General features: G+C 40.0%; 55 protein-coding genes and 1 other annotated feature (1 of these 56 running past the window's edge). Of the genes, 9 read left to right on the top strand and 46 right to left on the bottom strand.

The genetic code is table 11. The annotated features are described in order from the left end of the window. From HMPREF1865_RS04165 to HMPREF1865_RS04155, 3 genes are all read right to left on the bottom strand, one after another. Nucleotides 1-565, bottom strand: partial view of a hypothetical protein gene (locus HMPREF1865_RS04165; RefSeq protein ID WP_060919283.1) — the 5' portion only. 62 nt of this gene lie to the left of the window's left edge; the window shows 565 of its 627 coding nt (coding positions 1-565); its start codon is at nucleotides 563-565; the stop codon falls past the left edge of the window. Nucleotides 566-588: 23 nt separating this feature from the next. After that, a complete protein-coding gene (locus tag HMPREF1865_RS04160; protein WP_060919282.1) occupies nucleotides 589-930 on the bottom strand; it encodes a hypothetical protein in 342 nt (113 codons plus the stop codon). Between the two features lie 156 nt (nucleotides 931-1,086). Beyond that, entirely contained in the window at nucleotides 1,087-1,548 is a 462-nt protein-coding gene (locus HMPREF1865_RS04155; RefSeq protein WP_060919281.1) for a hypothetical protein, read from the bottom strand. A gap of 467 nt (nucleotides 1,549-2,015) precedes the next feature. On the opposite strand from HMPREF1865_RS04155, the gene HMPREF1865_RS04150 reads away from it, so the two are divergent. Then, nucleotides 2,016-2,747: a stalk domain-containing protein gene (locus HMPREF1865_RS04150; RefSeq protein WP_060919280.1), complete on the top strand. Its 732-nt coding sequence runs from the start codon at nucleotides 2,016-2,018 to the stop codon at nucleotides 2,745-2,747. A 167-nt stretch (nucleotides 2,748-2,914) separates the two neighbouring features. Here HMPREF1865_RS04150 and HMPREF1865_RS04145 read toward each other — a convergent pair whose 3' ends face one another. From HMPREF1865_RS04145 to HMPREF1865_RS04065, 17 genes are all read right to left on the bottom strand, one after another. Then, entirely contained in the window at nucleotides 2,915-4,540 is a 1,626-nt protein-coding gene (locus HMPREF1865_RS04145; RefSeq protein ID WP_060919279.1) for a translocation/assembly module TamB domain-containing protein, read from the bottom strand. A gap of 223 nt (nucleotides 4,541-4,763) precedes the next feature. Then, on the bottom strand, nucleotides 4,764-6,596 hold the full coding sequence (locus tag HMPREF1865_RS04140) for a carbon starvation CstA family protein (RefSeq protein WP_081094600.1): 1,833 nt from the start codon (nucleotides 6,594-6,596) through the stop codon (nucleotides 4,764-4,766). A gap of 281 nt (nucleotides 6,597-6,877) precedes the next feature. Beyond that, nucleotides 6,878-7,504: an imidazole glycerol phosphate synthase subunit HisH gene (gene hisH, locus HMPREF1865_RS04135; protein ID WP_060919278.1), complete on the bottom strand. Its 627-nt coding sequence runs from the start codon at nucleotides 7,502-7,504 to the stop codon at nucleotides 6,878-6,880. A 78-nt stretch (nucleotides 7,505-7,582) separates the two neighbouring features. Next, complete coding sequence (gene hisC / locus HMPREF1865_RS04130) at nucleotides 7,583-8,659, bottom strand: histidinol-phosphate transaminase (RefSeq protein WP_060919277.1); 1,077 nt, start codon at nucleotides 8,657-8,659, stop codon at nucleotides 7,583-7,585. A 119-nt stretch (nucleotides 8,660-8,778) separates the two neighbouring features. Further along, on the bottom strand, nucleotides 8,779-9,105 hold the full coding sequence (gene hisE / locus HMPREF1865_RS04125) for a phosphoribosyl-ATP diphosphatase (protein ID WP_060919276.1): 327 nt from the start codon (nucleotides 9,103-9,105) through the stop codon (nucleotides 8,779-8,781). 2 nt (nucleotides 9,106-9,107) lie between these two features. Beyond that, nucleotides 9,108-9,425, bottom strand: coding sequence for a phosphoribosyl-AMP cyclohydrolase (hisI, locus tag HMPREF1865_RS04120; protein WP_060919275.1), 318 nt, complete (start codon nucleotides 9,423-9,425; stop codon nucleotides 9,108-9,110). 169 nt (nucleotides 9,426-9,594) lie between these two features. After that, a complete protein-coding gene (hisF, locus tag HMPREF1865_RS04115; protein ID WP_060919274.1) occupies nucleotides 9,595-10,353 on the bottom strand; it encodes an imidazole glycerol phosphate synthase subunit HisF in 759 nt (252 codons plus the stop codon). Nucleotides 10,354-10,433: 80 nt separating this feature from the next. Further along, nucleotides 10,434-11,156 carry a 1-(5-phosphoribosyl)-5-[(5-phosphoribosylamino)methylideneamino]imidazole-4-carboxamide isomerase gene (gene hisA / locus HMPREF1865_RS04110; RefSeq protein WP_060919273.1) on the bottom strand — a complete coding sequence of 241 codons (723 nt, stop codon included), beginning with the start codon at nucleotides 11,154-11,156 and terminating at the stop codon, nucleotides 10,434-10,436. A gap of 13 nt (nucleotides 11,157-11,169) precedes the next feature. Then, nucleotides 11,170-11,760, bottom strand: coding sequence for an imidazoleglycerol-phosphate dehydratase HisB (hisB, locus tag HMPREF1865_RS04105; RefSeq protein ID WP_060919272.1), 591 nt, complete (start codon nucleotides 11,758-11,760; stop codon nucleotides 11,170-11,172). A gap of 10 nt (nucleotides 11,761-11,770) precedes the next feature. After that, nucleotides 11,771-13,048: a histidinol dehydrogenase gene (hisD, locus tag HMPREF1865_RS04100; RefSeq protein ID WP_060919271.1), complete on the bottom strand. Its 1,278-nt coding sequence runs from the start codon at nucleotides 13,046-13,048 to the stop codon at nucleotides 11,771-11,773. Nucleotides 13,049-13,113: 65 nt separating this feature from the next. Beyond that, nucleotides 13,114-14,715: an ATP phosphoribosyltransferase gene (hisG, locus tag HMPREF1865_RS04095; protein ID WP_060919270.1), complete on the bottom strand. Its 1,602-nt coding sequence runs from the start codon at nucleotides 14,713-14,715 to the stop codon at nucleotides 13,114-13,116. Nucleotides 14,716-15,008: 293 nt separating this feature from the next. Next, complete coding sequence (locus tag HMPREF1865_RS04090) at nucleotides 15,009-15,473, bottom strand: hypothetical protein (protein ID WP_060919269.1); 465 nt, start codon at nucleotides 15,471-15,473, stop codon at nucleotides 15,009-15,011. Nucleotides 15,474-15,477: 4 nt separating this feature from the next. Next, nucleotides 15,478-16,341 (bottom strand): histidinol-phosphatase HisJ, encoded by an 864-nt coding sequence (gene hisJ / locus HMPREF1865_RS04085; RefSeq protein WP_060919268.1) that lies wholly within the window; start codon nucleotides 16,339-16,341, stop codon nucleotides 15,478-15,480. A 100-nt stretch (nucleotides 16,342-16,441) separates the two neighbouring features. Continuing rightward, a complete protein-coding gene (locus HMPREF1865_RS04080) occupies nucleotides 16,442-16,942 on the bottom strand; it encodes a GNAT family N-acetyltransferase (RefSeq protein ID WP_060919267.1) in 501 nt (166 codons plus the stop codon). A 353-nt stretch (nucleotides 16,943-17,295) separates the two neighbouring features. After that, nucleotides 17,296-17,964: an energy-coupling factor transporter transmembrane component T family protein gene (locus HMPREF1865_RS04075; protein ID WP_060919266.1), complete on the bottom strand. Its 669-nt coding sequence runs from the start codon at nucleotides 17,962-17,964 to the stop codon at nucleotides 17,296-17,298. 9 nt (nucleotides 17,965-17,973) lie between these two features. Further along, nucleotides 17,974-18,786: an energy-coupling factor ABC transporter ATP-binding protein gene (locus tag HMPREF1865_RS04070; protein WP_060919265.1), complete on the bottom strand. Its 813-nt coding sequence runs from the start codon at nucleotides 18,784-18,786 to the stop codon at nucleotides 17,974-17,976. Beyond that, nucleotides 18,779-20,404, bottom strand: coding sequence for a tryptophan transporter (locus HMPREF1865_RS04065; protein WP_060919264.1), 1,626 nt, complete (start codon nucleotides 20,402-20,404; stop codon nucleotides 18,779-18,781). The genes HMPREF1865_RS04070 and HMPREF1865_RS04065 overlap by 8 nt, the downstream gene beginning before the upstream one ends. A gap of 246 nt (nucleotides 20,405-20,650) precedes the next feature. Here HMPREF1865_RS04065 and HMPREF1865_RS04060 point away from each other — a divergent pair, with 246 nt between their 5' ends. The 7 genes from HMPREF1865_RS04060 (at nucleotide 20,651) to rbsB (ending at nucleotide 26,994) form a co-directional block, all read left to right on the top strand. Then, complete coding sequence (locus HMPREF1865_RS04060) at nucleotides 20,651-20,890, top strand: isochorismatase family protein (RefSeq protein ID WP_072270792.1); 240 nt, start codon at nucleotides 20,651-20,653, stop codon at nucleotides 20,888-20,890. 107 nt (nucleotides 20,891-20,997) lie between these two features. Then, complete coding sequence (locus HMPREF1865_RS04055) at nucleotides 20,998-21,654, top strand: NAD(P)H-binding protein (RefSeq protein ID WP_060919263.1); 657 nt, start codon at nucleotides 20,998-21,000, stop codon at nucleotides 21,652-21,654. Between the two features lie 536 nt (nucleotides 21,655-22,190). Next, nucleotides 22,191-23,078 (top strand): ribokinase, encoded by an 888-nt coding sequence (gene rbsK, locus HMPREF1865_RS04050; RefSeq protein ID WP_060919262.1) that lies wholly within the window; start codon nucleotides 22,191-22,193, stop codon nucleotides 23,076-23,078. Between the two features lie 21 nt (nucleotides 23,079-23,099). Further along, complete coding sequence (gene rbsD / locus HMPREF1865_RS04045; protein ID WP_060919261.1) at nucleotides 23,100-23,513, top strand: D-ribose pyranase; 414 nt, start codon at nucleotides 23,100-23,102, stop codon at nucleotides 23,511-23,513. A 152-nt stretch (nucleotides 23,514-23,665) separates the two neighbouring features. Then, on the top strand, nucleotides 23,666-25,147 hold the full coding sequence (locus tag HMPREF1865_RS04040; protein WP_060919260.1) for a sugar ABC transporter ATP-binding protein: 1,482 nt from the start codon (nucleotides 23,666-23,668) through the stop codon (nucleotides 25,145-25,147). Continuing rightward, the gene (locus HMPREF1865_RS04035; protein WP_004697939.1) at nucleotides 25,147-26,082 is read left to right on the top strand and encodes an ABC transporter permease; all 936 of its coding nucleotides are present in this window, start codon (nucleotides 25,147-25,149) and stop codon (nucleotides 26,080-26,082) included. The genes HMPREF1865_RS04040 and HMPREF1865_RS04035 overlap by 1 nt, the downstream gene beginning before the upstream one ends. Before the next feature lie 9 nt (nucleotides 26,083-26,091). After that, the gene (gene rbsB, locus HMPREF1865_RS04030) at nucleotides 26,092-26,994 is read left to right on the top strand and encodes a ribose ABC transporter substrate-binding protein RbsB (protein WP_060919259.1); all 903 of its coding nucleotides are present in this window, start codon (nucleotides 26,092-26,094) and stop codon (nucleotides 26,992-26,994) included. A gap of 55 nt (nucleotides 26,995-27,049) precedes the next feature. Here the strand turns inward: rbsB and HMPREF1865_RS04025 are convergent, their stop codons facing one another. The 26 genes from HMPREF1865_RS04025 to HMPREF1865_RS03900 all read right to left on the bottom strand — a co-directional run bounded on the left by HMPREF1865_RS04025 (nucleotide 27,050) and on the right by HMPREF1865_RS03900 (nucleotide 57,058). Beyond that, nucleotides 27,050-27,448: a hypothetical protein gene (locus tag HMPREF1865_RS04025; RefSeq protein ID WP_060919258.1), complete on the bottom strand. Its 399-nt coding sequence runs from the start codon at nucleotides 27,446-27,448 to the stop codon at nucleotides 27,050-27,052. Between the two features lie 254 nt (nucleotides 27,449-27,702). Further along, nucleotides 27,703-30,939, bottom strand: coding sequence for a type I restriction endonuclease subunit R (locus tag HMPREF1865_RS04020; protein WP_060919257.1), 3,237 nt, complete (start codon nucleotides 30,937-30,939; stop codon nucleotides 27,703-27,705). Between the two features lie 12 nt (nucleotides 30,940-30,951). Then, a complete protein-coding gene (locus HMPREF1865_RS09560) occupies nucleotides 30,952-32,133 on the bottom strand; it encodes a restriction endonuclease subunit S (RefSeq protein ID WP_072270791.1) in 1,182 nt (393 codons plus the stop codon). 1 nt (nucleotide 32,134) lies between these two features. Next, on the bottom strand, nucleotides 32,135-33,874 hold the full coding sequence (locus HMPREF1865_RS04010) for a type I restriction-modification system subunit M (RefSeq protein ID WP_060919256.1): 1,740 nt from the start codon (nucleotides 33,872-33,874) through the stop codon (nucleotides 32,135-32,137). Nucleotides 33,875-33,889: 15 nt separating this feature from the next. Continuing rightward, a complete protein-coding gene (locus HMPREF1865_RS04005) occupies nucleotides 33,890-34,117 on the bottom strand; it encodes a helix-turn-helix domain-containing protein (protein WP_060919255.1) in 228 nt (75 codons plus the stop codon). A gap of 267 nt (nucleotides 34,118-34,384) precedes the next feature. Further along, nucleotides 34,385-34,867, bottom strand: coding sequence for a GNAT family N-acetyltransferase (locus HMPREF1865_RS04000; RefSeq protein ID WP_060919254.1), 483 nt, complete (start codon nucleotides 34,865-34,867; stop codon nucleotides 34,385-34,387). A 133-nt stretch (nucleotides 34,868-35,000) separates the two neighbouring features. Continuing rightward, nucleotides 35,001-35,774: an amino acid ABC transporter ATP-binding protein gene (locus tag HMPREF1865_RS03995; protein ID WP_060919253.1), complete on the bottom strand. Its 774-nt coding sequence runs from the start codon at nucleotides 35,772-35,774 to the stop codon at nucleotides 35,001-35,003. Continuing rightward, nucleotides 35,771-36,487: an amino acid ABC transporter permease gene (locus HMPREF1865_RS03990; protein ID WP_004694252.1), complete on the bottom strand. Its 717-nt coding sequence runs from the start codon at nucleotides 36,485-36,487 to the stop codon at nucleotides 35,771-35,773. Before HMPREF1865_RS03990 ends, HMPREF1865_RS03995 begins: the two co-directional genes overlap by 4 nt. A gap of 6 nt (nucleotides 36,488-36,493) precedes the next feature. Continuing rightward, on the bottom strand, nucleotides 36,494-37,210 hold the full coding sequence (locus tag HMPREF1865_RS03985) for an amino acid ABC transporter permease (RefSeq protein WP_060919252.1): 717 nt from the start codon (nucleotides 37,208-37,210) through the stop codon (nucleotides 36,494-36,496). Nucleotides 37,211-37,265: 55 nt separating this feature from the next. Beyond that, nucleotides 37,266-38,105 (bottom strand): transporter substrate-binding domain-containing protein, encoded by an 840-nt coding sequence (locus HMPREF1865_RS03980; protein WP_060919251.1) that lies wholly within the window; start codon nucleotides 38,103-38,105, stop codon nucleotides 37,266-37,268. Continuing rightward, nucleotides 38,098-39,423: an MmgE/PrpD family protein gene (locus tag HMPREF1865_RS03975; protein ID WP_060919250.1), complete on the bottom strand. Its 1,326-nt coding sequence runs from the start codon at nucleotides 39,421-39,423 to the stop codon at nucleotides 38,098-38,100. Before HMPREF1865_RS03975 ends, HMPREF1865_RS03980 begins: the two co-directional genes overlap by 8 nt. Nucleotides 39,424-39,545: 122 nt before the next feature. Continuing rightward, a complete protein-coding gene (locus tag HMPREF1865_RS03970) occupies nucleotides 39,546-40,661 on the bottom strand; it encodes a glutathione S-transferase C-terminal domain-containing protein (RefSeq protein ID WP_060919249.1) in 1,116 nt (371 codons plus the stop codon). A 365-nt stretch (nucleotides 40,662-41,026) separates the two neighbouring features. After that, complete coding sequence (locus tag HMPREF1865_RS03965) at nucleotides 41,027-42,322, bottom strand: YadA-like family protein (RefSeq protein WP_060919248.1); 1,296 nt, start codon at nucleotides 42,320-42,322, stop codon at nucleotides 41,027-41,029. A 222-nt stretch (nucleotides 42,323-42,544) separates the two neighbouring features. Further along, nucleotides 42,545-43,198: a pyroglutamyl-peptidase I gene (pcp, locus tag HMPREF1865_RS03960; RefSeq protein ID WP_060919247.1), complete on the bottom strand. Its 654-nt coding sequence runs from the start codon at nucleotides 43,196-43,198 to the stop codon at nucleotides 42,545-42,547. Nucleotides 43,199-43,357: 159 nt separating this feature from the next. Further along, complete coding sequence (locus HMPREF1865_RS03955; protein ID WP_004697680.1) at nucleotides 43,358-44,287, bottom strand: DUF979 domain-containing protein; 930 nt, start codon at nucleotides 44,285-44,287, stop codon at nucleotides 43,358-43,360. A gap of 1 nt (nucleotide 44,288) precedes the next feature. Next, nucleotides 44,289-45,038, bottom strand: coding sequence for a DUF969 domain-containing protein (locus HMPREF1865_RS03950; protein ID WP_060919246.1), 750 nt, complete (start codon nucleotides 45,036-45,038; stop codon nucleotides 44,289-44,291). 208 nt (nucleotides 45,039-45,246) lie between these two features. Further along, on the bottom strand, nucleotides 45,247-45,732 hold the full coding sequence (locus tag HMPREF1865_RS03945) for a GNAT family N-acetyltransferase (RefSeq protein WP_004694271.1): 486 nt from the start codon (nucleotides 45,730-45,732) through the stop codon (nucleotides 45,247-45,249). A gap of 411 nt (nucleotides 45,733-46,143) precedes the next feature. Further along, on the bottom strand, nucleotides 46,144-47,874 hold the full coding sequence (locus tag HMPREF1865_RS03940; protein WP_060919245.1) for an S-layer homology domain-containing protein: 1,731 nt from the start codon (nucleotides 47,872-47,874) through the stop codon (nucleotides 46,144-46,146). A 690-nt stretch (nucleotides 47,875-48,564) separates the two neighbouring features. Beyond that, nucleotides 48,565-49,752 (bottom strand): oxygen-binding di-iron domain-containing protein, encoded by a 1,188-nt coding sequence (locus HMPREF1865_RS03935; protein ID WP_060919244.1) that lies wholly within the window; start codon nucleotides 49,750-49,752, stop codon nucleotides 48,565-48,567. 314 nt (nucleotides 49,753-50,066) lie between these two features. Then, nucleotides 50,067-50,606: a hypothetical protein gene (locus HMPREF1865_RS03930; protein WP_012863703.1), complete on the bottom strand. Its 540-nt coding sequence runs from the start codon at nucleotides 50,604-50,606 to the stop codon at nucleotides 50,067-50,069. Nucleotides 50,607-50,836: 230 nt separating this feature from the next. Beyond that, a complete protein-coding gene (gene leuB / locus HMPREF1865_RS03925) occupies nucleotides 50,837-51,907 on the bottom strand; it encodes a 3-isopropylmalate dehydrogenase (protein ID WP_060919243.1) in 1,071 nt (356 codons plus the stop codon). A 24-nt stretch (nucleotides 51,908-51,931) separates the two neighbouring features. Continuing rightward, complete coding sequence (locus HMPREF1865_RS03920; protein ID WP_004694284.1) at nucleotides 51,932-52,423, bottom strand: 3-isopropylmalate dehydratase small subunit; 492 nt, start codon at nucleotides 52,421-52,423, stop codon at nucleotides 51,932-51,934. Nucleotide 52,424: 1 nt separating this feature from the next. Beyond that, the gene (leuC, locus tag HMPREF1865_RS03915; protein ID WP_060919242.1) at nucleotides 52,425-53,684 is read right to left on the bottom strand and encodes a 3-isopropylmalate dehydratase large subunit; all 1,260 of its coding nucleotides are present in this window, start codon (nucleotides 53,682-53,684) and stop codon (nucleotides 52,425-52,427) included. A 1-nt stretch (nucleotide 53,685) separates the two neighbouring features. Next, nucleotides 53,686-55,224: a 2-isopropylmalate synthase gene (locus HMPREF1865_RS03910; RefSeq protein WP_060919241.1), complete on the bottom strand. Its 1,539-nt coding sequence runs from the start codon at nucleotides 55,222-55,224 to the stop codon at nucleotides 53,686-53,688. A 154-nt stretch (nucleotides 55,225-55,378) separates the two neighbouring features. Next, nucleotides 55,379-55,580, bottom strand: a binding site (T-box leader). Nucleotides 55,581-55,661: 81 nt separating this feature from the next. Then, entirely contained in the window at nucleotides 55,662-56,069 is a 408-nt protein-coding gene (locus HMPREF1865_RS03905; RefSeq protein ID WP_012863699.1) for a hypothetical protein, read from the bottom strand. Nucleotides 56,070-56,428: 359 nt separating this feature from the next. Continuing rightward, the gene (locus HMPREF1865_RS03900) at nucleotides 56,429-57,058 is read right to left on the bottom strand and encodes a hypothetical protein (protein ID WP_012863698.1); all 630 of its coding nucleotides are present in this window, start codon (nucleotides 57,056-57,058) and stop codon (nucleotides 56,429-56,431) included. 230 nt (nucleotides 57,059-57,288) lie between these two features. On the opposite strand from HMPREF1865_RS03900, the gene HMPREF1865_RS03895 reads away from it, so the two are divergent. Then, nucleotides 57,289-57,636, top strand: coding sequence for a hypothetical protein (locus tag HMPREF1865_RS03895; protein ID WP_012863697.1), 348 nt, complete (start codon nucleotides 57,289-57,291; stop codon nucleotides 57,634-57,636). Nucleotides 57,637-57,671 lie beyond the last annotated feature (35 nt).

Here is a 57,671-nt window from a genome sequence, read left to right as displayed (position 1 = left end):
TCGCCAAAGTAACACCAACGACAAAAGAACCTGCTGGTCCACCAGCACTGCCAGCAACACCTCCACCCAATCCGAAAACTACAGGAAGTAAATCCGCGCCCCAAGCTTTAGCTAGTTCTCGACCACTGTACATTTGGTAATCATTTTGCATATCGTAAAGTAAGTAACCTATTAAAACAGGCCCTCCAACTTTCGCTACAGTTCGAGTAAATTTTGATGCGTTCTCTGCATAATGCACATATCCAACCCATGGTTGATTTCCCACCTCTGATAATACATTTTGAGCAACTGACTTTCCTAAAGCCTCCTTAGTCCAAACAAATTCTGAATTATTAGAATTTTTTAGTATTTCACTATGATTAAAAGACAAGAACTTCGGTTTATCAAACGAACCAGCTTTATACTCTTTTGTTCTTTTAATTATAATATCAATTACTTCTCTTCCATCAGATCTATAATAGTTATATATAAATCCATATGTGGGATTAACAGCACCTATTTTTTCTTTATATTGATGAATATGGTTTCTTATTAAAGAATATAATTTACACAAAATTATTGACACTACCCTCAATAACAAGGATATAGCTAATAATAAATCAAAATATATAGAAAAATATATAAAGTTATCATAAATATCCAGGAGTATAAAGCCCCTTTATATAGCTTTTGATGCTTTTGGGCTTTATCCTCATCATAATTCTCACTACTTGGCACAAAATACATTCCTATTAAAGAAATACCGAGACAAATTAGCCACCAAAATAGTAAAACAAATGGAGATATCAGTTTACTCAGCAATACTAATCCACAACCGACAATAATAGAAACCGTTGCAATAATTCTAGCTAAACTAAGCTTACCTTCATGTGTAATAAGTTTGTATACGAGAAATATAATCCCCAATATTATAATCAAATCTTGATACATTACTTATCTACATCCTTTTTTAAATTAAATTTAATTTCATCTTTAACGCAATCGCCAAGTGTTGCTCCAGTAATACCAATAACAAAAGCACCTGCAAGACCAGCAGCAAGACCTCCAACACTTATTATAGAGCCTATTTAAATACTGTAATTCATACTAATGCCATGGCGTTAGCAAAACCCATTTACTGGGAACTGTAATGGCATAATTATCATCATCATAATAACGATCATCAGAATACTTCAACTTAAATCCATAATCAGTATGTAAATAAGGGCCCTCCGAATAATATGTGCTAAATGATGAATCAAATTTGTGATAGACTAAATATTTATAGTTGAATGTTCCATTAAACAAATAGTTATATTTACAAAAAATAATTTTATCATCATCTTCACGATAGCATAATACTTTTTCAAATATAACAAGCGGTTCATCAAAAAGACTATCTTTATAAATTACGTTTCCATTATTTAAAATTTGAATCTTTAATCCTTCAAAGCATTCCGTAGCATAGCGCTCCGCAAAGATAAAAACATATATTCGTTCTACTGGATTTAAGATTAAACATATCCCGATACATAATAGTATAAAAATGATATAACGTTTTAATTTCATTATTATTTTCACTACATATTACCTCGATCCTCTTCATAGATACCCCTTAAAGTTTTTTATCTGAACCATTTAACTAAATACAAGCCCAACAGAACATATACGTTTCCTACTATCAAGCCTAAACTTCACACTATTCTCAGGATGTAAGAAATAAATTATCAAAAAATCATACTATTCTTAACTTATCAAATTTAAAATCAATTTGAACACGAGAGTTAGTCACAGTCCTCATTTCCTGCATATGAACACCAATACTATTAATCATGTTTCCTCAGAATAGCATAATTAAAGTTTTGTTGTAAAGTATAAATATATTTTACAATCAAGCCTAGGTATAAAATCGATAAATTTACTCCTTCTCCTTTATCAGTTTTATAAAATTAAAATTCATAATATAATATTCATATATCCATGTTATAGTACCAATTATGATTTATCGTGACGTTTTATACACAATGGAGGTTACCATGAAATTAAAACAACTTATTGTATCCGGTATAGCCTTAGGAGCGCTGGCTTTCACAAGCGGAGTGGTACAGCCTGCACAGGCAGCAGTCGGTATGGATACACCTGCACCGACGCAGAGTTTAAAAAGACCTGCATCAGTAACGACACAGCATTACATCAATGTAGATGGCCTATTATTGGAGCCCATAGATAATAAACCAAATGTTATCTATGTTGACGGTCAGCCACTCGTAGCGTTACGTCAAGTGTCGGAAGCATTAGGTTATAAAGTATCTTGGGATACCCCTACAAAAACGGCATTAATCGATATGAATATTGCTACCTTAGCGGTACAACTAGACTCTAAACAAGTCGTGCGCAAGGGTAAACTGCAAATCATCAACCTTGATACATCCGAATCTTTACTTCCTGCAGCACGTATGGTAGACGGAATTCTATATGTAAGTCCGAACGCATTCAAACTCTTGCTAAATGATGTAACCATCAATAAAGACGAAATCTATATCGTTCCACAACAAAGTCAATTAGCCACTGATTCAAACACGCAAAAAGGCAAACGAAACGGTATCGAAACATTTTTACCGGATCAAGGAGATAAAGTAATTCCATACGAAGAAGAGGAAACCAAAGAAAAGAAACCTCTTATTACGGTAAAACGAACTAACACCAAAACAGATGCCAAAGACACAGAAAATACCGAATATGTACGCTCTAACGGATTAAACAGATAATAAAATCTTTCGTATAGCTACATATAATTTAGCACCTTATAACTTAAAGAAGGCAACTCATCACCATGATGAATTGCCTTCTTTTTTGATTTTTGCTAGTTTATTGTTTTTGTTACTTTATATTGTTACTTTATTGTTTCTTCTTACCTTTTACGGCTCAATACAGTTTATTGCTTACTGTTTTTTGACAGATTATCTAAGCTATCTTTTGCCGTATCCATACTCCGCTTCAGATCCTTCATGGATTCATTTATGTCCGGCACTGTAAGGCCAGATTTGTCGATACCTTTTGCAGAGTCAGAGGCACGTCTACTATTTTCCCTGGCTTGTTTCATATCGTCTTTAATGCGAGTCATATTTTCATCAATTTCATCAAATGACTCATCATAAAGAATAAAATTACTGCCCCCGTGGGACGTAATATTAAGAGGTCCCATCGTGAGTTGTCCTTCATCGATACGTAGGGCATCCGTAGAAATAGTGGTGAATTTTGTATTTACTTTCACATCATTAAAGGATAGATGACGCCCCTTATTGTGAAAGTTACCCGTAATACTTTGAATCGGTATCAGCATATAATGACCTTCACCCGACCAGAAGTTCCCCCACACCTCCATATCGCGAGGTTTACCTTCGCTTTTAAAGTTCAAATTTGCCGATACAGGCACGAGAAACTCTGGTGCTTTAAGGGCCACACTACTATCTAGATCTTTTGCTACACCAGTAATTGTATAGGCGCGAGTGTCCAAATTATATACACCTTTAGCCTCTAATTTACCACTGTATACATTAGCGCTAACGTTTTCAAAATTCAGAATACCATCTTGATACGTCACATCTCCCACCACATTATCAAAGGTGAGCGCAGGAATTCGCAAAATAGGCATCGTTACCCGACCTTTAGCAAAAGGACGATTAAAATCACCTGTTACCTTTGTAAGCAAGGTCATGGCGTCATGAATATTCTCACCAAAGCCTAGAGATGACGGATCCACCCCTTTCACATCAAATTGTAAATCCAGTTGAGGCATGCGATGTTTTAAAACATCTTTTAAGTCTATGCGACCTTTCAAAACGAAACCATCTCCTATGGCGGTGCCCCCAAATTTGCCCGTTTCCATATCGATACGAATGGCCCTCTTACTATCAAGATCAATTCTAGCGTTTACATCCTTTATCACATAATGGCGATTTCTGTTAAAGACCTCTAACTGACTATTTCTAAGTCTAATCTTAAGATCTAAATGTTGTCCCTCCCAATTGAAGTTACGTACTTCCTTACCTAGTTCCTCTTGCCGTTCTTGTGTAGTCTTTCTAGGTGCTTTCGAACGGGGTTCTATCTCGTTAATTGGTTTATGTACATCTGGAGATATGGGCGCGAAATCTAACCGATTATTATCGTCTAAATCAACGACTACAACCGCATCATCTAATTCAATGCCCTCGATAGCAGAGGACTTAAAATTACGTGTCACCACATCCCACATATTAACGCGGACCTTCCCGCTCGGTGCATTGAGCAACTCATGCCCTTCTGGGTCCTTCCAAACAAGGCCTGTAAAAGTCAAAGTCCCCCACGGTGTAGCAGATAAACTTTCAACAGTAACCGTGCCACGCATCATAGTTTGTCGAGCCATAACCTCATTAAAAATAACGCCCATTCCACGACTAGCAATGGTTGCTAGTACAAAGACTATAATCGCTCCAATGGCAAGAAAGGCAGCAATGCCTTTTAGGCCTTTCTTATACAATTGTTTATATTTTGTCCAATAAGAACGTATATAATGTTTCATAGTCCTATTATAACATGTTCAAATAACAATACCCATGCGGTGTTAACTGTATCAATCATATTGACCATAAGAAACTCTTTTCCATACAAAAAGCGCCTTGCTCACAGAAAACTCTGCATACAAGACGCCATTACCTAACTATTTTATAAAAAAAGCAGAAAATTTATAAATTAAAAGTGCACTCACAAATGTGAGTGCACTTTATATATTGCAATAATCAATATTATGCTTTTACTTCTTTACCGTATTTTACAAGGCTTTCAGCTTCGATTTCAGCTTGAGTCCGATAGTCTTGAGGAATGCTAGACAAGCGAATCCAGCTACGTACAGCTTCAATTAATACGATAAGGATCATAAGGAACATAGCAGCACTAAATGCTACTAGAATCCATTTACCAGCAGGAATATAGCTGTAGAATACATTTTCATAGTCTGCAGCGATAGCCACGATAGCCATTAAGATACAAGGAATACCTGTTACCCATGCATAGCGTTTGCGGCCAAGTCTCATGATAACTGTAGTACCTACAGCCAATGTCATAGTACCTAATAATTGGTTCGATACACCGAATAGAGGCCAGATAATACCGATGTTACCTTGTAGAACTAGGTAGCCCCACAAGATACAAATTAAAGCGGCACAACCATACACACCAGGAGCCCAGTGTTGGTCGTTGAATTTAGGATGGAAATGACCTAATAATTCTTGAAGTAAGTAACGACCTACACGAGTACCAGCATCGATCAATGTCATGATGAACAATGCTTCGAACATGATACAGAAGTGATACCAGTAACCCATCAAGTGATCCATATTAGGCAATCTGGAGAATATATGAGCCATACCTACTGCAAGGGATACGGCACCACCAGGACGGTGCATCAAGTCTTCACCAACCATTGCAGACAATGCAGGTAATTCATGAACTTTAAGGCCTAAAGCTTTGAAAGACTCAACTGTGGAGTTAATCGCAAAGTAATCATCTGGATGCAATGCAGTGGCAGCAATCAACGCCATCATAGCGATGAAGCCTTCTGTTAACATCGCACCATAACCGATAGGTAAAATTTCTTTTTCATTAGTAAGCATTTTAGGTGTTGTACCAGTAGCAATAACAGTATGGAAGCCAGATAACGCACCACATGCGATAGTAATGAAGATGTAAGGGAATACGGAACCTTTCAATACAGGACCGCCGCCCCAGATGTAAGGAGTTACAGCTGGCATTTGAATTTCAGGCATTACAATGATAATACCAAGTGCCAATGCGCCGATTGTACCGATTTTAAGGTATGTGGACAAATAGTCACGAGGAGCAAGTAACAACCATACTGGCAATGCAGCTGCGAAGAAACCATACACAGCAAGCATAATTTCAATGGTTTGCAAGTCGTATGTGAACCAAGATGCATATTCGCTAGCTGCTACATTTGGACCGTAGATGATGGCTGCGAAGATTAAGGCTACCCCAATAATAGTCGCCTCTTGAATTTTACCAGGACGCAACCATTTCAAATAAATACCAATAAAAATAGCGATTGGAATGGTAGCAAATACGGAGAAGAATCCCCAAGGAGAGTTATGCAATGCATTAGCTACTACTACAGCCATACCAGCAAGGGTAATGATCAATAGGAATAAGGTAGCGAGCATAGCACCAAAACCAGCAAGTTTACTGATTTCTTCGCGAGCAATATCCGCAATCGATTTACCATCATAACGAACGGAAGCAAACAAGATAACCATATCATGTACAGCACCGGCTAATACGGAACCAATTAGGATCCATAATGCCCCAGGCAAATATCCAAACTGTGCTGCGATAACAGGACCTACAAGTGGCCCTGCACCAGCAATTGCTGCAAAGTGATGACCAAAGGTTACCCATTTGTTGGTTGGCACGTAATCGTGACCATCATTGTGAACCATAGCTGGCGTTGGACGATATTGATCCAATGTCAGTACCTTAGCCGCTATGAAAGCCCCATAAAAGCGGTACGCTAAAATTAGAATACACGCGGAGGCAATAACTAAGTAAATACCATTCATAACCATATAAACACCTCCAGTAATCCCGTGACATGGAGTATATGAATATTACTGATAAAACTTATGTATCGTATCCATGCCACAATGGCTTCCTAAAATGTTAGTACTTACAACATAATTGTATAACTAATCAACAAGGTGTCAATTATTAATTTCTCATTTTGAAAGTTAAGTATAACTATAAAGCATAATAACGGCATTCTCTACCTATGAGATGCCGTTATTATCCTAGATATATTGGTTACTGAATGACTTATTTCTATCTGTAATGAAAGATAGCTATATCCCTATTCTCCTGCTGTTCTATAAATTTTTGTAATAGTCCCAAATGTACGTAACAAATTTAGACCTACGACACCGCTTTTTTCAGGATGGAATTGCATTCCATATACTCTACCTCGTTCTACAATGCCAGGTACATCGATACCATAATTTGCAGTAGATATGATATATTCAGGATCTGTATCCACATAATAGGAATGAACGAAATATGTATATTGATCATCTACATTGCTAAAAGCACTATGAGGCTGCTGTACTACATTTTTATTCCAACCCATATGAGGCACGCTAAGACCTAGATCGCGAGGGATTTCTTTTACCTTACCGGGAATAAGTCCTAAACCAGGAGTTGGCCCGTATTCTTCAGATTCTTCAAATAAAAGTTGCATGCCTAAACAAATACCTAATAAAGGCATATCCCGTTTTACTACTTCATAGATGACATCGACTAAACCACGCTCTTTTAGAACTGCCATCGCTGGCGCATATGCGCCTACACCTGGCAAGAGAACACCATCAGCATTTAATATAGTCGCCGAATCTGCCGTTAGCACTGCTTCAAGACCAATGTAAGCTAAGGCTTTCTGGACATTGAAGGTGTTTCCTGCATCATAATCTATAATGGCAATCATGATAAACTCCATTCTATAGGGTAAAACACGATAAGATTAAACAAAACGTATTACGAATTGTATGTTATTCTATACGAATTAATTCATGAAGTCTCTTAATATCTTACGCATAACATCCCCATCTTGAGACATGGGAATCGTAAGACGTAACCATCCTTCTCGTTGACCTCGGCGCACTTGGTAACCTGATTTAAGCCAAGCATCTGCAAGACCGTCTGCATCAGGCGCTGCAAAGAAAATAAAATTAGCCTCACTCTTATAGTAGTGAATACCTAGCTCATCAAAGAGGCTTTCCCATTTTGCCCGTTCCTTTACATTTTGAGAGACCGTTCTCGCCACGAATTCTTGATCACCGAAAGCGGCTTCTGCAGCCACTTGAGATAAGGTATTCAAATTATACGGCAAGCGAATGGTTTGCATATAATTTGCCAATTCTATAGGTGTCATCATGTAACCTACACGGTAATTGGCAAGGCCATAGGCTTTCGAGAAGGTACGCATGATAGCCACATTAGGGAACTCATCCAAGAGCGCACGTGCCGTAGGAACTGCTACAGAGGTAACAAAATCGATATACGCCTCGTCTATGATGACCAAGGTTTCCTTTGGTATAGCTGCTACAAATTTGCGGATATCTTCAACAGACTCATAGGTACCCGTTGGATTATTAGGATTACAAATCCACACGAGGCGTGTCGTTTCATCTACAGCTTTCACGAGAGCAGAAAAATCATACTGTCCTGTTTCAAAATCAGCTGGCACCTCGCGGATCTCAGCACCTTCCACGAGGCCATTCAAGGCATATTCCGAGAAGGCTGGCACGCTTACTACGATGGAGTCACCCGTAGTAATCAATGTTTTATTGACCATGGCGATGACTTCATCGAGACCTACTCCGATGATGAGTTGCTCAGGTTGTACCTGCCAGTAGTCAGCGAGTTTCATACGCAAATCGGAGGCGTTGCCATCTGGATAGTAGTTAGCATCATTATGAGTTACATAGCTAAGAATAGCCTCCCGTACCAATGGCGATGTACCGTAGGGATTTTCATTCGCCGACAAGCGCACCAATCGCTCTACACCAAGGCGCTCTTTCACCGCTTCAGCCGGCTCCTCAGGTATATAAGGTTTCAATGTGCGAATTATCTCTTTCATAGGCTATCCTTTCTAACTATTTTCTTAACGCATATAACGCATATAACTCATATAACACACAAAAGACACATATGAACTCCACCAGAGCTCATATGTCCAAGCTCATAATAGGATATACATTATAAGTTTGTAATTTCTGGGCGATCCGTAGTCTTGCTAACAACCCCTTCGCGGCTCGCTAGCTCAGCTTCAATGGCTTCGTATGGAATATTTTTCTCCGCTAATAACACGAGCAAGTGGTATAACACGTCTGCCGTTTCGTAAATCAGTTCTTGAGGATCATCATTTTTTGCGGCGATTACTACCTCTGTAGCCTCTTCACCAACTTTTTTCAAAATTTTATCGAGTCCTTTATTGAATAAATAATTCGTATAAGAACCTTCCTTTGGCTGTGCCTTGCGATTTTTAATAATTTCGTATAATTCGTTCAGTGTTTGCTGTGCCATGTTTAACTCCGTTCTACTTCATTAAAAAAACAGCTTGTACGCCCAGTATGACAGGCAGGACCTTCCGGCTTAACTTGAATGAGCAAGGTATCGCCATCACAATCGAGGGCCATACTCACCACGTGCTGCACATTACCGCTAGTACCACCCTTATGCCATAACTCCTTACGAGATCGAGACCAAAACCACGTTTCCCTTGTTTCTAGTGTTTTGTGAAAGCTTTCTTCGTTCATCCACGCCACCATGAGGACATCCTTTGTCTCTGCATCCTGCACAACCGTCGGCAACAAGCCATTTCCTTTTTCAAAATCCGGTTTCATATTCTATCCTTTATTAAAAGTAATCACCAAACTGTTATCCTATATTAGCTTGTATCTCTATCTATTACTATTTCTATTTTCTGTTTATCTATAAATAAACTATTTAACTAATTCTGGACATATAAAATAGTAAAGAACTTACGAGAGATAATAATTTTTTAAATCTGTTTTAGCGTACTGTAATTCCGTGAGCTCGTAGTTCTTGTTTGAGTTCAGGAATTTTAACTTCTCCGAAGTGGAATATAGATGCCGCCAGTGCACCGGTAACGCTGGTTTGCTTAAAGAGATCTATAAAATCCTCAACCTTACCTGCTCCTCCAGAGGCGATGATAGGTACATTTACGACGGACTCTAGAGCCTTATATAGTTCAATATCAAAGCCGGATTTCGTGCCATCTTTGTCCATACTTGTCACTAGCAACTCTCCTGCTCCACGAGCTACGGCCTCTTTAGCCCAGTCGAGAGCTTTCCATTCTGTACGGTTGCGCCCACCATGAGTGTAAGCATACCATTCACCAGTTTTTTCATCGGTTTTCACGTCGATGGCTACAACCATACATTGATTGCCAAACTTTTGAGCCCCTTCTGTGATGAGCTCAGGGTTAGCGAGAGCCGCGGAGTTCAAAGATACCTTGTCCGCACCAGCTTTCAATAAAGCCGTCATATCTTCAATACTCTTTATACCACCACCCACGGTGAGTGGCATAAATACTTGTGTGGAGATTTCTTGTACCACATCGCGCATAGTGGTCCGCGCATCAACGGTGGCCGTAATGTCTAAAAATACGAGCTCATCAGCTTGTTGCTGCTCATAGGAAGCCGCAATGTCTACTGGACTGCCTACGTCTACGAGATTAACAAAGTTAACCCCTTTTTTTACGCGCCCATCATCTACATCTAGGCAGGGAATAATCCGTTTCGCTAACATAAAGCTCCTTTCCATCGAGTGTCACTCAATATATTCCATTAGTTACAGCCAATAATTAATTTAAGAGCATCACATTTCTATTATTTCTGCTGATTGTACTCGGCGATTTCCTCTAGTGTAATCGAGCCCTCGTACAGAGCCTTCCCTACGATGCTATCCATAACGCCTTTTTGTTCAAGAGATTTAATATCTGCCAAATTACGAACACCCCCAGAGGCAACGATGCGTGCAGTAGGAAATTCGTTTTGCAAATTACCAAGTAACTCTTCATTGGCACCCTGCATTGTACCGTCTCGGTCTACATCGGTAACAATGAAATACTTTGCCCCACCTTCAACCATGGCACCGATTAAATCGGTCATCGGCACGTCGGATTGGTCGAGCCAACCTTCAGCGGCGACCTTGCCATTTTTTCCATCTACACCGATAACGATGCGCTCCGCACCGTATTCAGTGATAACCTGCTTTGTAAGCTCCGGATTTTTAAACGCTACAGAGCCTAAGATAACGCGGTCTACGCCCAAGCTTAAATAGAGGTCAACGGCCTCTTTATCTCGAATGCCACCTCCAATTTCAAGGATGCCTGTGAAAGCTGCACGCACTGCTTTTACAATGTCTATATTTACAGGCTTGCCCGCCTTGGCACCATCTAAATCGACAAGGTGCAAGGCTCCAACCTTAGCTGCTTCATATTGTTTCGCTTGATTTACTGGATCAGGATTGATGACCGTTTCCTGTGTGAAATCACCTTTATAGAGGCGAACACTGCGCCCATCTTGTAAATCTATAGCTGGAAAAATCATACATTCTCCTTTATTAAATAACGCCCTTTGTAGAATTTACGCCTTGAATATCTGGGTTAATAGTAACTGCTTTGCGCAACGCACGGCCCGTTGCCTTAAACATACTTTCAATAATGTGATGTGTATTGCGACCATATAGATTGCGCACATGCAAATTCATAGCAGCGCTCATCGCAAAAGCTTGGAAGAAGTCCTCCACTAGCTCTGTTTCAAAGTTACCACCTAAAACGGGCGTACTCCATTCCCCTTGGAAAACGAGGTATGGGCGACCGCTCAAGTCGATTACAACTTGCGTCAATGCTTCATCCATAGGAACCCACGCATCGCCGTAGCGCTCGATACCAGCCTTGTCGCCAAGGGCTTTCACCAAGGCCTGACCTAATGCAAGTCCAACGTCCTCAACCGTATGATGAGCATCCACATATGTATCGCCCTTTGCCTCTACCATAAGTTCAAAACGGCCGTGCTTCGCCAATAACGTCAACATGTGGTCAAAAAAGCCAATTCCGGTCGAGATGGAGCTCGTTTGCGCCCCATCAAGGGTAATTTTTACTGTAATATCTGTTTCTTGAGTGGTGCGTTGCACCGTGCCTGTGCGTATCATAATATTCCCTCTATTTTTCAAATCGTACTTCGATGGCACGAGCATGCGCTTCGAGACCTTCCGTACGAGCCAATGTAGTAATGTGTTTTGCCACTTCTTCTAAACGTTCTTTTGTAAATTGTGTGAAAGATGTACGTTTCACAAAGTCATATACGCCTAGCGGAGACGAGAATCGCGCCGTACCACTAGTTGGCAATACGTGGTTCGTACCGCCTACATAATCGCCCAATGGCTCAGACGCATAAGCACCGAGGAATACGGAGCCTGCATTTTGAACAAGGCTCATGTAATTCATTGGATCTGGCAATTGGATTTCCAAATGCTCTGGCGCCACTTCGTTCATCACCGTGAACATGTTTTCAATGCTGTCCATAATGGCAATATAACTGTTGTTTTCAATAGCTGGACGAGCGATGCTTTCACGAGGTAACAATTTAAGTTGACGTTCTACCTCATCGGATACGGCATTTGCTAAGCTTTCACTAGTAGTCACCATAATGGCGCGCGCACGAGGGTCATGTTCCGCTTGGGATAAGAGATCTGCTGCGAGATGCACTGGATTTGCGCTGTCATCGGCGATAACACCAATTTCACTTGGGCCCGCAATCATGTCGATATCGACTTGACCAAACACTTGACGTTTTGCCGTTGCCACGTAAATATTGCCAGGACCTACGATTTTATCTACCTTTGGAATCGTTTCCGTACCATAAGCAAGGGCCGCCACACCTTGAGCACCGCCCACTTGATATACCGCATCAACGCCGGCAAGCTTTGCAGCACCTAATACGGCAGGATTAATGCCATCCTTTTGAGGCGGCGTAACCATGATGATTTCTTTTACACCTGCGATCTTTGCAGGCAAAGCAGTCATGATAATGGTCGAAGGGTACGCGGCTGTACCTCCAGGGACGTAAAGACCAACACGAGCCAAGGGAATCACCTTTTGACCGCGGATGATGCCCGGTGTGTCCATATCCACAAAGCCTTGCTCGATTTCACGGCTGTGGAATTCTGTAATATTTGCCTTTGCCTTTAATAATGCGGCTTTCAAATCATCAGATAAAGACTCATAAGCTACGTCGATTTCCTCTTGAGGCACCTTGAAATCTTCAATGGAAACACCGTCAAATTTTTCAGAATACGCTTTGAGCGCCGCATCACCGTTAGTGCGGACATCAGCAATGATATCGTACACCCGACGCTCAATCTCCATATCTGTGGTTTGCTGTGTGTAATTCCGTACAATGGCAAGCATCGCCTCTAATGATTCCTTATATATTTTCATCTGTCATCCTTCTTCCTATTTGAGCTATCCGTATTGCTAGTTAAATATATGATTCAATCTACATCTTATTTATTAATTGCTTCTGAAAGCTGATCTATGAGATTAAAAATGGTATTTCGCTTTTGTTTTAATGCTAGCGGATTTGCTACTAAGCGTGTAGATATGGGCTGTAGCCAATCGAAGATTTCTAGATTGTTTTCACGCAAAGTGGTACCCGTTTCCGTAATATCTACGATAGCATCTGCTAGTCCTACAAGTGGGGCCAGCTCAACAGAGCCTTCAATCTTGATGATTTCCACATCTTGAGCTCCAAAGTACTGTTTTGTAACGGTTGGATATTTCGTACCAATTCGTTGACGGCGACCCTCTTTAGGATCATAGCCCGCTAAGGACGCCAAGATAAATTGGCATTTACCCGTTTGTAAATCTAGCATTTCATAGCTTGTATCGTCTTGTTCATCGAGCACATCGCTACCGACGATGCCAAGATCAACCACGCCATTTTTCAAATACGTCGTTACATCTGGCCCCTTTGCAAGGATGACCTCCATAGAATCACCTAAAGAGATAATGAGCTTGCGCGCCTTATTATGTAATGGCTCGCAGTCAATGCCACATGCTTCTAGGAGTGGAATAAAATCCTTTTCTACGCGCCCCTTCGTAAGAGCAATACGCAATGTATCGTTATCTTGAGCTTTGCTTTCACCCTGCAAGGTAACATCAGTCAAGACGTCGATATTGAAAGCCATCCCTACAGCCGGCATCGGCGTACCATCAAAGCTAGATAGCAAGCCATCATAACGACCGCCGCTAACAATATATTGAGACACGCCATCCACATAGCCTCTAAACGTAAGGCCTGTGTAATAGGATTGAAGCGGTTCCGTAGATACATCGATGCGAACCTGTTGCCCCGTTGCTTCCACTTGATTTGCCATATCTACGAGATTATCTAAAATACGCTGCGCCGCTGCAGGCAAGATAATTTGGTTTAGCTCATCCTTTATATCTTGAACCGTACCAAATAAACGAGGCCATACAGTTAAGAATGGATATAACGCACTATTTTTAAAATCAGAAATCAACTCGTTATATCGTGGCAAGTATTTAGTGAATAACGCCTCTAAGAGCTCCGCTTTTTCATCATCGCTGAGTCCAAGAGCATCGGTAATAGCACGAGAGAACCGAGCATCCCCAATTTCGAGCAACAAATGATTACCCAACTGAGCTTCGTTCACCTCTTTAATAATCTTGAAGCACTCTTGCTCAGCCTCAAGCCCTTCGTAGCCTACCATCTCGATGCCACCTTGCGTCACTTGGTTCACATCGCCGCGGTGCTTTTTATTTTTCATAAACACATCGCCCAAGTAGTAGAACGTGCGAGGCAATTCAATATTGGTAGTCGCCAAAAAACGACCGATTGGCATCGTCAAATCAGGACGAATTACGACGGACTCATCAGAACTATCCATGAATTCGTACATATGTTGACCGCGCCCCATTGCATAGCCATTGAATACATCTTTGTACTCTACGAGAGGCGTAGAGATCTTTGTGTATTGACGATTTCGACAAAGACCGAGTACATATTGACTCACATCATCCTTGCGCTCTGCTACGATCCCTATATCATCACGGAACCCCGTAGGTAATTGCTGCTGTACCATCGTAAACATCCTTTCTATCAATTGATTCATATCATTTCTCACACCTGTGAAAGCCATATGCCTTTGCTATCATTCTAGCTATGTGGCTATTCAATACACTATGAGAAAAAATTTACCTATATCGATACTTTTCTATTTTATCGCTTTACTTTATTAAAGTATGAAATCATAATATAACGGTTCTATAGAATTGTCAATAGAACCGTTATGATTTCATGTATTTACTATCAAAATAATCCGTCTATAGTTTATATCCTCTCATGGATCATAATTAAATAAAATATAATTAAGGATTAATTTTGACTTTGTAATGATAGATATGAAGACTTATCAACTTCATCTAAGTCTTCAATCTTATACTTAATTTTGCTGTCGTTAAAATGGTAATATTTCCGTACATGCTCTAATAAAACTTTGGACTCTTTGTTCTGTCTGGAGAAGAATAAAACACAATTCATATTATTATCAAAGACAATCATATTATCCTTACACAATAAGTATAGATACGAGCTGCCAGCCTTATCTTTCTCTACAAAGGCATCAAAGAAATAAGGAAATTTAGAGTTAGAGAAACTAATATCAGATACAATAAATTGGCTACCCCATTTGCTAATATAAATTTCATTCTTAGGCCCAAACTCTAAAACTACACTACGGCCAACCAGCTCATCTGATGATGGTTCATGATAAAACATAAAAGCTATAAAAGCTGTTATTAAAGTAATCAAAATAATAAACCCAAACCAAAACTTTCTCATCACTCTAGCCCCAAACTCGTTCTATATCTGCCACACTATGTGCATCAGAGCCCAATACAAATGGCACACCAATGATAGCCGCCATGCCTTGAATGAAGCGGCTTGGGTACATTTCACGGCAGTCTGGTTTGAAGAACCCGCTCATGTTGTAGTCTAGCTCACGACCTTGGACGCGCATGATATGCAAAATATCACTCACCACCTGCGCATTGCGACGATCTAAATGACGTTCAAATCCAAAGTGATGTTGGTATTTCTTGATTAAATCAAAATGACCTATGCGTTTAGGTGTATATTCACCGAGGTCAGCACGCACAGCTTGGCGTACGGTGGAGTAATATTTGTAATATAACTCATATTGTTTTTCGATCCACGGTCCGAAGCCTTTCTCAAATTCTTCAGGACTGTAGTCTAAGCAGTAAAAGGCATTATTAACGCCTTCCATAAAGTGAACGGATAAAATATTATCATCCGTCAACGGACCATAGCGATCCAAGAACTCTTGAATGTCTGATTCAAAGCCTGGAATATAATCGACTTCAAAACCGAGAGAAATATCGATATGTGTGCCATACGCACGTTGTAATTGACGACCCAACTCTAAGTAAGTATCAACTTCATTTAATTTCAAAGACGCTGTGTCATAGGCCTTTTTATCACCACCGTATTCTGCAGCAAAAGCTGTTGGCAATGGTGCATGTTCTGTAAGACATACCTTTTCAATACGCAACTCGATGGCCTTTTCTATCATCATCGCAGTTCGGTCCCCACTACCATGTGGACACAACTCCGTATGCACATGACCGTCCACGAGACGGCTGCGATACTTACTATATCCAACGAACTGCCGTTCACCTTTCATGTTCATTCAATCACCCCTATTCGCCCCAACCCCTGGCGAACCCTTATCTATAATCTATATATCATTGGTATAACGTATTAATTTATATATTTTACTATACTAATTATTATACCAATAATGCGTATGTTTCGGTATCCTGATATTTACCATGTTTGAATCCAACTTGAGGCGTTAGACCACAATAGGTAAAGCCAAATCGTGCGTGTAACTTGGTGCTGCCTTCATTGCCAGCCGTAATAACGGATACCACATTGTGCAATAACGAATCATTTTTTGCTATTTCTAAAATATGAGCCATCAGTTGTGTAGCAATCCCCCTACCGCGATAATCTTGATGGATATAGATAGATAGTTCGACGGTACTTTTATAGGCCTCTTTAGGTCGATATGGTGAAAGCGATGCATAGCCTGCTACAATCCCATCAATGGTACCTACCGCAATAGGATGGTGCTCATCGCTATGAGACTCATACCACTCCTGCCACTCTGACAACGTGCGAGGTTCAAGATCAAGCGTAGCTACGCCGTTCACAACCTCATAGTTGTAAATATCTAAACAAGGGGCTATATCATCCTTTGTGATTGGTCGTATTACTAATTCACTCATAAGTATTCCTCAAAATTGTGGGTATCCTAAAAAATATTATTTCTATTTAACATAATATATAAAAAGAGACCACATACGCAAGAAAAAGGACGAACTATTCGTATAACATACCATTTCACATTCTACATTTTTAAGAAGTAAAAATTACATATTTTACATCTATATCCCCAATACAACAAAACTGAGTGGTAAAAGCAACGTTTTTTACCACTCAGCATATACGTTTTGAAGCATATATAAGTAAAAAGCTCTTATTTTACTTATATACTTTCATCATATTTTTTATTATAACTATTAGAGCTAATACATTTCTATAGAAGCAAAACTATACTCTTACTTGATTTATAAGAAAATTACACAAGAACAAATAAAAGTATTGTAATAACAATTAAAGCACTAATCACAGTATAGTCGATTCTTTTCAATCCTACGGATGCAGCAAAGCTGTGTGTGGGGCCACCAAAGCCACGTAGTTCCAAGGATAACGCCATTGTTTCGGAACGTCCCAAGGATTTTAACAGCAATGGTTGAATAACAGATGCATAGGATTTGATACGCTTAATGAAGTTGCCTTCGAGAGATAAGCCACGGCAAGCTTGCGCCTCTTGTACAGCATGGCTTTCAGCAATGAAATCAGGCACGAAGCGAAGTGCGGCAGTGAACATAAATGCATATTCGTAAGGAATTTTGCATTGTGTTACGAGCGCGGCCGTAAGGTCTTGCAATTTTGTAGTTGCCAACAGGCCTATAAAGACAAGTGTCATAGCCAACATTCGCAAGCCGGATACAATGGCAGAGGTTACATCGCCACTGCCAAGGAATTGGATGAGTCCAAGAAATACAGCGAAGCTAGTTAATGCCAACACGGCTTTGCGTTGTTTGAATAACAAACCTGCCAAAAACAGTACACCGAGTTCTACTACGACTAATGCCAATAGCGATGCCCAGTCACGCAATAGGATGGCCCACACGGATACAGCAAGGGTCATCAAGATTTTTGTTAACGGTACTAAACGTTCCATATGTCCCTCCTATTTTCCACTCAACTGAGCCACTAACTTGGATTTCAATTCATCCATAGATTTGCAATAGCCTAAGGATGGTACCGCTAGTGAAAGTTCCACACTTGGTGGTTTCGTAAGGCCTAACTCTTGCAATTCATCCGTAGACTTTTTGAATAATTCTTCTGGACTGCCATCAAAGGCAACGGTTTGGTTGCCCATGATGATAGCACGGCTACATTCGCTAGCCATGATTTCCATATCATGAGTAATAAGAAGGATTGTAATGCCTTCTGAATTGAGCTGACGCAATAGTGCTAATAATTCTTTAGTTTCCTTACCATCTTGACCACTGGTTGGTTCGTCAAGGATGAGGATTTTAGATTGCATAGCCAACGCAGAAGCAATGGCAACGCGTTGCTTTTCACCGCGGCGCAATGTTGGAGGATAGGCTTCACGCAAATGACCGATGCCTGTGTGCTCCAATACTTCATCAACAATACGCTTCACTTCGGCTTTACTGCGCCCCAAGGACTCAGGTCCGAAGGCAACCTCTGTGGCTACGGTAGGTCTGAACATTTGACGATCTGGCTGTTGAAATACGTAGCCGATAAATTGTCCCCGTTTAGACGGCGGCATGGACGTAATATCTCTGCCGTTATAATACATGTGGCCTTCCCTAGCCTTTTCTAGGCCTACGAGCAAACGCGTAATAGTCGTTTTGCCGCAACCATTACGACCACCAATGGCAATATATTCGCCTCCCTCGATGGTGAAATTCACGTTTCGGAAAATATCTACGGCTGGCACATAGCCAAAACGGATGTTTTCAACCTTAAGCATGAGCGCCACCGTCCTTTCCTGGTACATCATCAACACGTTGAACTGGTTGTCTACTTTCTACTATATTAGATTGATCAGCAAGATTATCTACTGTATTTCTTTGATTAGCTGGAGAATTGCTTTTACCATGCACCTCGGTTTGAATCGCATGAGCCATTTCAATTTGGTGCAAGCCCTTGATAGCAGACTCGATGCTGAGCCAAGGTTCATCGCTGTGGAAGCCGGCTTGTTCCAATTCCATATACGTAGTAAACACGGATGGCAATGCATCAACGTGAATATTGTGTTCATACATATAACGAAGCGTAGTAGGTACATCGTCATCACAGGCGATAGAACCATTTACCATGAGGGCCATGCGGTTAGCGTACGGCAATACGGCATGCAAGTCATGGTCGATAACAACAACGGTAATGCCGTGTTTTTGGTTCAAATCACCTACAAGGCGATATAATTCAGCGGTCCCATCTGGATCGAGAGAGCTAGTCGGTTCATCAAGAACAAGTACAGTTGGGTTCGTAGCCAATACAGAAGCGATAGCTAAACGTTGGCGTTGACCACCAGATAAACTTGTAATCTTGCGGTCTTCTAAGCCTACAAGTCCAACTTGCTTAAACACTTCTTCAGAACGAGCTTTAATAGTTTCGCGGTCATAACCGCGGTTTTCCATAGCAAAGGCCACTTCTTCACGAACTGTCATCGTTACGAGCTGTGTATCGTAGTCGGCCAGAACTACACCGATATGGTTCGCTAGTTCTGGGATTTCCATTTGCGTAGTCGCATGACCATCAACGAAGACCATGCCTTCTAGACGTCCACCATAGAATTTAGGCACCGCCCCTACCATCGCCATGCAAAGGGTACTTTTACCACAACCAGCAGGGCCTGTAACAACGAGAAAATCACCTTCATTTACATCGAGATTGATATTTTCAAGGGATGGAGTAGTTGCCTTAGGATGATAGTAATTTACGTGCTCAATGGATATTTTAGCTTGGCGCTCAGGCAAAATAATCAAGCGACTATGATCAGATGTCAATTGATCTGCATTTGGCAACATGCCACGTTTAGAAAATAAACGTTGTGCCGGAATATACAAGATTGGTGTAATGGCACCATTCAAGGCCCCTACAATGAGTACCAATGGCCACATGCCGTACATGTACACATTATTTGGCAACCCAAGCACTTGCCACAAAATAGTAACAAAGATACCACCAGATACAACAGTTGCTAAGAAGCCAGACACGACAGGGGTTAAATCAAAACCACCAATTTTACGGAACTTCATGGACAGCATAGTACGCGTCACTAGAGCTGCCGTCAAAGCACCACCTGGTTCGGACAACAAGTTGCCGTACGGGAATGCGGACTTAGACGTCAACACGTTGATGAGGGCTGCTACTAGGCCAATCCCCAAAGTTTGACTCAAACTAGGACGAGTCAATAAAATAGCTACGCAGTACGTAGCAATCGTCCAGTTCGGCGTTACCCCAGCCACACTAGGGCTCACCAAATGCAAAATCGTGCCCAATGCGAGCATCAATGTGCTGACAGTAACCCATCTAAACTGGCCACCCTGCACATGCGTGTACACAAGATCTTGAATCCGTTCCATAATAGCCTCTTTTCTACAAAAATATATATGGATTTATTTTATCATTCTTCGAGAATTTGTGAAAGCCTAGACAGCATCAGCACAGTATATGGAACTCATCTCGCACTTTTTTGTCATATACTTATGATATAATGCATGCAAATACTTATATCAAAAAAGATTAACACTAATTTTGATAGCTAAGATGGTAAATCTTAAAACTTACCTAATCAATATATTTCATATAGTCTACAAAGAAGGTTCCTCATGGCACAGGCATTAATCGTAATCGATATACAAGAAGGTTTAGTTAACGAAAACCCTTACGATGCAAAAAAGCTTATCACAAATACAAAAGCAATCATTCAACATTTCAGAGATCAAAATATAGAAGTAATTTTTATCAGGCACTCTGAAGATGAAGGTTTATTAGCAACAGGCAGTGATAATTGGCAAAATCGATTCGCGCAGTTAAAAACAACAAAAGAAATTTTAAGCATCAATTAAATTATGAAAATCTTATAAAGATTTCTATAATTTTTCTCACCTATTTGTCATATATGTATGTTAAAATTTCATCAAATATTTATGCCCGAACATAGGAGGTCTTTTTTATGTATAAGTATATTACGATTTTAGGAGCTGCGGGCCAAATAGCTCAAAAGTTGACTGCTACACTATTAACATATACAGATATGCACATTACATTATATGGTCGTCAGTTGAAAACACGTATACCTCCAGAGATTATCGACCATGAACGTGTTACAGTGATTGAAGGTTCTTTTCAAAACCCTGCTAAGTTAGAACAAGCTGTAACAAATGCGGAGGTTGTATTTGTAGGTTCTATGGAATCCGGCAGTGATATGGCGTCCATCGTGAAAGCATTGAGCCGTAAAAATGTACGCCGTGTTATCGGCGTTTCCATGGCTGGCCTTTCTGGTGAATTCCCTGTAGCACTTGAAAAATGGACCTTCGATAACTTGCCTATTAGCTATGTTCAAGGTGAGCGTCAAGCTCGTAACGTATTGTGCGAATCCAATTTAAATTACACTATCTTGCGCCTCACATGGCTTTATAATGATTCGGAAAAAACCGATTACGAACTCATCCCTGAAGGGGCTCAATTCAACGATGCCCAAGTTTCACGCGAAGCTGTGGTAAAAGCCATCTTTGATATCTTACATGCAGCGGATGAAACTCCTTTCCACCGCACAAGCATCGGCGTAGGTGAGCCAGGTACACACTTCGATAAACCAAGCTTTCACTAATATATAACTATAATTAACAATAAAGGCCGAATAGACTATGAAAATAGATAAAAGCTACAGTAATACAATAAATATTAACGATACTACAACTAATATTTTACAAGCTAGATATATTATCTGCTCTTGTAGAAGGCCAAAATGATATCATTCAAGGACGTATTCTATCTTTAGAGAAATCCTTTGATAGTATAGACCAAATGTTTAGATAAAATATAAATAGTATAATATATTAATTCTATAATAATAAGGTATATCCAAAATTTAAGAGTACATTTTTACTCATGTAACATAAATTTTGGATATACCTTTCTTATTCCTACATTTTATAGATATTTATATAGATAAACTCACATATTTACGCTATACTAATAAATAATTAGTATATACTATAGGTATTTGAAAGCAAATGCCTCTTTGATTATCAATTATATTTATATATGCAATTTACTGTATAAAACACTCTAGGTTTTATGTATAAAAATAAATGATAGTCATTTTTAGTCCCAGTTAGGGCAGAGGCTAATCAAGGAGTTATTATGAATCGCATTGTTGTTATTGGCAGTTGCAACATGGATATTGTAGTCCTCGCGGACAAACGCCCTACTGCAGGCGAAACAATCATGGGCAACGAATTGCACATCGCCCACGGTGGCAAAGGTGCTAACCAAGCGGTAGCAGCTGCCCGATTAGGTGCAGAGGTTACCATGGTTGGTTGCATCGGCCAAGATACTTACGGCCAAATGATTGTAGATAATCTAAAAGAAAATCATATCAATACGGACTACATCGTTACTGTACCTAATACTACAACGGGAACAGCACATATCACATTGGCTGAAGGCGACAATAGCATCATTGTTATTTCTGGCGCTAATGCAAAGGTAGATAATACTGTAGTGGATAATGCTTGGTCAGCTATCGAGCAAGCGGATCTCGTAATGGTTCAAAACGAGATTCCTATTCCAACAATCGAATACATCGTTCGTCGTTGTCACGAGGCTAATGTGAAAGTACTCTTAAACCCGGCTCCAGCGGCAGACCTCAATCCTGAGTGGTTAGCATTGGCAACCTATATTACGCCAAACGAACATGAGCTTTCAGCGCTTTATCCTAATCAATCTACAGAAGAAACATTGTTAGCTAACGAAAATAAAATCATCGTTACCCTCGGTAGCAAAGGCGTAGGCTACGCCGACAACGGTAACATTCACACCGTATCCGGTTTCAAGGTGAAACCCGTAGATACGACAGGTGCAGGCGATACATTCAATGGTGCCTTTGCAACGGCTATCGTCAATGGTAAAAGCTTAGCCGACGCTCTACACTACGGCAATGCAGCAGCGGCCCTCTCCATCCAACGCTTAGGTGCCCAAGGCGGTATGCCAACAAAGGACGAGGTCGCTGCATTCTTAGCAGCAAATTAGCGTATTGAAAAGGAGTTTACCATGCAACGACACGGCATTTTAAATAGCCATATCGCTAAGGTTCTTGCAGATCTCGGCCACACAGATACGATTTGTATCGCCGATTGTGGCTTGCCAGTGCCTGAAGGGGTTCAAAAAATCGACTTAGCCTTAGATTTTGGGGTACCAAGCTTTGAACAAGTGGTCTCCATCATCGCTAAGCATATGAAATCCGAAGCGATTCATGTAGCAAAAGAAATTAAAGAAAATAATCCTGAAGCTTATGACTTTTTGGAGTCTACCTTCCCATCCAATCAATTCGAATGGATTGAAACGAGCCATGAAGCGTTCAAAGAAGCTACAAAACAATGCAAATGCATTATTAGAACTGGTGAAGCATCTCCGTATGCGAACATTATCTTGCGCGCCGATTGTATTTTCAGCGATCGTCCCTAGAGTAGTAGATTGACTAACTCGGTTTATACCTTAAGAAACTGATTCTATAAATCAGTTTCTATAAATTAAACAGATTAGCTTTCAAAGATTACCTAACCATCTAATCTATTACATACATTAGAGATACTTTCACCAATTATATAGGAGTAGTTATGGAAATTGTTATGTCAGGCATTGCAAAGGCCTTTGGTACGAACCAAGTGCTGCGCGATGTAAGTATTACCCTCAAGGAGGGCGAGGTTCACGCCTTGATGGGCGAAAACGGCGCTGGCAAGTCCACCCTTATGAATATCCTCACCGGAATTCACAAGGCAGACGCTGGCACAATCACCATCGACGGCGTAGAGCGCACCTTCCCGAATCCGAGAGAGGCTGAGCTAAACGGTGTTGCCTTTATTCACCAAGAGCTCAACATTTGGCCTAATCTAACATTGCTAGAAAATCTGTATTTAATGAGACCGAAGCGCAATAGTTTTGGTATGCTCGATAAAAAGGCGATGCTAGCCGAGGCAGAAAACACCTGCCGCGAGTTGGGTATCGAATTGCCTCTCACTACTGAGGCGGGCCTTTGCTCCGTTGGTCATCAACAAATGACGGAAATCCTTCGTATCTTGATGTTAGATGCCAAGGTTGTCATCATGGACGAGCCGACAGCAGCCCTCACAGAACGTGAAACGGCGACTTTGTTCAAAATGATGCGCAAAATGAAAGCCCGCGGCGTGGCTATCGTATATATCTCTCACCGTATGGAAGAGGTATTTAGCGAATGCGATACGATCACAGTTATGCGTGATGGTCACACCATCATTACAAAACCAACTGCTGAAATTTCTGTAGACGAAGTAGTGCGCCACATGGTAGGCCGTTCTATTGACGAGTTCTATCCTGCTCGTACCACAACACCGGGCGAAGTGATCATGAGCGTAGATAACCTCAAACCTGAAGGTTTCAACAACGACATTTCCTTCTCCTTGCACAAAGGCGAAATCCTCGGCGTAGCAGGCCTTATGGGCGCTGGCCGTACAGAAATCATGCGTGCTATCTTTGGTGTAGACAAGCACAATGGCGGTACCATAACAGTTAACGGCTCCGTTCTAAACTGTAAAAAACCTGAAGATGCCATCAAAGCAGGCATTGCTTTCATCACAGAAAACAGAAAGAGCGAAGGCTTGATCCTCGATTTCTCCATCGGTTCCAATATTACATTGCCAAACCTTGGCGAGATTTGTCCATCTCATGTACTAGATAAGAGTAAACTCAATTCCTTTGCTGACGAATTGTCTAAAAAGCTAGGCGTTAAAACACAATCTATTCACGAAGCGGCGTCCTCCCTCTCTGGTGGTAACCAACAAAAAGTTGTTATCGCTAAATGGGTCGGTAAAAAACCATCTATTATCATCATGGATGAGCCAACCCGCGGTATCGATATCGGTGCAAAACGTGATATTTATGATTTAATGAACGAATTAACGAACGATGGTGTGTCCATTATCATGGTTTCCTCTGAGTTACCTGAAGTGCTCGGCATGAGCGACCGCGTTATGGTCATTCACGAAGGCCGCGTAGCAGGTATCTTGGACCGCAGCGAAGCAACACCAGAATCGATTATGACATTAGCCACAGGAGGACAATAATGGACAGCAAAGCTCTACAATATGTAAAAAAATTAGGCCCTCTCATCGGCCTCATCCTATTATTTATCATTATCTCTGTCATGAACGACAGTTTCCTTGAATTCTCTAACTTGCGTAACTTGTTGCGCCAAGTATCCATCAATGCGATCATCGCCTTTGGTATGACCTTCGTCATCCTAACGGGCGGTATCGACTTATCTGTTGGTTCTATCCTTGCCCTCTCTAGTGCAGTGATGGCCAACCTCATCGTAACTGGCACTGACCCTGTATTGGCTATCGTATTAGCTGCAGGTGCGGGCCTTGTATTGGGCGGTATTAACGGTCTCGTTATCACCTATGGCCGCGTAGCTCCATTTATCGCTACCTTGGCGACCATGACCATCTACCGTGGTGCTACGTTAGTATTCACAGACGGTAACCCAATCTCCGGCCTTACACAAGATCCTCTATTCCACGGCTTTGGCCAAGGGGATATCGCAGGCCTTCCAGTTCCAGCTATCACAATGTTCCTAGCTTTCATCATCCTCTGGTTCGTATTGAGTCGCACATCTTTAGGCCGTAAAACATACGCCGTAGGTGGCAGTGAAAAAGTTAGTTACATTGCTGGTATCAAGATTGACCGCGTTAAAATCTTTGTGTATGCCTTGACGGGTATGCTCTGTGGTATCGCTGGTGCAATCATCACTTCTCGTCTTAACTCTGCACAACCTACAGCAGGTGCAGGCTACGAACTTGACGCTATCGCGGCGGTAGTTCTTGGCGGCACAAGCCTAGCTGGTGGTCGTGGTCATATCGTTGGCACACTCATTGGTGCCCTAATTATCGGTACCCTCAACAACGGGTTAAATATTCTCGACGTTTCCAGTTTCTATCAACAAGTCGTAAAAGGTATTGTTATTTTACTGGCTGTTCTTGCAGACCGCAAGAAAGCTTAGGAGGTTCCTATGAAAAAACTATTGTTACTGTTGGCGATGGCTATCATGGTTATCGGTCTTGTAGCAGGCTGTGGTAAAAGCGCTGATAACGGCGGCGACAAAAAATCCGGCACGATCGGCTTCTCTGTTTCCACATTAAACAACCCATTCTTCGTAACTATGAAAGAAGGCGTTGAGGCTCAAGCTAAAGCGCTTGGTCTTAAAGTTAAAATCGTTGATGCTCAAAACGACCCTGCAAAACAAGCAAACGACATTTCTGACTTACTTGAAAGCGGCGTTTCCGTATTGATCATCAACCCTGTAGACTCTGCAGCTATCTCTACGTCCGTAGAAGCAGCAAATGCTAAAAACATTCCTGTCATCACTGTTGACCGTTCTGCTGATAAAGGCAAAGTAGTGGCTCACATTGCTTCCGATAACGTAAAAGGCGGCGAAATGGCAGCTCAACTTATCGTTGATAAAGTTGGCAAAGCTGCAAAAGTAGCTGAAATTGAAGGTATCCCTGGTGCTTCCGCAACTCGTGAACGCGGCCAAGGCTTCCACAACGTAGCTGACAAAGACTTAACAGTAGTAGCAAAACAAAGCGCTGACTTCGACCGTACAAAAGGTTTGAACGTAGCAACTAACATCTTGCAAGCTAACCCAGACGTACAAGCTATCTTCGCTCATAATGACGAAATGGCATTGGGTGCTATCCAAGCAGCTAAATCCGCAGGCAAAACAATCTTCATCGTAGGCTTCGACGGTACTGCTGATGCAGACAAAGCTGTTAAAGACGGCACATTGGCTGCAACAATTGCGCAACAACCAGACCAAATGGGTAAAATCGCTATCGATACAGCTCAAAAAGTTATCAAAGGCGAAGCTGTAGAAGCTAAAATCCCTGTAGATCTTAAAGTTGTTACAAAATAATTGTATATAGAAACTGGGTACAAAAAAAGAGTCGCATCCTTTGATGCGACTCTTTTTATTTGGGCTCTCGCTCTAAAAATTCTTTAAAAAACTCAATAAACCTCGGCAAATAGGTTTGATCTAAACTTTCAATAGTCATATTACATTTGTAATTCCAAGTGGTACAGATAGTAACATCCATTGTCAAAGCACCCTTTTGATCTAAAGAGAATGTTAACGTATCCCCTTCTCCCGTCAGAATATTTGTAAAGGTTGCTTCCCCTTTGCAGTTTTCATACAAGTCAACTAATACTTTGTAACTAGCATGAATCCCTGACCAATCACTAGGATCAATATATCCAGAACAAATGTTATAGCCCTGTTTAATATATATGCCAAACACACCAAATTGAGATAACTCTATATCCATATCAAAGGCAATTGTTAAATTTGGTTCATTTACGATTTCATACATCCTATTCACACTCCACAAACAACAATTTTTAATTTATTATAGCACTGTATTTGTGAATATAATAGAAATTATAAGTTTTTCCGAAAGTCTTCTTAAGTCTATTTTCCTATTAAAATATTAACAAATAATTAATCTTACTAATGAAAGGCAATGAAAATGACCACACTAGGGTATGTATTTACTCTAGTGTGGTCATTTTTATTATTATCAATACTTATTGAAAATAAAAGCTTAATCTATACTTATTCCGGAAATTAGACAGACCCAATCCATCCATATCCTTGAACTGCCATATCTATAAAATGATTCATAAGTAAAGACACCTTAGAATCAAAAGATACTTTATCATAACTTTCAGGCAAATCATCATTCAAGGATAATTCTACCTCATATTTTAGCTTAGCAATTGGTTGTTCATCCTTATACCAATCTACAACAAGAAGATTACTGCGATTATCAAATAACTTCTTATAAAGATTCTTAGCAGAGAGTTTCACTTTTTGCTCTTCATTCTTTGTCAGCTTCTTTCCAGCAATAAGCAAGTCAAAGATTTCAAGTTCATCTTCAGTAAGACCTTCAACATTTGCTCGATTATATTCTTCTTGTAATTCCTCAAGAAGCTTTACCAGTTGCTCGTAATAATCCTCGTTTTCAGTGCCACCTGCATTATAAGAATCTATAATACGTTTAAATCGTTCTGAAAACTTCGTTCTTGTACAATTCTTATTAAGCATTTGCTCCAATGTATGCTCAATAAATAACTTCAAGTCATTTATCTCAATTGCTTTATACTTAGCTACTCTTATTTCTTTTCTTAACTGCTCAATATCAACCTTAGATAAATCAATCGCTTTAGTTCCTTTAATCATGTATTGAGCAGGTTTTTCACGCACATAATTTACAAATTCTTGACTTGCTGTAACACTGCCATCTAGAATCTGATTCATTCTCTGTCTTGCACGAGCAACTTTTTCATCATCAATAGTGTGGTGAAAAAGGCCATGCAAATACACAAGCGGTGCATACTTATCGTTGTTCCAAGGCTTCTCAAAGATTTCCGGCTTGGATGCTTCGTATAGATTTGTCAAAACATTAAGGATAACCTTAAATTTTTCTTTATCATCATCTTTTGCAACGATAGTGTCATAAGCACCTCTTAATGCATCTAATTGATCCAGTATATTAGAATCAGCAATTATCTTTTCTAAATCAATATCAAGAGACAACAAGAAAGAATCTGCTTCATCGATTGTACTGTCAATATAGCTGATTAATTGATCAATATCTTTTGCAGGGAATTCTGTTCCGTCATCACCAGTGGCATATTCTGTTAATGCCTTCTTCATGTATTTAAAGACATTTACATAATCTACAATAATTCCGGCAGGTTTTCCAGGATACACTCTGTTGGCACGAGCTATGGCTTGCATCAGCGTGTGGCCTTTCATTGGCTTATCAAGATAAAGTGTAGATAAGTTCTTTACATCAAATCCTGTCAACCACATTGCACAAACGAACACAAGTTGCAGTGAGTCATTAGAATCTTTGAATCTATCCTCAATATCTCTGCCATCCGGTGTGATTTCTTTCATCTTTGCACGATGCTCAGATATCTTTAATCCTTGCTTAGCAAACTTAGTTTCTTCATCATTTTCCTCTGAAATGATAACAGCCATTTCAACCTTATTCATATAAGCAAGAATACGAGTGAGCTGATCATGTTTTTTCTTAGTGGAAACTGTATTTCGCTCCTTCAAGATGTTCTGCTTTTCTATAGCCCAGTAATGCTGAACCTTGTCATACATTTTGACAGCAGTATATTTATCGACAGATACAACCATACCTTTTCCAAGAAACCCGCGTCTTGGAAAGTGGTAGGCAATATCCTGTGCCACTTTATCTAAGCGGTCATCTCTCTTGATAACTTCAAGGATACGTGAAGATGCATTCTCTAAGAGGCGAGTTTCATCCTCGTTAAGATTTTCTTCTTCGATAATATCTACAACGTCATCGTCAAGGAAATCATTTTCAAGCCCCACTTCCGGAACTCGCCTCGAATAGAACAGTGGTACAGTAGAGCCATCTTCGACAGATTGTGCAAAGTTATACTCTGAAACATACTCACCAAACCATTGATTCGTAAGGCGTTTAGAGCCAAGAAGAGGTGTTCCTGTGAATGCCACAAAGTTAGCATTCGGAAGTGCAGTTCTCATGTTCTCTGCTAAATCTTTATACTGTGTTCTATGTGCTTCATCAACAAGGACAATAATATCGTCACGAGTAGAAAGCACTGGATATTTCTTTGTCTTATCGTATCTGAACTTATGTATCAGCGTGAAGATAAAAGCCTTATTGGTAGTCAAGAAATCTCTTAACTGCTTACTGTCTTTTGGCTGGCATTCTTCTTTAGAGCCAATAACCTCTGTACGCACAAAGTTCTTATGAATCTGTGTATCCAAATCTTCACGGTCTGTGATAATGAGGAACGAAAAGTTACCTTGAATCTTACGCTTCACTTTACGTGCAAACATAACCATAGAATAGGATTTACCTGAACCCTGTGTATGCCAAAAAACACCAAGCTTACCGTTAAGCTCTTTTCTGTTCTCCACTGATTCCATTAGATTATTTACACCTAAGTACTGGTGGTTCTTAGCGATAATCTTTATTCTCTGGTTTTCAAAAAGAATGAAGTTTTCAATATAGTCAATCAATCTATCTTTGTTAAGAAGACCATCTACAAAATATCTGACAGAGCTATCCTTAACATTATCCGCAGCAAGAATTGCTTCTCTGTCCAGTTTTTCTTTTTCGCTATCAATCTTAAGCCATTCAAAAAAATAGTCATAGGTTGCATTAAATGCACCAAGCTTCGATTCCAAACCATTTGAAAGCACACAAATCTGATTAAATGCAAAAAGATTCGGAATATCTCGCATATAATCCTTGAGATTCTTGTTGTAGGCTTCTTCAACCTTAACAATGCTATTTTTCAGTTCAATAAACACAAGGGGCATACCATTAACAAAGATAAGGATGTCCGGTCTCCTGTAGTAGACCTTACCTTGTATCCACATCTGAGACACCGCTGTGAAAGTATTATTCTCCGGATGTTCAAAGTCTATTAATTTTACAAAATCAAAATCTTCCTTGCCGTTTCTACGAACTATGATTTTTATATTATTACGGATTTGTCTATATAATTTATAATTCGTATCTACGATATCAGTTCCTGTATAATCTTGCCTTAATATCTTTACGATCTCTTTTATTTTATCTTCTTCGATAGCTGGGTTAATACGCTTAAGAGAAGACAGCATAACATCAGGAAGCGTACATTCCTTCTTAGAGTTTCTGCCTGTACCATCGGGCAATACATCTCGTTTATCCGGTGAAGCATCACAAATGAGGATGTCATATTTAAATGGCTCAGCTTTTAATTTTGAAAGTATAGCCTGTTCTATATCATCTTCAGATATAAAATTACGCATATGAACACCTCCCTAAACTTCAAGTTTTCCGCTCATTAAGCGTGGTAAAAGCATATCTCTTTGCTGAATTAGATTTTTGTTTTCATTTCTTAATAAGCTTACATTCCTTAATATAGGACTTATTTGATTTGTAAAATCATTTATGACATTCTTTGTGGGTAATAAGAATGTATATTTTCTTAAATCACCCATCCGTATGCCTTTTTGAGCAGACCCATTTGCCTTAGATTGACAATAATTCTGTACATCTTGCGAAAGTAAAAGCATATACAAAAATTCTGAGCTGATTTTTTTATTTGCTCTCATTGTAAAGACAGATTCACTGATATTCCAATTATTTGTAGAAATATCAATCAGACATACTCTTCCTATTGTTCCGATGCCGGAGAATAATAAATCACCAATTTTCAAATCAGATCGTTTGTTTATCTTTATTATTGCATCATCATTTACTTTGTCACATCTATCATCAAGATAAACTGTATTGTCAGCCATATTTTTTATAGTTACATAGAAATTTTCACCTTCACCTAAAACAAAATTTTTTCTTGGATTAAGTCCTGTAGCTATCTTATTTAAAACATCATCTAGTTTTACTTTTTCCCAATCTTTTGGGAATCCATCTATAAATTCCACATCTTCATATCCCGGAAAACGGAATCTTACAAACCATTCCTTGTAAAGACTTTCAGTCATTTGTTCTAAGAGTTTGATTCGCTTGTTGTTGTTTTCGATGAGGTTGTCATAGGTTGAAAGAATATTGGCAATTTTTCTTTGTTTACCAATATTTATATCTGGAACAAGATATTTCATTATTGCCGTCTGTGTACCTCTAGGCATTTTTGTTCCTTTGGATGTAACTGTATCATAATTGAAAAAGTTATTGTCACTTAATACATAGTATAAAAATTTTGAATCAATATCTTCATTTGCTCTGACTACTAATACATCGTTTGAACAACTGCCATTTTTATCGGCATACCATATTTTTCTAAAATATGGACGAATATTAGATAGAAGAATATCATTGGGTCTATATGCTGATGCTGTCTTAGAATCTGGCAACGAACTGGCTATAGTTACCCCGCCTTTATCTTTAATCATATTTTCTGTAGAAATATATGATTCGTAATTAATATTATCGGTTCTATCTTTTCCCCAAAATGCGCAATCACTTAGTCTTTTATATTCCATATCACTCACCCAACAATCCTTTCAGATTATTTGAAATGAGTTTTTCAAGTTCCCTTGCCTCGGTACTTAAAGACATAAATTCAGAATTAAGGGAGAGCATTTCTTCTTTGAATTCTTCCTTGGTTAAACCGTCGTCTTCAATAACCACTCCAACGTAACGACCTGCATTGAGGGAGTAGTCCTGATCAATGATTCCATCTTCACCATCCATTGGCGCAGCTTTACAAAGGCCAATTACATCCGCATATACACCATCTGGGAATCTTTCTGTTAACCAGTCAATCTGTGATTGCCAGTAATCTTTAGTTAGGACTTCTTTATCATCAGAAGATTCTGGTGCATTTGCAAGTTCTGTTTTGTATTCATCAATTAAATCAACAAAAGCCTGTGTATCACCGTGATATAGTTTCGTTATTAGACCAAGATTCTTAATCTGCTCATCAGAAAACTTTCTATGCGCACGGTCTACCTGTATAAACACATTTCTCGTATCTATAAATAAGATTTCATTTTTCTTCTCAGTATTTGGCTTCTGTTTATCGAAGAACCAAAGAGTTGCTGGAAGAGTTACTGATGAAAACATATTAGAAGGAAGAGTCACCATCTGTGAGATGATACCTTCTTCAATCATTTTCTTTCTGATTTCATATTCTGAACCGGAAGCATCCGAAGCAGAATTTGCCATCACAAGAGCTGCTTTCCCATTCTCATTTAACGCAGTTGCAAAGTAGCCTATCCACAAATAGTTTGCGTTAGGTACAGTTTCTTTCTTGTCAGATTTTTTCTTTGTTGATTTGCTTTTGTTTCTTGGCACACCATATGTATTAAAACGGGTATCATCAGAAACTTTCTCAACCACAACCTCATCAACATTAAAGGGAGGATTTGCCATTACATAATCAAATTGTCCAACTGCATTATATGGATCAGAATAGAATGAATTAGCTTGCGTAATGTCACCACGAATATTATTAAGAAGCAGATTCATCTTTGCTAGTTTTACTGTATCAGGTTCCTTTTCAACACCATAGCAACGGAATTTCATCTGTTCACTCTCGCTGGCATTGTGATTATGCATGTATCTTGCGGCCTGAACGAACATACCTCCAGAACCACATGCTGGATCTAAGAACTTCTTTTCACCTGGCTGAGGATTTAATACTTCAACCATATATCTTACTACAGTTGCAGGTGTGTAGAATGTTCCTCCATCCTTACCTTCTGCAAGAGCAAAATTCCCTAAGAAATATTCATAAATTTCACCAAAGATGTCAAGGGAGCCATTTTCAGGAATATCCTTAAATATACGTAGGATGTTAGAAAGAAGTTCCGGTTCTTCCTCTGGTACAAGCTGAGCATATACTTCTTTTGGAAGTACACCATCCATTTTAGGGTTTTCAGTCTCAATTGCTTCCATAGCTTTCTTTACAAGAGTAGCTTTACTAGCATCATCTGGTGCATCATTGATAAAATCATAATAAGCACAATCAGGTAGATAAAATCCACACTTTTCAATAGATATTTCCTTAATGGATTTCTCTATACGCCCACCTTTTAATCTATTATATTCTTTCATAATCTCTAATTTGTGCTGTTTATATAGAATATCAGCATATCTAAGAAAAATAAGTCCCAGAATAGGTTGACCATATTTATTCGCAGCTAAATGAGCACTAGCACGAAGCACATCAGCAGAATGCCATAATGTATCTTTTAACTTTTTTAATTCTTTATCTGTCATAACAGTATTGCTCCTTTATTTTTCTATTTTATAGTCAAACCAAGACTCCTCTAGCACTTCATAAGGGATGTTATTATCTAAGCAAAATGTATTAATGCTTTTCATTGCTTTTAGATTTGGCTTTGAACGTCCAGATTCCCAACGATTTACAGTAGAAAAAGCCACACCTATTACATTGGCAAATTCCTGCTGTGTTAAAAATGAACGTTGTCTAATTCTTTTTATTTCTTTAGGGAAACCCATATATATGTATCTCCTTTTTATCCATTAATATAGCATTATTATAGCAAATAAATATTCATTTTTTTAGTATCTATCCACTAGGCAGTCTGACTTATAGATATTAACCTATATCAAAATTAGAGAACATAATAACCATATATGAAAAAGTCCAAAGTACTCTTGAAATTAATACTGTAGTAGTAACATCTTATAGAATAACAAAGAGCCGCACCAATTAGATGCGACTCTTTTAGTTAGAATATTAAATTAATACTAATTTTCTTATCTTTACAATGTTTTCTTAAAGAATATTGTCGTATGTACCTTTCCAGGCAATTGTGTTCGTTTATATTCTTTAAAGCCAAAGCCTTCATACATTTTGGCAAGCCACGGGTGTTCTGCAGCAGTACCTAGTGTTACGGCTGGTGTTTTATATACGTTGCGCAATAGGTCTTCTGCTTCGGCAAGGACTTCACGAGCATAGCCCTTCCCCTTATGTTCAGGGGCCGTCACGAAGTGTGCAATGTGGGGATATACGTCTGGTGTAGCCTTTGGAATCCAAGGCATACGGAATGAAATAGAGCATACCAAGGAACCATCTACGTAGAGACCAAATACAGGATATTTTAAGATCCATACGCGAGACTCTTCTTGGCTAAAGTTGATGGCATCAAAGGATATAGGATAGTTCTTATTCTCCGCATAGCCTACAATCAACACCTCGTGATATTCAGCCGCATCATCTACGGTTAATTGTCTAAATTCTTTCATCTATTTACCTCGTTCAAAATGCTCTAATCATAAACTAACTGCGTCATTAGATTGCACATTAGAATTAGCTATATCAATACAGTATCACATTTTTAATATAATACTAGTATTTTAAAACAGAGCTAGCAGAGCCTTATAACGCTGCGCTATCAAGAGGCAATTCACTATCTAGTGTAAGGTAACGGCTCAAGAATTTGCGTGTTCGTTCTTCTTTTGGATGTTCAAGGACAACCTTAGGGTCCCCTTGTTCCACGATGACGCCGCCTTCCATGAATACGACTTGGTCCGCCACTTCTTTGGCAAAGCCAATTTCATGAGTTACGATAATCATCGTTACCTTTAACTCTTTTGCAATCTTACGGATAACAGCCAATACTTCGCCTACGAGTTCTGGGTCGAGAGCAGATGTAGGTTCGTCAAAGAGGATAACCTCTGGGTCCATCGCAAGGGCGCGAGCGATACCGATACGTTGTTGTTGGCCCCCAGATAATTGTACAGGATAGTAATCATCATAGCCTTCCATGCCTACTTCCTTGAGGAAGCGTTGAGCAATTTCACGGGCTTGAGATTTTTTCATCTTTTTAACTGTTACAAGGCCTTCCATGATATTTTCAATAACTGTCTTATTAGAGAACAAGTTATAGGACTGGAATACCATGGATGTGTTACGGCGTACGTTTAAGATTTCCTTGTTAGATGCTTTGTGTAAGTCTACGGAAATATCATTTAATTGCATTGTCCCTGCATCGGCCTTTTCAAGGAAATTCAATGTTCTAAGGAATGTCGTCTTACCACTACCGGATGGGCCAAGGATAACCGTTACAGACCCCGTTGGTACATGTAGGTCAATGCCCTTTAAAATTTCACGGTTCCCGAAGGATTTGTGAACTTGTTTAATATCTATCATAATGCATTACCTCGTTTATACTTGCTTGCATAGATTTCTAAACGATGGAAGATAAATTCAAAGACAATCCCCATCACCCAGAATAGACCGGCCACCACGATGTAGGCCTCAAAATATTGTGAATTTTCCTCTGTATATAACTTTGCAGCGCCAAATAGTTCAATAACTGTGATGACAAATACGATACTCGTACTCTTCATGGTGTTAAGGAACTGATTTGTAAATAGTGGCAACGCAAAGACTGTAGCCTGTGGCAATACGATACGACGGAACGCTTGGAACCAAGTCATACCGATGGCCTGAGCCGCTTCCATTTGCCCTTTCGGTACCGATTGTAAGGCAGCCCGGAAGATTTCACTCAAATAGGCTCCTGTGTGCAAGGTTAAACCTACAACGGCTACAAAGGTAGCTGGCACCTTTTCAAAGGGCACATGCACCCCTGTTTGATCCTCTAATGCGAGGAAGAGAATTGGTAAACCATAGTACACGAGGTATAAGAGAACCATGTTCGGAATACTACGGCACAATAATACGTACAAGTAACTGAGCTGACTGAGCACAGGTACTTTGTTTTGTTGTAGCACGCAACTTAATAATCCTAGGATTGTACCCAAACCAACGCTGAGGAAGGTAATCATGAGGGTGACTTTCACATAAGGAATGACAGCAAAGAAGGTGCCATAAATATAGGTTGAATCAATTATATGTCCCATGTGCCCCTACTCCTCACTGATCAAAATGCGTTGCGTTTCCTTGCCCGCAACGGTAAAACGTTTTTCAAGCAATCGGCCCAAGAGGGACACGATGATAATTAGAATGCCATAAATGATGGCTGCATCGACGAATAACTCAAGATAGCGCTGACTATTGCCTCCCATGAGGTCCGCCTTACGCATCATATCCACAACGCCGACGTTAAAAATGAGCGCCGTCCCTTTCAACATGCCGATAACGAGGTTCGTCAATGGTGGAATGCTCATGGTGAAAGCCTGCGGCAAGATGATGCCCACATAGCTTTGGAACTCGGTCATACCAAGACTTTTAGCGGCTTCCTTCTCACCAGGAGAAACCGCATCAATACTGGAGCGCATAATTTCAGCACTATAGGCCGCAATATGCAAAGTAAACACGGCATACACAAATACGAGGCCTGGTACATTTTTCATGTTAAGACCCATGTGAGACATGATTTCTGGCACCCCAAAGTAAATGAGGAAGAGCTGTACCAAGAACGGCGTACCCCGCATAAAGGAGATAAATACAATAAATAATTGGTTTAATACTGGTACCTTCTTGAGGCGAATGATGGCTATGATAGAGCCCAAAATAACACCTAAGATGGCAGAAATAACGGTGATGAGCACCGTTACATGCACATAATTCAAGAGCTGTGGAAACGCTTGGATCATGTAGGACACATCAAAATACTTGCCCACAGTAGCACCTCGCTTCTAGACATAATAGAATAAGGCCGCCAAGGCGGCCTATCCGTTATTTTTGTGTTGGATCGAATGTGTAATCCCCACCAAGATATTGTTCAGAAAGTTTTTTCAACGTACCATCAGCACGCATTACTTTCATCGTTTTATCAATTTTTTCGTTTACTTGTTTCATGTCGTCTGTACGTTTAGACAAGAAGTACGTTGGTACTACGGCCAATACATCACCTACAGCTTTAAGTGGCAAGCCACGGTCTTTAATGGCAGAGTTAATAACGTATTCGTATTCACCGGCTGCATCGGCACGGCCTGTAGCAACAAGGTTCAACGTTTCAGCACCCGCTTTATCTGTATAGATAACCTCGATTTGAGGATTTGCTGTTTCGTTGAATTGTTTTACTAATTCGTTGAACTCAGAGGATGTGGTAACGGCGATTTTTTTGCCTTTCAAATCATCCAATTTAGAGATGTCGTTGCGGTCGTTTTTAACTACTAATTTACGTGTAGAGTAGTTGTTAACCTCATTTGTGTAGTAGTATTTTGCTTCACGTGTCTGGTTGCGACGCATTTGGTTTGCAATCATGTCCACTTGTCCTGCATCCATTGCTACAAAGGCAGCATCAACGGCCATTGGCTTGAAGTTGAAGTGAAGGTCTGGATTACGACGCTCAATTTCTTTCAACAATTCTACGTCGAAACCAGTAAGGTTGCCATTATCATCTGTATAGGAATAGGGGCGAACTGTACCGCGTGTAGCTACGTTAATTACTTTAGCATCAGGATTTACTTTTGCATCCTTAGATGTATCGTCACCGCAACCAGCTACCACAAGCACACCTAGTGCCAACGCGCCAATAGCAAATAATTTCGTCAATTTCTTTGTATTAAACATGTAAAACTCCTTCTTTTCGCAATGTTTGCAGGAATGGCTCAACCTCATTTGTATAGGTAAAAGCCTCAATCATTCTATCTATTTGGTCAGCCTTTAAGGTAAGGCCTAATTTTATGCGTATATCCTCCATAGTGAGAGGATTATTCGGTGATCCTTTTGGATTGTTCACCGTTTCTGTGAAAGTATCTCCGTTTTTCAAGGTAACGGTTACTTTCGTAATCCGCTCCGTTTGAGATACCTTCGGCATATCATAGACACGCTCTATACGCGACATATAGTCCCGTACTGATTGGTCTATGCTGTCTATCTTAAATAGTTCATCCTGTACCACCCCATACGCGAGGACTTGGTACACGACGTACTCTATGGAAAACTGCCCTTCTCGACCTGTTTTTGGCGATGTATAGCGCAAGGCCGCATCAGCACCAGGTGGGAAGTGAACAGTCACTCGATCTATCTCATCCCACAAGAATGAATCAGATGTATATAATCTATGTGCCACGATTTCTGCCGCTTCAGCGCCACAAATAGCAGCCGAGCAATAGGGATGGACTTTCATCCACAAACCAGGATCAATAATTTGCCCTGGTGCTAACCATCGACTACTGATATCATCTGATGTAACGGTAGTATTACCAATAGTTTTAAACCACCCCCGTTCAGGGTCAAAAGGTTTTGTACTAGTTTGAAGTGATGTATGTTGTAACAGTTCGTAAGCCCATACGCCATTGCGTGCTGCCAGTCCCGCATGGAGAGGCTTACCATCTGTACCACTTTGAAAGAACATGCCCGCCGATTGTGTGGCAGCCAGAGATAAGAGGTGAGCCAAGTTTTCACCATGAAGGCCTCGCAAAGCCCCTATAGCGGCCGCTGCCCCAATAACACCAACGGTCCCCGTAGAATGCCATCCTTGGGTCCGATGGGCGGGGTTGATGAGGGAACCAATGATTCCCTCTAGCTCGGCACCAATGATATAAGCACGAAGGAAATCGTGCCATGTATCCGTCGGCTCTAGCACGGCTAGTAAAGCAGAATATAAAACAGTACTGAAGTGACCAGCTAGATTCGCTTGCGCATCATCAAAATCAAGATAATGTGAAGCAAAACCATAATACAAAGCTTTATCGGCTTTAGATACGTTTTCTCCATTAGTCCCGATGAACCGAGCCAAATTTTGAACGGCCTGTTCCGTCTCAGCCGGCGCTAGAGATGCCAAATAATCTAGAAAAGCAATGCGAGCCACTGACAGGAGGTCCTCACGGTTCGTCACATCCGTTTGTTCTATGTAGTTCACAATCGTCTGTGTTACGGAATCCATGGAGCCTTCCTTTCAGTTATCTATAATTAAATATATTGATCGATTCGTCAGTAATATATCAGATTTCATAGTAAAAGATTTACTAAATACAGCTCATCCAACATATGAATTTACTGTTTATTTTATTTACCAAATTTTTCAGCCCGGTCATTTGGTTCTAACCAAATGGAGTCGTCTGGACCTTTTGGAACGAGGCGTGGTAGGTCTTCAAATGGCGTATGGTCTACATAGTAGAAGCGTTTACGCATGGAGTCGAAGTCTGTTGTGCCACCGAATGCTGGATTAGAGTACAAATCCTTCGCATAGTTCCAAAGATTTGGATAGTCTACGAGGCGTTTTTTATTCACCAAATATTTTTGGTAGAACACGAGATCAAAGCGCGCTAATGTTGGGAAAATACGGATATCAGGGTCTGTAATGGTATCCCCCATCAAGTAACGTTGCTTGCTAAGGCGTTCTTCGAGCCAATCTAAGCGAGCAAAGATACGATCATAGTAATATTCGTAATCTTTTTGGTTTGTTACAAGAGCTGCCAAGTTTACAGCCAAGTTGAAGTCAGCGTAGATGATAACATTCAATGCATCGATGTCAGCACGCAATTCTTCTGGGTAAATATCTGGCGCATCAGGGGAGATGAAATCTTTAAAACCCAATGCCAACTCAGTTGTCAACGCATGGTAGTCATTGTTTACTACCGCACCTGTTGTAACATCTACGATAGCCGGTACTGTGGAGCGTGCATCGTAGTTAGGGTCGCCTTTGCGGTACGCTTCACCTAAGGAGTGAATGCCCAATACAGGGTCCTTCTCATCCTTATCAAGGGTAAAGAACCAGTCTGCAATTACACCTGCAGGACGCAATGGATCAACCGTACCTTTTGAAATCACTTTATCTAGTCCGAGCAAATCGATGGCAATAGCAATACGGTGAGCCCAAGGGCAATGCTTAGACCATACAAGGCGGTAACGGTCCTTTTCTACAGGTAGAAACCCTGGTTCACTGCCAAAAGGTGTTGTGAATTGAGGCTCTTCACTATCAGAATATTTTTGACGACGGTTAAAATTCGATGCATCTTTACCTTCATACTCCTTCTGCTCCCCTTGAGAACGAGGGTTACTAGATTGAAACTCAGAAAAATCGATAGGACAAGGATTCATAGCGCGTTGAAACTCAACTTCTTTTCGAGCCGCCGCAATGGTAGGATCCTTGATTTTACTTACATCTACGTGTTCACTCATTCTATACTCCTTATAAAGGTCATCCCCATTAGCTTTATTCCACTTTTTATGGTGAAAGCTTTTGTGATATCCCTCAACTATTCCTACTAACTCAATATGAATATAAGCCTATATTATATTATTTAAAAACCTATGTCAATAGTGGGTATTTAAAATTTATATAATTTAATGTAAAAAATAGGGATATATCTTAACTCAGATATATCCCTACCTTACACTACATAGATAAGTTATTTCATAATATACACTATATAATAAAATTATATATTTCTATCCTAAATCGTAGATATTACCATTGTAACGAATATCTTGATTTCCATAGAACCTTCAGATTAGCACCCTCTCTTGCCATCTTATAAGTATTTTTATTTTGCCAATGCATTAACTTTTGCTTCCAAGACTGCAATACGATCAGCATCTGCTTCGTGTTGTGCTTTCAAGCTTTCTACTTCTTGAGTTAATGCACGAATAGCACCATTATCTGGTGAATTTACCTTTTCTCCTGCTGGTCCCACTTTGAAGGAAGCCCCTACATTAAACATCGTACTATTTTGACCAACCGTAGAACCTACAGAAAATTGCGCAGTCTTATTCGGTGTAAAGAAGGCACCTAAAGCCATTGCTTTTTCCCCTTTATAAGCGCCCCCAGCAATAGCGACATTCCATTTTGTACCATCATCGGATATAACAGGATGAAGCCCTGCTAAGGCAGCACTCATGGCACCTACTCGATTAATATTCGTATCTAATCGGTTGATATTAGAATCAATGCGTTTGATATCTGTATCGATATGCTGAATTGCACCGGAACTAGAGGAAATAGATTGCTTGATGGCATCAATATCTCTTGTTTTCACATCCGCCACTAACGCGTTGTCCTCTACATGTAATCCCTCACCTACATTAACATTAACAGCATGATTATCGGTAACTGTAGTGCCTACACCACCTGTATAGGTTGCATCTTCACGAACACGCTTAAGTTGCGCTACATTGACCGCATCATCGTCACGCGTACCAGCCGCAACATTTGTAATTTGGCGATTACCATAATCATTAGAACCTACTGCAACGGCACCCATTTTAGAAACCCAAGCAGCAGCATTCCCATCGCTATCTTTAATGAGATAGCCTTTCTCTCCAGCCTGTACAGTTGATTTAGAGCGTGCCCCCAGAGCTACACCTCGATCATTTTTAGCATCTACTTCGGAGAAGTACCCCAATGCTTGACTTTCTGTAGCATAAGCCTTACTATAGCTACCCACAGCAACCGCACCTGTAGTTTTTGTACTATACATAGAGGCAGATGCATTAGAACCAATTACTGTTGAATTCTCACCTGTTGTACCAGCACGTTGACCCACAACAGTTGCGCCACGTGCGTTACCACCACTCGCATTACCGATAATTACCGTTTCTCCAGCCAATGCATCTTGCTTTCCATAACCGCCATAACCGATAGCTAACACATCACCAACCCAACCATTATTAGTATATCCTTGATCTTTACCAATAAAGATGGCTCGTTTAGAATCCACAAACGTCATAGCTGGTGCACTTGTTCCAGGATTTACAGGCGTATTATCGGCTGCTAAGCCTGTTGTCATCATACCACAGCCTAAACATACTGCTAATACCAATGCTTTTTTAGTTTCCCTCATAGAACCCTCCTAATAACAAATAACTTATCAGGTTAAGTATACTCTATAATGAATATTTATTACAATTAGATATACTTATCTATGATGTTTATTACGTGCGTGAAAAACGTGCTTTTATCACACATTTTTAAAGTTCCAGTAAACTCTATACATAAGTTATAATTATTTATATATACAGAAATAGAGCCACAACATTGATATGTTGTGGCTCTGTTCTATGTATTATTCATGTGGAGTTGTATATGTAATATTTTGCGCTTCGTAGCTTTTACCGTGAGACAATACATGAACAATGGTTTTCAATGTGGCACGTACAGTTTCAACAGCCATGCTTGGTTGATTTGGTTTATCCACCACTTGGGATGGCAAGTATGGGATGTGCATAAAGCCCGCCTGAATATTGCCCTTTTGCGCGGCATAGTGACATACACCATACATCAAGTGATTGCATACAAAGGTTCCCGCTGTATTGGAGACCTTAGCAGGAATACCGTTTTGATGTAACGCATTGACGATATTTTTTATGGGCAATGTCGCAAAATAGGCACTAGGGCCATCGGCTACAACAGGCTCATCTTCCGGTTGATTGCCCCCATTATCTGGGATGCGAAAATCGTCGTAGTTAATAGCAACGCGTTCCACTGTAATATCAGGACGACCACCTGCTTGACCTACACACAGGATAAAATCTGGTTGGCACTGTTCAGCTGCTGCTTTTACAGTATCAACAGATTTATAACGAATGGTAGGAACCATTTGTGTCACTACCTTGTAATCACCATCGGTATAACCATCCATTGTTTTGACCGCTTCCCAAGCCGGATTAATAGGTTCACCGCCAAATGGATCAAAACCGGTAATCAAAATTGTTTTCATCACACTACCTCATAACGATATTCTATGATGCATAAGAATCAGCATTCATTTTCATAAAAATACTCATAGATTCAGCGATATATAATGCGAGTCTATAAATATATATTATACAGACTCAAAAGAATATCGTGCTTTCACAGAAAATTTCACAGAAAAGGGTTAAATAAAGTAATACATTAATAGAATATTCAATACGAGCATGATTAATGCAATTGGAAGTTGTGCTTTAATAACGCCGTATTGGTCGCGCATTTCAAGGAGCGCTACCGGTACGATGTTAAAGTTGGCAGCCATAGGTGTCATCAAAGTACCGCAATAGCCTGCAAGCATTGCTATAGCACCAACAGCCGCAGGGTTCGCACCATGAGCTACAACGAGCATTGGGATACCGATGGCACTTGTAATCATCGCAAATGCAGCAAAGGCGTTACCCATGATCATTGTGAAGATAACCATACCAATGCAGTAAGCCACAACAACGAGGAATACATTATCTGCTGGTACTACACTTGCGACTGCACTGGAGATAAGTTTACCAACGCCAGCCAAATTAAATAGATACCCAAGAGCCGCTAATAACTGGGACAAAATTGCAGTCCAACTGATAGCATCGATAAGTCGACGGCCTTCATGGAAACCTTGGTTAAGTTCGCCCTTTGTAATAAAAAGAGCAGCACACATAGCGATGATTGCGGCAATACCTAAACCAACAAGAGCGCCTAACTTAGTAAAGAAACCAATGAAGAATGTAATAATACCAACAAGTAATGCTGGTACAAAGATAACATTGCCAATACGAACAGCTTCGCCTTTTTTGAATTCGATAGGAGATTCAAAGTAATGGCCTTTGCCGAGTTGTTTTACTAATACAATAGCCGCCATAGCAATGACAAGCCAACCATTAATTTCCTTGGAGAGATAAGAACCAAAGATAAAGGATACGCTATATAAGAGCCAAAATAAGCCTGTACCAATGCGATATTTATGTTCTTTATCTAGAAATGATTGAATAGCAAAGATAAATAGAATAATCCCTACGAGAAGATATACATAATCTAAGGGCTGCATTTTATAGAATATTTCTAACATATTATTCAGCCTCCTTCTTCAATTCTTCTGGTGTAACAAGAATATTTAACTCATTAGGTACTAATTTACCAGCTTTCATATCCGCTTCGTCACGAGCTACAGAGGCTTGAATTGTTTTATCAAAGATAATAAAGCGAATAAAGTTAACGATATAAGCACAAACAGCAGTTGGCAATCCGTACAATACCATATCTGTTAACTCTACAGAATAACCTAATTGTTCCATAACGCCTTTGATGAGTAATAACCCACCAGCAGCAAGGAATAAGTTTTGACCGAAGAAGTTACCTATATTATCTGCAGAAGCAGCCACACCGCGCACCTTATCAAGCGTACGTTGAGATACTGGACGACCTTGAGCTACCGCAACTTCACTCATAGGAGCGATCAATGGACGAACCATGGCAACCATACCAGACATGTTAATACCAAAGGCTACTGTTACTTGGCGTACAAATAAGTAAATCATAAAGATACGACCTGCAGTAGCAGCGTTGATCTTACTGATCAAAATTTCTGCCCGTTCACGCAAGCCGTGACGTTCCATAAGACCAATAACAGGTAAAATCAAAATAAATAATGACATATAACGATTTTTAACAAAGGCCTCTCCAATAGCACCAACGATATCGTTAATACTGAGACCACCTGCAAGGCCCGTTACAAAGCCTGCGGCTACGACAACTAACAAGGCATTAAAGCGCAGCATCAGACCGATGACCATCACTAAAATACCAGACAAAATCAACATATGGACACATCCTTTCTACAAATCATCCATAACACATATAACCATAAAGATACGTTATATGTATATATTATATACTGAATAGTCATAATCTTACACAAAAAAATACCTTGTATCTAAATTTAGTGAATGTCCCTGATCTGCGATCAGAGCATAAAACACTCAAATAGAGTACAAGGTAATTTACGTAATTAATATAACGCTTTCTTAATTAATTTAATTCTTTCTTGAATAATATAGTTGTATGCTGTTTTCCTCTAAAATGAACCTTATCATACGCCGTAAACCCAAAGGATTCATACATTTTAGGCAACCACGGATGTTCCTTAGCCGTTCCTAGTGTAACAATATGTGTTTTAAACTGTTCTTTTAAAAGCTCCTCTGCATAGCCCAAGACTTCCCGTGCATATCCTTTGCCTTTGAAAGCTGGTGCCGTTACAAAATGAGCAATATGCGGATATTTATCCGGCGTTGAGTATTTCACCCAAGGCATACAAAACGTAATAGAACTAACTAATTGCCCATCAATATACAAGCCGTATACAGGATAATTTTCAATCCATTCCTTAGATTCCTCTTCCGTAAAATCAATTGCATCGAAGCTAATAGGATAGTCTTTTATAGCTGCGTAACCGTCGATTAATACCTTATGATATTCTGCTGTGTCTGCTACTGTTAATTGTCTAAATTCTTTCATGGTCTTTCCCTCATATCTATATTTTTATTCATAAACAACGTATATTAATTCACTTTGTGAAAGCAATTATACACCTATATGCATTTATTTGCAACATAATTACATAAATATTATATGAAATTATAATATCCATAAAGAAAATCTCATATGCAATAATGTAATATATGCATCAGAACTCATCCATACTGAGTATTAGATAAATTAAAGGCCCAAATCTCTACAAAAAGAAGGTTCGTATAAAAATAAGCAGAATACAATTTAAATCTTAGTCAACGACTTCATTCCGTCTAACTATAATTGACGAATTCCTATAAAATAAGCACAATACCACAAAAAAATTTAGACAAAAAAACAGGATGTATCAAAGATACATCCTGTTTTGAACTTTTACAAACTCTAGAAAAGTTAATTCTATTGATTATTGTATATACGGGAACCGTATACATCACGTTCATTTTTAGGTTCGTTGTTAACGCGAACACGTTCAGTTTTATGACGATCGTTATCATCACCAGAAATACGATCAACACGGAAATGGTTAAGACGAATATTTTGTAATTCAGGACCGAATTCATTCAATGCACGTTTCATATTTTCGTCAATAGGAGCACCGTTTTGAAGTGCACGGTACAACATGGTAGCGAATTCGTAACGAGTCATCTTAACATCGCCTTTGAATGTGCCATCAGGGTAGCCAACAAGGATACCATTACCAGCCAATTGGCTAATATATTGGTAAGCCCAGTGATTGCGAGGAACGTCTGGGAATTCAGCAGTTTTGCTTGGATCAATTGCATGTGGAGTCAAGATTTGTAACAAGTTATTATATTTGTTTTCCATATCTTGAAGACGTGCGTTCAATTCAGCAATTTCACGCCCCATAGCTACGCGGGAACGGGACTCAGGGGAACGTTTACCAAGACGGATGGATACACCTGCGTTCAATTGAGTTTCGCCAGTACCTACAGTGCCACCAACGGAGAACATTGTATCTTCGTTAGGACGGTAGAATGCGCCCAACGCAGCGGAGTTAGCATTATGGTAGTGACCATAACCAGCAGCGATTGTCCATTTATCATCTGGGTTGAAGTCCATTGGATGCAATGCAGCCAATGCAGCGGAACCTGCACCTACTTTGTTAACGCGTCTTTCAACAGTACCAACACGGTTAGTCAAGTTTTTGATATTGTTATTAATTTGACCAGGTGTGGAGTTGTTGATTTGTGTTTGTAATTCATTAGCTACGGAATACAATTGGCTACCGTTTACAGCATCTGTAGAAGTAGCGGAAAGCTCACCAGGAGCAACATTTTTAAGTTGACGCTCAGAACCAACTTGACCTACGGATACGGAACCTTTAGCTGCGGAACCTACGCCAGCAAAGCCACTGAAAGTGTGACGAGCAATGGTTGCACTGCTTTGAGCTGTAGCTTCACTTGTAGTGGAGCCTCGACCTAAAGCGATAGAGTTCAAATGTGTTGCATTTGCATGGTCACCAATTGCCATAGCGTAGTCCGCTGTAGCCTTTGCATCAGAGCCAAACGCATTAGCACGCACGTTAGTTGCTTGTGCACCAGCACCAAATGCTTGAGCATGGTCACCAGACGCAAGCGCAGAGGAGCCCATAGCAACAGAGTGATTATTAGTTGCTTTTGCACCAGAACCGATTGCATTAGATTTATAGCCAGATGCTAACGCTTCATAGCCAAGAGCTTGTGCACGAACTTCAGATGCCTTTGCACGAGTACCAATAGCTGTGGACCATGTACGTTCTGCTTCAGCAGAATGACCAATAGCGATAGTGTCATTCATCAACGCTTTTGAAGAATGACCTACGGCTAATGCAGAGGTACCTGCTGCAGTATTATTAACACCAATAGCGACCGAATTACTTTTCCAGTCACCAGTTTTTAATGTAGCATCATCTGGCTCATTCTCGTAATCACGATCGCGGAAGTTCGCAGCAGATTCTTTTACAGTATTACCACTACCATACGCAACTGCATTGTTTGTACCTGTAACAACATTTGAATTGTCCATTACAACAGAAGCAGCGTCTACCGTATTAACAGTCGCACCAACAGCAGTGACAGCAGCTAATACAGCAAACGCTAATTTTTTGGAATGTTTCATTTCTCTCATCTTACACCCTCACTAAATAAAAATATATCCATATTATTACAATACAAATTTTCATTCTCTCTATGTTCCGTCTCTCACCTCGGCCTGATCAAGTAAGTACTCTAAAATTACACGAAGAAATTCCCCTATCTCAGTTTAAGAAAAATTTATATTGTCAATTACTCGCCTAGCATATCAAAGTTTTACGATATACACAACCCCTTTTTCTACAACAAATTTAATCAACCACTTCTTAACCCACTTAAAAGTCCCTTTATTCCTGATTTTATAAGGGATTAAATTTGACTCATTATCATCCCTTATGAGTTAAATTTTTCTCAACTTTGTAAACATTTTTCATCTAACGAATTGTATAACTTATAAATAAATAATCACCTTATAAGTACACCAAATATACTATCAATGCCCACCAAACCTCATTCATACTTAATTCATGAATTATTGGTGAATTAAACGATTGTGTATATTAATGCACAACTTCATCATTTTATTATAATTTTATATTTGTGCAACAGCAGTAGATATCATTTCTTATCAATATTAAACAAACCGTCAATGAGAACGAAGTGAGAATAAAACTACTAAATACGCCTTAAATTATCCAATGTTTTATGTATACGTTCTAACAAAATAAAAAAAGCCCCCTATTTTTCAAGAAAATAAAGGACTTTCTTCATTTAATATATATGTTTATGCTAATAATGCACTTACAAGTTCTTCTGCTTTATTTAGATCAGAATCTTCTGGGTTCCAGTTACATTTGATTTCAGGTTCTACTACGGAGAAACCATATTTAGTTAACTCTTCACGAAGTACCTTTGTAGATTCACCAGACCATCCATAGGTACCGAATACAGCAGCTTTTTTATTTTTGAATTTTAACTCACGCAAGAAGTCGAGCCAACCAGCTACGGCAGATAATACGCTGTTCCCCACCGTTGGGGAACCTACAGCAATGGCTTTTGACTTAAAAACTTCCGTCATGATGTCATTTTTATTGGTTTTACTAATATTGAAAATCTTAACACGTGTATCAGGCGACTGTTTCGCAATTTCTTCAGCAATCTTATGTGCCAACTTCTTAGTGCCATCCCACATAGTGTCGTATACAATTGTGATTTGATCTTCTTGGTACGCTTGCGACCATTCATAGTATTTTTCTACGATTTGCATTGGATTTTCACGCCAAATCGCTCCATGACTCGTAGCGATGATATCGATTGGCAAATTAAGCTTTTGAATTTCTTCAACTTTAGCTTTTACCAATGGAGAGAACGGATTCAAGATATTCGCGTAATACTTCATTGCCTCTTCCCATAGACGGCATTGATCGGCCTTATCTGCCCACAATTCTTCTACAGCGAAATGTTGACCAAATGCATCGTTGGAGAACAAGATATTATCCCCTGTCATATAAGTCGCCATGGAATCAGGCCAGTGGAGCATGCGCATTTCCACAAACACCAAGGATTTACCATTCCCAATATCTACGGAATCCCCTGTTTTAACAGTTTTAAAATTCCATTCAGGGTGATGATATTGTCCAACCAAGGACTTAACAGCATTCTCTGTACAATAAATAGGCGTATTAGGAATTTTTTCCATCAATGCAGGCAAGGAACCACTGTGATCCACTTCGCCGTGGTTACATACGATGAAATCAATCGTATTCAAATCGATTTCCGATTCCAAGTTATCGATGAAATCGGAGGAATGAGGTTTCCACACAGTATCGATGAGGACAGTCTTCTCCTCTTCAATCAAGTAGGCATTTTGGCTAGAGCCATTATTAATGGTGTAATCAGAACCGTGAAACTCTTGCAATTCCCAGTCGATTTTACCAACCCATGATACGTTGTTTTTAATGTGCTTTCTCATAATAACCTCCATGTTCTGTGAAAGTAAATATACTCACCTCATACCTTTTAATGAGTCTATAAAGGCCCACAGATGAGAGAAGCAACTTTCACCGGTATTACCCAATATATGGCCCCATGTTGTATCAATAGATACAACACAAATCGGTCATTAACTATAGTTCTATTATATGGATATCACTTAACTAAGTCTGTATCTGTAGGTACAGATTTGAGAATTATTATAAAAACCACTCATAGTAATCACATGCCGTACATTAGTACACATCGATTTCCCATGAGTGGTTACGAGTATATGTAATTATAAGGGATGATTTATTTATTACCTGATTTAGATAGTCCAGGGATAGCTTTATAGATATATAATGCAATATATCCATCAACCAAGCTATGAACGATGGTGCCGCCACCTACAAGAACAAATACAACGTAGATGAGATCAATGTTTGGCATCGTAGTTGTAGTATAGAACAATAGGCATGCTAGTACCTCACCAATAGCGTGAACGATAGCACAAGCAAGGTTAAACGCCACAAAGGATAGAGCCCCTGTTAATACGCCTGGATGATGTTTAATATAGTAAGCCCCCATCAAGGCAAAGATGATATGAGATGCAGCACGCATAACGATAACAAGTGGGAAGCCTGCTACAAAGAAGCCGAGCGTAGAACCTATGACAACACAAGCTGCCATCTTACGAGATAAGAACATGGCCAGGAATATAGGAACATGACTCGCCAATGTATACGATGCCGGTGGAATCACAACTTTCAAAGGCATCACAATAGGAATCATAATGGCTAATGCCATCAATAAAGCAGTAATGGTTAAATTTCGATACATCGAAGAATTCATAAAGGCCTCCTTAAGGACTATCTTCCCACACATCTACTAATATAGCACTCTAATATATGAAGAGCAACTACACATACCGCTAGGTGTCCCCAAAAAAAAGAGGGCCTTACAACCCTCTCTTATTTAATTAGACAAATATATTATAATATCTGTATTTTAACACTTATGATACGATTTTGAAAATGACGTAACTCACGTTAATAAATTTGAGGAATCTTAATTCATTGCTTTTATAAACGTTCAATTACGGCTTGTGCCATTTCTGTGGTACCAACTCGTTTTAAGCCTTCGCGGTAGATATCTCCTGTACGGTAACCATCAACGAGCACTTGTTCCACAGCACGTTCAATAGCATCAGCCACTTGAGGTAAATCAAGGGAGTGACGGCACATCATAGCGGCGGACAAGATTGTGCCCAACGGGTTTGCTAAGTTTTTGCCCATGATGTCTGGTGCGGAACCGTGGATTGGCTCATACAATGCTGTGCCTGTACCCATGGATGCAGATGGTAAAAGCCCGATGGAACCGGAGATAACAGCGCCTTCATCGGACAAGATATCGCCAAACAAGTTTGTAGTAACGATAACATCAAACTGAGCAGGATTTACAACGAGTTGCATCGCTGTGTTATCTACATAGAAGTAATCTATTGCAATATCTGGATTAGCAGCCGCTTTCTCTTGCGCGATTTTACGCCACAAACGAGAAGACGCCAATACGTTTGCTTTATCGACAGATACGACCTTTTTGTTACGTTTACGAGCTGTTTCCATAGCGATATCCATGATGCGTTCTACTTCATAACGGCTGTATGTTTCTTTATCCCAAGCGAACTCATTAGCACCTTCGCCTTGTGCCTCTTCACGTTCACCGAAATAAATACCGCCAGTTAACTCACGAACGATGACGAAATCTACATCTTGTACGAGCTCCTTTTTAAGCGGAGAATACTCTTGTAAAGATGGATAAATTTTTACAGGACGCAAGTTACAGAACAAACCAAGCTCCTTGCGAAGACCTAGGATTGCCTTTTCAGGACGGATAGACGGATCTACATTATCCCATTTAGGACCGCCTACAGCACCAAGCAATACAGCATCAGCATTTTTACAAGCCTCGATAGTATCCTCAGTCAAAGGCACGCCGTATGCATCAATAGACGCACCGCCCGCTTTTTTATCGATCCAATTAACCTTTACACTGACTTTCTCAAAAGCCACATCGCACACAGCCTTCGCTGCTGTAATAATCTCAGTACCGATACCATCACCAGGAATCAATACAATATTCTTTTCGCTCATCTTACCTCTCCATATAACAAATGCTTACTTGCGGTTTTTCGCAAAATTCACAAGACCGCCTGCTGCCGCAATGTCTTGAATGAATTGTGGCAATTCAGTACCTTGGTATTGTTCATTTTTCGTCAAGTTGTACACGATACCTTTAGACAAGTCTACGCCTATAGCATCGCCTGCATCGATACGATCAACTTGTTCACCGATTTCCACAACTGGTAAACCGATGTTGATAGCATTACGGAAGAAGATACGTGCAAAGGAGTGTGCTATGATAACAGGCACGCCTTTGGCTTTAATAACGCCCGGTGCATGTTCACGAGAAGAACCACAACCAAAGTTTTTACCAGCTACCATGATTTCGCCGGCTTTCACATTAGGAGCAAATGTTGTATCAATATCTTCCATCGCATGTTCAGCCAATTCGTTCCAATCAGCAATCGCCAAGTAACGAGCCGGAATGATTACGTCTGTATCTACATCGTCGCCGTAGCGCCAGATTTTCTTGCTTTCAAAATCCATATTAAACCTCCTCAGGGCCTGCAATGCGGCCTAATACAGCACTTGCTGCCGCCACATAAGGGCTTGCCAAATATACCTCAGAATCAACGTGCCCCATACGACCACGGAAGTTACGGTTTGTTGTGGAGACGGTGCGCTCCCCTGCAGCCATGATACCCATATAACCGCCTAGACAAGGACCACATGTAGGCGTGGACACAGCGCAATCAGCTTGAATGAAGATGTCTAACAAACCATCTTTCATAGCTTGGTCGTATACATCTTGGGACCCAGGGATTACGATACAACGAACGAATGGAGCCACCTTGCGACCTTTGAAGATTTCCGCAGCTGCTACCAAGTCTTCATAACGGCCATTTGTACAAGAACCGATGATAACTTGATCGATTTTAATATCCTTGTCGATTTCGTTGATGTAATGCGTATTGGATGGCAAATGAGGGAATGCTACAACTGGCTGCAATTTGGACAAATCGATTGTAATAGTTTGGGCATATACTGCATCAGAATCTGGAGTGATTGGCTCAACAGAGCGATTTACGCGACCTTTGATGTATTCTTCAGTAATTGCATCGTAAGGGAATACGCCACATTTACCGCCCGCTTCGATAGCCATATTACAAATTGTAAGACGGTCAGCCATAGTCATATGCTGTACGCCATCGCCGGCGAATTCAAGAGCCATATAACGAGCGCCATCTACGCCGATTTGGCCAATCAAGTCAAGGATTACATCTTTACCCGTTACCCATTTGTTAGGTTTGCCGATAAGTTCAACCTTAATGGTTTCAGGCACTTTGAACCAAGTTTTACCTTCTGCCATAGCAACACCTGCATCAGTGGAGCCTACGCCTGTGGAAAACGCATTCACCGCACCATATGTACAAGTATGGGAGTCAGCGCCGATCATCATTTCACCAGGACCGATAAGCCCTTTTTCTGGCAAAATAACGTGCTCAATACCCATACGACCAACTTCAAAGTAGTTCGTAATGCCATGTTCGCGTACGAAATCGCGCATTACTTTCGCTTGTGTAGCGGATTGAATATCTTTATTTGGCGTAAAGTGGTCAGGCACCAAGTAGATTTTATGACGATCAAATACAGGTTTGCCAATTTTTAAAAACTCTTTGCGAGCCGGTGGGAATGTGATGTCGTTCATCAATACCGCATCCAAATGACACTCGATGATTTGTCCTGGCTTTACAACATCAAGACCCGCGTGACGAGCCATATTCTTTTCAGTAATGGTCATACCCATATTATTCTTCCTCCTGTTGTTCTAGCTCCATAGCTAGGAATACTGAGTTTACTGCATTAATATATGCATTTACACTTGATTTAACGATATCGGTGCTGATACCACGACCATGGTACAAGCGACCGTTATATTCTACCTTGAGAGTTGCTTCCCCAAGGGCATCTTTACCCGCTGTTATAGCGCGGATTTGGTAATCTTTCAAACTAATTGGCAAGCCAACCACACGTTCAACCGCTTTAAGGGATGCGTCTACTGGGCCATCACCAACGGCTGCATCGGCTTTTTCACCTTCTGGAGTCATGAGACGAACGTCAGCATAGGCATAGCCTTTTTCGCCCAATTTGTAGTATTGAGCCACGAGTTCGAATGCTTTTTTGTGATGTAAGTTATCTACTACAAGGGCTACGATATCATCATCGTATACTTGTTTTTTACGATCCGCCAATTCTTTGAATTTACCGAAGAGATCATTGGTTTTCTCTTCTGTGAAAGATTGGAATCCAAGTTTTGCCAAATGATCGGCAAAGGCATGACGGCCAGAGTGTTTACCCAATACGAGGTCTGTTTTTTCAGCACCTACGGACTCAGGCGTCATGATTTCATACGTTTCAGGGTTGCTCATCATCCCATGTTGGTGAATACCAGACTCATGAGCAAAGGCATTAGAGCCTACGATTGGTTTATTTGGAGGAACTACAACACCTGTTAAACGGCTCACAAGTTTAGATACTTTCGTAAATTGTTTTGTATCAATATTCACTTGAAGGTCGTCGAAATAATCATGGCGTGTTTTAAGAGCCATAACAACCTCTTCAATTGCTACATTACCTGCACGTTCACCTAGACCATTAATTGTGCCTTCTACTTGACGTGCACCTGCTTTAATAGCAGCTAACGTATTCGCATTGGCAAGGCCTAAGTCGTCATGGCAGTGAACAGAGATGATGGCATTTTCAATACCTGGTGTATGTTCTTTAATATAACGGATTTTGTCACCAAATTCGTTAGGGTTCATGTACCCCACGGTATCTGGCACATTAATAATTGTAGCGCCACCAGCGATAGCCACGCCGAATACTTCACACAAGAAATCTAAGTCTGTACGAGCCGCATCTTCACCGGAGAACTCGATTTCATCAAATTTGCCTTTTGCAAATTCCAAGATAGATTTAACGCGATCCAATACATCTTGACGAGTCATTTTCAATTTATATTTCATGTGGATTTCGGATGTAGCGATAAACACATGCAAGCGGCTGCGCTCTGCATCTTTCAACGCATCAGCCACCTTTTGCACATCCTTTTCGTTGGCACGGGCCAAGCCACAAATAGTTGTGCCTTTAACCTCGCGAGCAATCGTTTGTACCGCTTCAAAATCTCCAGGGGATGCAGCTGGGAAGCCAGCCTCGATTACGTCGATGCCGAGGCGTACTAGGCCTTTCGCAATTTCAATTTTTTCAGGAGTTTGTAAAGATACACCTGGTGTTTGTTCCCCATCACGAAGGGTTGTATCGAAGAAATATACGCGATTCTGTTCCATAATAGCCACCTTTTCTATCCTCATAAAACATAATACTTTATTATATCTATCCATAGTGAAAGTTTGTAACATCGCCAATGTCGACACTATGTATAATCAGTGATTTACTAGACTTTCACAAATAAAAAAGCCCCTCAGAACAACCGTCGTTGCTCAAAGGGGCGTTATATTCATAACACGGTACCACCCTAATTGGGACTCGTTTCGGGTATAACGGAACCACCGTCGATGACTACTGACGTTCGCCACCGAAGCTCACGGGAGAGTGTCAGCGTACAACCTCTATTGCCTCGCACCAGCCGGCAACTCTCTGAAAGCAGGATTTGTAAACCTTTATACCCGTTCATCGCTTGATTTAAGATATAAGGGTATTGTACTGTATTCTATAGACTTATGTCAATTAAAATAAAATGAATATGATTTCATAAAGCTCATCGTTAGTAGTTAGTCCACTCTAAACTATCAAAATCATTCATAATGAGTTTCTTCTTCTTTACCACTTGGTTCGTTAGCTCAATGCGTTCACTAACAAATGAAATATCTGTATACCATTCCCTTAAATTAGCATACACTTCATTCTCTAAATCAATAATGATAGTTTCTATGGGATCCCACGTTTTACATTGTACAGATTCCACCATAACCATGCTACTACCTATGAAAGTAACATCTCTACCATAAATCCAAAATGGCAATACCTTATTTTTTATAGCAATAGAGTATATAGCATCCCCATGAGGTGGTTCCGTTTCATATTGCGTGCGTATTTGGTACTTTTCCATAATTTCATTACTACCATTTTCTATATATGGTAGCTTTGAAATCTTATAATTTTCTGCGTTCATATAAACTCCATTATTTTTAATATCAATCACAACAAAGAGGACTGTATATCGCTATTTGTGTAAAGAGTATTTTGCTATACTATAAGTGTTGCTAACCCTAATCTGGCAACAGAAAGGGGGTGTAGTTATTGCACAACAACTATCAATTTTGGCTAGCCGTCATGGTAAATGTAATCGCCTACTACATTTGCAAGTGGTTAGACGCTTTCCTAGCCCTTTTATCTAGCAACTAGCCCAACGCTCTAACATTAGCGTAATAATGTAAAAAATCCCTCGGAGTTGCCGCTCCGGGGGATTTTGTAGTTAATTGCACAACTATCAATTGCCTACCTATAATATACTACACCTTTAGTGTTTTTTCAATATTTTACACTGTTAATCATTTCCCTAGCCCGCTCAACAGAAACTGGCTCATTAAATAAGAACACATGATTTTGTCCTTCATGTTCCCAAGATGTTAAGTAAACAGAGTCATCTACCATTCTATAGGTCACGGTCATGCCATTTACAACCTCTGTTTTCTGAGGCACGTAATCCTTATAATCACCTGCAATATTACCAGATACTGCAGATACGCGATATTTAATATACTTTGGCATATCATCTACACGGTCAAAGTATTTTCCTTTTAAAAGCTCATGATAAGCATACACCACTTGTAGTACATCATGATCTACAACAGCCACATGTATAGCATGTAACCCTTCTACGCCATTTGGCAACTGCGGTTTAAAGTTCAAATGTTGCTTAGCTTCATATATGGTATCAAACACCTCTAGCGATTGACCTTTACGAGTACTTCTATAATCCTCATCAGTCATGCTGCAACTTCCAAGTCTATCTGGACAAGGAAACTCATTACGATCCCCATAAGGCTGGTCATAAATCGAATTACCATTAAGACGGAATCTCGTCAAATCATCTGCGGACACAAGATTAATAGAACCTATAAAAGCTAACGTAGCTAACACACATACAACCTTTTTCATGATACATTCCCCTGTAAACAAACTACATATGGTAAGTTAATTATATCACTAAAATTTAAATCAGTTATCATCACAAATCTATCACATTTGATAGTATCTATCGCAAATCATTCTACTATTCAAAATTATTGTTGGTGCTATAATGAACTCAACAAAAGGAACAGGTGCTCATATGATACTAAATGCACTATTCCAAAACTATAGTTAGTAATTATATGGAGGAAATAATCATGACACATACACAATTAACACAACTAGTTCAAGCATTATTAGATGCACCACAAAGCAATCCTAAAGTAAAAGAATTCGCTCAGTCTTGGATTGATGCAGAAGGTACTCCTAAGCAAGAAGAACTCACGAAACAACTCGTACCCGTAGCAGAACAAAATATTGCGCTTATCGACGAAACAATCGGCTTTGCAGGCTCTGAACTCGCTACACAAATCCTTGGCGAAGAAGGTGCAGCTAACCTATTACAACACGCTAAAGACATCAAAGCAGAAGGCGCAGAATTCTGTGACTGCCCTAGCTGCGTAGCAGCTAAAAATATAATTGATTTGAAAGCGGAAATTGAATAGTTTATGATGAATTGTAAAATATATTGCGACAAATA

This window comes from Veillonella parvula (genome assembly GCF_001553335.1).
In the GTDB taxonomy this organism is placed as follows: Bacteria; Bacillota; Negativicutes; order Veillonellales; family Veillonellaceae; genus Veillonella; species Veillonella parvula_S.
Note: the sequence above shows the minus strand (reverse complement) of the source record. Positions and strands in the feature narration are given on the sequence as shown.

What these genes read in the sequence shown, in the direction of transcription:
- HMPREF1865_RS03895 (WP_012863697.1), top strand. Translation starts at nt 57,289, where the DNA reads ATGACACATACACAATTAACACAACTAGTTCAAGCATTATTAGATGCA.
- HMPREF1865_RS03900 (WP_012863698.1), bottom strand. Translation starts at nt 57,058, where the DNA reads ATGAAAAAGGTTGTATGTGTGTTAGCTACGTTAGCTTTTATAGGTTCT.
- HMPREF1865_RS04065 (WP_060919264.1), bottom strand. Translation starts at nt 20,404, where the DNA reads ATGGAACGGATTCAAGATCTTGTGTACACGCATGTGCAGGGTGGCCAG.
- hisC (WP_060919277.1), bottom strand. Translation starts at nt 8,659, where the DNA reads ATGAAAGAGATAATTCGCACATTGAAACCTTATATACCTGAGGAGCCG.
- HMPREF1865_RS04025 (WP_060919258.1), bottom strand. Translation starts at nt 27,448, where the DNA reads ATGTATGAAATCGTAAATGAACCAAATTTAACAATTGCCTTTGATATG.
- hisA (WP_060919273.1), bottom strand. Translation starts at nt 11,156, where the DNA reads ATGATTTTTCCAGCTATAGATTTACAAGATGGGCGCAGTGTTCGCCTC.
- HMPREF1865_RS03990 (WP_004694252.1), bottom strand. Translation starts at nt 36,487, where the DNA reads ATGGGACATATAATTGATTCAACCTATATTTATGGCACCTTCTTTGCT.
- HMPREF1865_RS03940 (WP_060919245.1), bottom strand. Translation starts at nt 47,874, where the DNA reads ATGAGAGAAATGAAACATTCCAAAAAATTAGCGTTTGCTGTATTAGCT.
- hisB (WP_060919272.1), bottom strand. Translation starts at nt 11,760, where the DNA reads ATGATACGCACAGGCACGGTGCAACGCACCACTCAAGAAACAGATATT.
- hisE (WP_060919276.1), bottom strand. Translation starts at nt 9,105, where the DNA reads ATGGCACAGCAAACACTGAACGAATTATACGAAATTATTAAAAATCGC.
- HMPREF1865_RS03905 (WP_012863699.1), bottom strand. Translation starts at nt 56,069, where the DNA reads ATGAACGCAGAAAATTATAAGATTTCAAAGCTACCATATATAGAAAAT.
- HMPREF1865_RS04155 (WP_060919281.1), bottom strand. Translation starts at nt 1,548, where the DNA reads ATGAAATTAAAACGTTATATCATTTTTATACTATTATGTATCGGGATA.
- HMPREF1865_RS03950 (WP_060919246.1), bottom strand. Translation starts at nt 45,038, where the DNA reads ATGTTGATTTTGTCTGGTATTTTAGTGATGGTCATCGGTCTGATGCTG.
- HMPREF1865_RS04070 (WP_060919265.1), bottom strand. Translation starts at nt 18,786, where the DNA reads ATGCTTAAGGTTGAAAACATCCGTTTTGGCTATGTGCCAGCCGTAGAT.
- HMPREF1865_RS04020 (WP_060919257.1), bottom strand. Translation starts at nt 30,939, where the DNA reads ATGCGTAATTTTATATCTGAAGATGATATAGAACAGGCTATACTTTCA.
- HMPREF1865_RS03955 (WP_004697680.1), bottom strand. Translation starts at nt 44,287, where the DNA reads ATGTTAGAAATATTCTATAAAATGCAGCCCTTAGATTATGTATATCTT.
- hisJ (WP_060919268.1), bottom strand. Translation starts at nt 16,341, where the DNA reads ATGAACATGAAAGGTGAACGGCAGTTCGTTGGATATAGTAAGTATCGC.
- HMPREF1865_RS04140 (WP_081094600.1), bottom strand. Translation starts at nt 6,596, where the DNA reads ATGGTTATGAATGGTATTTACTTAGTTATTGCCTCCGCGTGTATTCTA.
- pcp (WP_060919247.1), bottom strand. Translation starts at nt 43,198, where the DNA reads ATGAAAACAATTTTGATTACCGGTTTTGATCCATTTGGCGGTGAACCT.
- leuB (WP_060919243.1), bottom strand. Translation starts at nt 51,907, where the DNA reads ATGAGCGAAAAGAATATTGTATTGATTCCTGGTGATGGTATCGGTACT.
- HMPREF1865_RS04080 (WP_060919267.1), bottom strand. Translation starts at nt 16,942, where the DNA reads ATGAGTGAATTAGTAATACGACCAATCACAAAGGATGATATAGCCCCT.
- leuC (WP_060919242.1), bottom strand. Translation starts at nt 53,684, where the DNA reads ATGGGTATGACCATTACTGAAAAGAATATGGCTCGTCACGCGGGTCTT.
- HMPREF1865_RS04150 (WP_060919280.1), top strand. Translation starts at nt 2,016, where the DNA reads ATGAAATTAAAACAACTTATTGTATCCGGTATAGCCTTAGGAGCGCTG.
- rbsB (WP_060919259.1), top strand. Translation starts at nt 26,092, where the DNA reads ATGAAAAAACTATTGTTACTGTTGGCGATGGCTATCATGGTTATCGGT.
- hisG (WP_060919270.1), bottom strand. Translation starts at nt 14,715, where the DNA reads ATGGTACAGCAGCAATTACCTACGGGGTTCCGTGATGATATAGGGATC.
- HMPREF1865_RS04005 (WP_060919255.1), bottom strand. Translation starts at nt 34,117, where the DNA reads ATGGGTTTCCCTAAAGAAATAAAAAGAATTAGACAACGTTCATTTTTA.
- HMPREF1865_RS04160 (WP_060919282.1), bottom strand. Translation starts at nt 930, where the DNA reads ATGTATCAAGATTTGATTATAATATTGGGGATTATATTTCTCGTATAC.
- HMPREF1865_RS03910 (WP_060919241.1), bottom strand. Translation starts at nt 55,224, where the DNA reads ATGGAACAGAATCGCGTATATTTCTTCGATACAACCCTTCGTGATGGG.
- hisD (WP_060919271.1), bottom strand. Translation starts at nt 13,048, where the DNA reads ATGAAAATATATAAGGAATCATTAGAGGCGATGCTTGCCATTGTACGG.
- HMPREF1865_RS03945 (WP_004694271.1), bottom strand. Translation starts at nt 45,732, where the DNA reads ATGAAAGAATTTAGACAATTAACAGTAGCAGACACAGCAGAATATCAT.
- HMPREF1865_RS04075 (WP_060919266.1), bottom strand. Translation starts at nt 17,964, where the DNA reads ATGGAACGTTTAGTACCGTTAACAAAAATCTTGATGACCCTTGCTGTA.
- HMPREF1865_RS03920 (WP_004694284.1), bottom strand. Translation starts at nt 52,423, where the DNA reads ATGGATTTTGAAAGCAAGAAAATCTGGCGCTACGGCGACGATGTAGAT.
- hisF (WP_060919274.1), bottom strand. Translation starts at nt 10,353, where the DNA reads ATGTTAGCGAAACGGATTATTCCCTGCCTAGATGTAGATGATGGGCGC.
- HMPREF1865_RS04055 (WP_060919263.1), top strand. Translation starts at nt 20,998, where the DNA reads ATGTATAAGTATATTACGATTTTAGGAGCTGCGGGCCAAATAGCTCAA.
- HMPREF1865_RS04010 (WP_060919256.1), bottom strand. Translation starts at nt 33,874, where the DNA reads ATGACAGATAAAGAATTAAAAAAGTTAAAAGATACATTATGGCATTCT.
- HMPREF1865_RS04000 (WP_060919254.1), bottom strand. Translation starts at nt 34,867, where the DNA reads ATGAAAGAATTTAGACAATTAACCGTAGATGATGCGGCTGAATATCAC.
- HMPREF1865_RS03965 (WP_060919248.1), bottom strand. Translation starts at nt 42,322, where the DNA reads ATGAGGGAAACTAAAAAAGCATTGGTATTAGCAGTATGTTTAGGCTGT.
- HMPREF1865_RS09560 (WP_072270791.1), bottom strand. Translation starts at nt 32,133, where the DNA reads ATGGAATATAAAAGACTAAGTGATTGCGCATTTTGGGGAAAAGATAGA.
- HMPREF1865_RS04090 (WP_060919269.1), bottom strand. Translation starts at nt 15,473, where the DNA reads ATGAGAAAGTTTTGGTTTGGGTTTATTATTTTGATTACTTTAATAACA.
- HMPREF1865_RS03970 (WP_060919249.1), bottom strand. Translation starts at nt 40,661, where the DNA reads ATGAGTGAACACGTAGATGTAAGTAAAATCAAGGATCCTACCATTGCG.
- hisH (WP_060919278.1), bottom strand. Translation starts at nt 7,504, where the DNA reads ATGATTGCCATTATAGATTATGATGCAGGAAACACCTTCAATGTCCAG.
- rbsD (WP_060919261.1), top strand. Translation starts at nt 23,100, where the DNA reads ATGCAACGACACGGCATTTTAAATAGCCATATCGCTAAGGTTCTTGCA.
- HMPREF1865_RS04060 (WP_072270792.1), top strand. Translation starts at nt 20,651, where the DNA reads ATGGCACAGGCATTAATCGTAATCGATATACAAGAAGGTTTAGTTAAC.
- HMPREF1865_RS03975 (WP_060919250.1), bottom strand. Translation starts at nt 39,423, where the DNA reads ATGGATTCCGTAACACAGACGATTGTGAACTACATAGAACAAACGGAT.
- HMPREF1865_RS04035 (WP_004697939.1), top strand. Translation starts at nt 25,147, where the DNA reads ATGGACAGCAAAGCTCTACAATATGTAAAAAAATTAGGCCCTCTCATC.
- HMPREF1865_RS03935 (WP_060919244.1), bottom strand. Translation starts at nt 49,752, where the DNA reads ATGAGAAAGCACATTAAAAACAACGTATCATGGGTTGGTAAAATCGAC.
- HMPREF1865_RS03980 (WP_060919251.1), bottom strand. Translation starts at nt 38,105, where the DNA reads ATGTTTAATACAAAGAAATTGACGAAATTATTTGCTATTGGCGCGTTG.
- HMPREF1865_RS03930 (WP_012863703.1), bottom strand. Translation starts at nt 50,606, where the DNA reads ATGAATTCTTCGATGTATCGAAATTTAACCATTACTGCTTTATTGATG.
- HMPREF1865_RS04040 (WP_060919260.1), top strand. Translation starts at nt 23,666, where the DNA reads ATGGAAATTGTTATGTCAGGCATTGCAAAGGCCTTTGGTACGAACCAA.
- rbsK (WP_060919262.1), top strand. Translation starts at nt 22,191, where the DNA reads ATGAATCGCATTGTTGTTATTGGCAGTTGCAACATGGATATTGTAGTC.
- HMPREF1865_RS03995 (WP_060919253.1), bottom strand. Translation starts at nt 35,774, where the DNA reads ATGATAGATATTAAACAAGTTCACAAATCCTTCGGGAACCGTGAAATT.
- hisI (WP_060919275.1), bottom strand. Translation starts at nt 9,425, where the DNA reads ATGAAACCGGATTTTGAAAAAGGAAATGGCTTGTTGCCGACGGTTGTG.
- HMPREF1865_RS04145 (WP_060919279.1), bottom strand. Translation starts at nt 4,540, where the DNA reads ATGAAACATTATATACGTTCTTATTGGACAAAATATAAACAATTGTAT.